General features: G+C 72.3%; 57 protein-coding genes and 1 tRNA gene (2 of these 58 cut by a window edge). 30 read left to right on the top strand and 28 right to left on the bottom strand.

The genetic code is table 11. The features are described 5' to 3' along the window. The 10 genes from AB0B86_RS17490 to AB0B86_RS17445 form a co-directional block, all read left to right on the top strand. Positions 1-1599, top strand: the 3' portion of a protein-coding gene (locus AB0B86_RS17490; protein ID WP_357418567.1) for a cell division protein FtsK. Its footprint begins 615 nt before the window's first position; 1599 of the gene's 2214 nt are visible here — the last part of the coding sequence; the start codon falls outside the window, past its left edge; the stop codon is at positions 1597-1599. 142 nt (positions 1600-1741) lie between these two features. Then, positions 1742-1990, top strand: coding sequence for a hypothetical protein (locus tag AB0B86_RS17485; RefSeq protein WP_357418565.1), 249 nt, complete (start codon positions 1742-1744; stop codon positions 1988-1990). After that, entirely contained in the window at positions 1987-2283 is a 297-nt protein-coding gene (locus AB0B86_RS17480; protein WP_357418563.1) for a hypothetical protein, read from the top strand. Before AB0B86_RS17485 ends, AB0B86_RS17480 begins: the two co-directional genes overlap by 4 nt. Beyond that, a complete protein-coding gene (locus tag AB0B86_RS17475; protein WP_357418561.1) occupies positions 2280-2543 on the top strand; it encodes a hypothetical protein in 264 nt (87 codons plus the stop codon). The genes AB0B86_RS17480 and AB0B86_RS17475 overlap by 4 nt, the downstream gene beginning before the upstream one ends. Before the next feature lie 13 nt (positions 2544-2556). Beyond that, positions 2557-3459, top strand: a complete 903-nt coding sequence (locus AB0B86_RS17470; protein ID WP_357418559.1) for a bifunctional DNA primase/polymerase — start codon at positions 2557-2559, stop codon at positions 3457-3459. After that, positions 3456-4427, top strand: a complete 972-nt coding sequence (locus tag AB0B86_RS17465; RefSeq protein WP_357418557.1) for a DNA cytosine methyltransferase — start codon at positions 3456-3458, stop codon at positions 4425-4427. Before AB0B86_RS17470 ends, AB0B86_RS17465 begins: the two co-directional genes overlap by 4 nt. Then, a complete protein-coding gene (locus AB0B86_RS17460) occupies positions 4424-6025 on the top strand; it encodes a YfjI family protein (protein WP_357418555.1) in 1602 nt (533 codons plus the stop codon). The genes AB0B86_RS17465 and AB0B86_RS17460 overlap by 4 nt, the downstream gene beginning before the upstream one ends. A gap of 534 nt (positions 6026-6559) precedes the next feature. Beyond that, complete coding sequence (locus tag AB0B86_RS17455) at positions 6560-6760, top strand: helix-turn-helix domain-containing protein (protein WP_327033907.1); 201 nt, start codon at positions 6560-6562, stop codon at positions 6758-6760. Then, on the top strand, positions 6757-8256 hold the full coding sequence (locus AB0B86_RS17450; RefSeq protein WP_357418553.1) for an integrase: 1500 nt from the start codon (positions 6757-6759) through the stop codon (positions 8254-8256). The genes AB0B86_RS17455 and AB0B86_RS17450 overlap by 4 nt, the downstream gene beginning before the upstream one ends. A gap of 47 nt (positions 8257-8303) precedes the next feature. Further along, positions 8304-8912, top strand: a complete 609-nt coding sequence (locus tag AB0B86_RS17445) for a hypothetical protein (RefSeq protein ID WP_266246380.1) — start codon at positions 8304-8306, stop codon at positions 8910-8912. 144 nt (positions 8913-9056) lie between these two features. Here AB0B86_RS17445 and AB0B86_RS17440 read toward each other — a convergent pair. Further along, positions 9057-9140 (bottom strand) — tRNA-Tyr (locus AB0B86_RS17440). A 147-nt stretch (positions 9141-9287) separates the two neighbouring features. Between AB0B86_RS17440 and AB0B86_RS17435 the strand changes: the two genes are divergently transcribed. Continuing rightward, on the top strand, positions 9288-9782 hold the full coding sequence (locus AB0B86_RS17435; RefSeq protein WP_357406504.1) for a YajQ family cyclic di-GMP-binding protein: 495 nt from the start codon (positions 9288-9290) through the stop codon (positions 9780-9782). A gap of 134 nt (positions 9783-9916) precedes the next feature. On the opposite strand, the gene AB0B86_RS17430 is transcribed toward AB0B86_RS17435, so the two are convergent. The 11 genes from AB0B86_RS17430 to AB0B86_RS17380 form a co-directional block, all read right to left on the bottom strand. Continuing rightward, positions 9917-10315: a DUF1028 domain-containing protein gene (locus AB0B86_RS17430; protein WP_357418610.1), complete on the bottom strand. Its 399-nt coding sequence runs from the start codon at positions 10313-10315 to the stop codon at positions 9917-9919. Beyond that, positions 10309-10674, bottom strand: a complete 366-nt coding sequence (locus AB0B86_RS17425) for a DUF1028 domain-containing protein (RefSeq protein WP_357418551.1) — start codon at positions 10672-10674, stop codon at positions 10309-10311. The genes AB0B86_RS17430 and AB0B86_RS17425 overlap by 7 nt, the downstream gene beginning before the upstream one ends. 302 nt (positions 10675-10976) lie before the next feature. After that, positions 10977-12236 carry an MFS transporter gene (locus AB0B86_RS17420; RefSeq protein WP_357406508.1) on the bottom strand — a complete coding sequence of 420 codons (1260 nt, stop codon included), beginning with the start codon at positions 12234-12236 and terminating at the stop codon, positions 10977-10979. A gap of 136 nt (positions 12237-12372) precedes the next feature. After that, positions 12373-13248: a zinc metalloprotease HtpX gene (htpX, locus tag AB0B86_RS17415; protein WP_357406510.1), complete on the bottom strand. Its 876-nt coding sequence runs from the start codon at positions 13246-13248 to the stop codon at positions 12373-12375. Positions 13249-13359: 111 nt separating this feature from the next. Continuing rightward, complete coding sequence (locus AB0B86_RS17410) at positions 13360-14862, bottom strand: NADH-quinone oxidoreductase subunit N (RefSeq protein ID WP_357406512.1); 1503 nt, start codon at positions 14860-14862, stop codon at positions 13360-13362. Continuing rightward, entirely contained in the window at positions 14859-16367 is a 1509-nt protein-coding gene (locus tag AB0B86_RS17405; protein ID WP_357406514.1) for an NADH-quinone oxidoreductase subunit M, read from the bottom strand. Before AB0B86_RS17405 ends, AB0B86_RS17410 begins: the two co-directional genes overlap by 4 nt. A 139-nt stretch (positions 16368-16506) precedes the next feature. After that, complete coding sequence (locus AB0B86_RS17400; RefSeq protein ID WP_357418549.1) at positions 16507-18438, bottom strand: NADH-quinone oxidoreductase subunit L; 1932 nt, start codon at positions 18436-18438, stop codon at positions 16507-16509. Next, a complete protein-coding gene (nuoK, locus tag AB0B86_RS17395; protein ID WP_357406518.1) occupies positions 18435-18797 on the bottom strand; it encodes an NADH-quinone oxidoreductase subunit NuoK in 363 nt (120 codons plus the stop codon). The genes AB0B86_RS17400 and nuoK overlap by 4 nt, the downstream gene beginning before the upstream one ends. Then, a complete protein-coding gene (locus tag AB0B86_RS17390) occupies positions 18794-19357 on the bottom strand; it encodes an NADH-quinone oxidoreductase subunit J (protein ID WP_357418546.1) in 564 nt (187 codons plus the stop codon). Before AB0B86_RS17390 ends, nuoK begins: the two co-directional genes overlap by 4 nt. Positions 19358-19382: 25 nt before the next feature. After that, entirely contained in the window at positions 19383-19988 is a 606-nt protein-coding gene (locus AB0B86_RS17385; protein WP_357406523.1) for an NADH-quinone oxidoreductase subunit I, read from the bottom strand. A 91-nt stretch (positions 19989-20079) separates the two neighbouring features. Continuing rightward, entirely contained in the window at positions 20080-20505 is a 426-nt protein-coding gene (locus AB0B86_RS17380) for an ester cyclase (protein ID WP_357406525.1), read from the bottom strand. Positions 20506-20619: 114 nt separating this feature from the next. On the opposite strand from AB0B86_RS17380, the gene AB0B86_RS17375 reads away from it, so the two are divergent. Next, the gene (locus tag AB0B86_RS17375) at positions 20620-21639 is read left to right on the top strand and encodes a glutathione S-transferase C-terminal domain-containing protein (RefSeq protein WP_357406527.1); all 1020 of its coding nucleotides are present in this window, start codon (positions 20620-20622) and stop codon (positions 21637-21639) included. 301 nt (positions 21640-21940) lie between these two features. Here the strand turns inward: AB0B86_RS17375 and AB0B86_RS17370 are convergent, their stop codons facing one another. Together AB0B86_RS17370 and AB0B86_RS17365 are read right to left on the bottom strand one after the other, a co-directional pair. Beyond that, a complete protein-coding gene (locus tag AB0B86_RS17370; protein WP_357406529.1) occupies positions 21941-22903 on the bottom strand; it encodes a complex I subunit 1 family protein in 963 nt (320 codons plus the stop codon). Then, the gene (locus AB0B86_RS17365) at positions 22903-23694 is read right to left on the bottom strand and encodes an NADH-quinone oxidoreductase subunit C (protein WP_357406531.1); all 792 of its coding nucleotides are present in this window, start codon (positions 23692-23694) and stop codon (positions 22903-22905) included. The genes AB0B86_RS17370 and AB0B86_RS17365 overlap by 1 nt, the downstream gene beginning before the upstream one ends. 106 nt (positions 23695-23800) lie before the next feature. Here AB0B86_RS17365 and AB0B86_RS17360 point away from each other — a divergent pair, with 106 nt between their 5' ends. Further along, positions 23801-24847 carry a glucose 1-dehydrogenase gene (locus AB0B86_RS17360; RefSeq protein WP_357406533.1) on the top strand — a complete coding sequence of 349 codons (1047 nt, stop codon included), beginning with the start codon at positions 23801-23803 and terminating at the stop codon, positions 24845-24847. Between the two features lie 5 nt (positions 24848-24852). Here the strand turns inward: AB0B86_RS17360 and AB0B86_RS17355 are convergent, their stop codons facing one another. After that, the gene (locus AB0B86_RS17355; RefSeq protein ID WP_357406535.1) at positions 24853-26169 is read right to left on the bottom strand and encodes a DUF2252 domain-containing protein; all 1317 of its coding nucleotides are present in this window, start codon (positions 26167-26169) and stop codon (positions 24853-24855) included. A 35-nt stretch (positions 26170-26204) separates the two neighbouring features. Continuing rightward, positions 26205-26786: an NADH-quinone oxidoreductase subunit B family protein gene (locus AB0B86_RS17350; RefSeq protein WP_357406537.1), complete on the bottom strand. Its 582-nt coding sequence runs from the start codon at positions 26784-26786 to the stop codon at positions 26205-26207. A 220-nt stretch (positions 26787-27006) separates the two neighbouring features. On the opposite strand from AB0B86_RS17350, the gene AB0B86_RS17345 reads away from it, so the two are divergent. Further along, positions 27007-27543, top strand: coding sequence for a SigE family RNA polymerase sigma factor (locus AB0B86_RS17345; RefSeq protein WP_357406761.1), 537 nt, complete (start codon positions 27007-27009; stop codon positions 27541-27543). Continuing rightward, positions 27536-28738: a hypothetical protein gene (locus tag AB0B86_RS17340; protein WP_357406539.1), complete on the top strand. Its 1203-nt coding sequence runs from the start codon at positions 27536-27538 to the stop codon at positions 28736-28738. The genes AB0B86_RS17345 and AB0B86_RS17340 overlap by 8 nt, the downstream gene beginning before the upstream one ends. A gap of 91 nt (positions 28739-28829) precedes the next feature. Here the strand turns inward: AB0B86_RS17340 and AB0B86_RS17335 are convergent, their stop codons facing one another. After that, positions 28830-30320 (bottom strand): aminotransferase class V-fold PLP-dependent enzyme, encoded by a 1491-nt coding sequence (locus AB0B86_RS17335; protein ID WP_357418543.1) that lies wholly within the window; start codon positions 30318-30320, stop codon positions 28830-28832. Positions 30321-30347: 27 nt separating this feature from the next. Beyond that, positions 30348-31715 (bottom strand): MFS transporter, encoded by a 1368-nt coding sequence (locus tag AB0B86_RS17330; RefSeq protein ID WP_357418541.1) that lies wholly within the window; start codon positions 31713-31715, stop codon positions 30348-30350. A gap of 191 nt (positions 31716-31906) precedes the next feature. Between AB0B86_RS17330 and AB0B86_RS17325 the strand changes: the two genes are divergently transcribed. Then, a complete protein-coding gene (locus AB0B86_RS17325; RefSeq protein WP_357406763.1) occupies positions 31907-32455 on the top strand; it encodes a SigE family RNA polymerase sigma factor in 549 nt (182 codons plus the stop codon). Beyond that, a complete protein-coding gene (locus AB0B86_RS17320) occupies positions 32448-33668 on the top strand; it encodes a hypothetical protein (protein WP_357418539.1) in 1221 nt (406 codons plus the stop codon). Before AB0B86_RS17325 ends, AB0B86_RS17320 begins: the two co-directional genes overlap by 8 nt. Positions 33669-33804: 136 nt before the next feature. On the opposite strand, the gene AB0B86_RS17315 is transcribed toward AB0B86_RS17320, so the two are convergent. Beyond that, positions 33805-34119 (bottom strand): MGMT family protein, encoded by a 315-nt coding sequence (locus AB0B86_RS17315; RefSeq protein WP_357406549.1) that lies wholly within the window; start codon positions 34117-34119, stop codon positions 33805-33807. Between the two features lie 13 nt (positions 34120-34132). Between AB0B86_RS17315 and proB the strand changes: the two genes are divergently transcribed. From proB to AB0B86_RS17275, 8 genes are all read left to right on the top strand, one after another. Further along, positions 34133-35290: a glutamate 5-kinase gene (gene proB, locus AB0B86_RS17310; RefSeq protein ID WP_357406551.1), complete on the top strand. Its 1158-nt coding sequence runs from the start codon at positions 34133-34135 to the stop codon at positions 35288-35290. 61 nt (positions 35291-35351) lie between these two features. Further along, positions 35352-36596 (top strand): glutamate-5-semialdehyde dehydrogenase, encoded by a 1245-nt coding sequence (locus AB0B86_RS17305; RefSeq protein ID WP_357406554.1) that lies wholly within the window; start codon positions 35352-35354, stop codon positions 36594-36596. A gap of 85 nt (positions 36597-36681) precedes the next feature. Next, positions 36682-37083, top strand: coding sequence for a YbaB/EbfC family nucleoid-associated protein (locus tag AB0B86_RS17300; RefSeq protein WP_357406556.1), 402 nt, complete (start codon positions 36682-36684; stop codon positions 37081-37083). A gap of 2 nt (positions 37084-37085) precedes the next feature. Next, positions 37086-37412: a hypothetical protein gene (locus AB0B86_RS17295; RefSeq protein ID WP_357406557.1), complete on the top strand. Its 327-nt coding sequence runs from the start codon at positions 37086-37088 to the stop codon at positions 37410-37412. A 28-nt stretch (positions 37413-37440) separates the two neighbouring features. Next, complete coding sequence (locus tag AB0B86_RS17290; RefSeq protein ID WP_357406560.1) at positions 37441-37935, top strand: hypothetical protein; 495 nt, start codon at positions 37441-37443, stop codon at positions 37933-37935. After that, on the top strand, positions 37928-38557 hold the full coding sequence (locus AB0B86_RS17285; protein WP_357418536.1) for a hypothetical protein: 630 nt from the start codon (positions 37928-37930) through the stop codon (positions 38555-38557). Before AB0B86_RS17290 ends, AB0B86_RS17285 begins: the two co-directional genes overlap by 8 nt. Continuing rightward, a complete protein-coding gene (locus tag AB0B86_RS17280) occupies positions 38554-39171 on the top strand; it encodes a hypothetical protein (protein ID WP_357406564.1) in 618 nt (205 codons plus the stop codon). The genes AB0B86_RS17285 and AB0B86_RS17280 overlap by 4 nt, the downstream gene beginning before the upstream one ends. A 33-nt stretch (positions 39172-39204) precedes the next feature. Further along, on the top strand, positions 39205-39720 hold the full coding sequence (locus AB0B86_RS17275) for an SUKH-4 family immunity protein (protein ID WP_357406566.1): 516 nt from the start codon (positions 39205-39207) through the stop codon (positions 39718-39720). On the opposite strand, the gene AB0B86_RS17270 is transcribed toward AB0B86_RS17275, so the two are convergent. The 6 genes from AB0B86_RS17270 to AB0B86_RS17245 form a co-directional block, all read right to left on the bottom strand. Beyond that, complete coding sequence (locus AB0B86_RS17270) at positions 39704-40552, bottom strand: prenyltransferase/squalene oxidase repeat-containing protein (protein ID WP_357406568.1); 849 nt, start codon at positions 40550-40552, stop codon at positions 39704-39706. The two genes, AB0B86_RS17275 and AB0B86_RS17270, sit on opposite strands and share 17 nt — an antisense overlap. A gap of 85 nt (positions 40553-40637) precedes the next feature. Further along, the gene (moeZ, locus tag AB0B86_RS17265) at positions 40638-41819 is read right to left on the bottom strand and encodes an adenylyltransferase/sulfurtransferase MoeZ (protein WP_357406570.1); all 1182 of its coding nucleotides are present in this window, start codon (positions 41817-41819) and stop codon (positions 40638-40640) included. A 122-nt stretch (positions 41820-41941) separates the two neighbouring features. Continuing rightward, the gene (locus tag AB0B86_RS17260; protein WP_357406572.1) at positions 41942-42685 is read right to left on the bottom strand and encodes a DUF3152 domain-containing protein; all 744 of its coding nucleotides are present in this window, start codon (positions 42683-42685) and stop codon (positions 41942-41944) included. Between the two features lie 191 nt (positions 42686-42876). Beyond that, positions 42877-43725, bottom strand: a complete 849-nt coding sequence (locus AB0B86_RS17255) for a DUF3152 domain-containing protein (RefSeq protein ID WP_357406574.1) — start codon at positions 43723-43725, stop codon at positions 42877-42879. Positions 43726-43730: 5 nt separating this feature from the next. Continuing rightward, the gene (locus AB0B86_RS17250; RefSeq protein WP_357406576.1) at positions 43731-44705 is read right to left on the bottom strand and encodes an alpha/beta hydrolase; all 975 of its coding nucleotides are present in this window, start codon (positions 44703-44705) and stop codon (positions 43731-43733) included. Positions 44706-44728: 23 nt separating this feature from the next. Further along, positions 44729-46843, bottom strand: a complete 2115-nt coding sequence (locus AB0B86_RS17245) for a hypothetical protein (RefSeq protein WP_357406765.1) — start codon at positions 46841-46843, stop codon at positions 44729-44731. 1400 nt (positions 46844-48243) lie between these two features. Here AB0B86_RS17245 and AB0B86_RS17240 point away from each other — a divergent pair. The 4 genes from AB0B86_RS17240 to AB0B86_RS17225 all read left to right on the top strand — a co-directional run bounded on the left by AB0B86_RS17240 (position 48244) and on the right by AB0B86_RS17225 (position 52655). Then, positions 48244-48882, top strand: coding sequence for a TetR/AcrR family transcriptional regulator (locus AB0B86_RS17240; protein WP_110563158.1), 639 nt, complete (start codon positions 48244-48246; stop codon positions 48880-48882). Between the two features lie 64 nt (positions 48883-48946). Next, the gene (locus tag AB0B86_RS17235; RefSeq protein ID WP_110563159.1) at positions 48947-49174 is read left to right on the top strand and encodes a DUF3107 domain-containing protein; all 228 of its coding nucleotides are present in this window, start codon (positions 48947-48949) and stop codon (positions 49172-49174) included. 516 nt (positions 49175-49690) lie between these two features. Continuing rightward, positions 49691-51379 (top strand): DEAD/DEAH box helicase, encoded by a 1689-nt coding sequence (locus AB0B86_RS17230; RefSeq protein ID WP_357406578.1) that lies wholly within the window; start codon positions 49691-49693, stop codon positions 51377-51379. Between the two features lie 88 nt (positions 51380-51467). Continuing rightward, positions 51468-52655 (top strand): SAM-dependent methyltransferase, encoded by a 1188-nt coding sequence (locus tag AB0B86_RS17225; protein ID WP_357406580.1) that lies wholly within the window; start codon positions 51468-51470, stop codon positions 52653-52655. On the opposite strand, the gene AB0B86_RS17220 is transcribed toward AB0B86_RS17225, so the two are convergent. Then, the gene (locus AB0B86_RS17220; protein ID WP_357406582.1) at positions 52652-53110 is read right to left on the bottom strand and encodes a hypothetical protein; all 459 of its coding nucleotides are present in this window, start codon (positions 53108-53110) and stop codon (positions 52652-52654) included. The genes AB0B86_RS17225 and AB0B86_RS17220 overlap by 4 nt on opposite strands. Positions 53111-53357: 247 nt before the next feature. Between AB0B86_RS17220 and AB0B86_RS17215 the strand changes: the two genes are divergently transcribed. After that, positions 53358-53774 (top strand): helix-turn-helix transcriptional regulator, encoded by a 417-nt coding sequence (locus AB0B86_RS17215; protein WP_357406584.1) that lies wholly within the window; start codon positions 53358-53360, stop codon positions 53772-53774. A gap of 20 nt (positions 53775-53794) precedes the next feature. Here AB0B86_RS17215 and AB0B86_RS17210 read toward each other — a convergent pair whose 3' ends face one another. Both AB0B86_RS17210 and AB0B86_RS17205 read right to left on the bottom strand, forming a co-directional pair. Beyond that, positions 53795-54829 (bottom strand): hypothetical protein, encoded by a 1035-nt coding sequence (locus AB0B86_RS17210; protein WP_357406586.1) that lies wholly within the window; start codon positions 54827-54829, stop codon positions 53795-53797. Positions 54830-54962: 133 nt separating this feature from the next. Continuing rightward, positions 54963-56040 carry the 3' portion of a DEAD/DEAH box helicase gene (locus tag AB0B86_RS17205; RefSeq protein ID WP_357406588.1) on the bottom strand. Its footprint extends 1052 nt past the window's final position, so only the last 1078 of its 2130 coding nucleotides appear in the window; its start codon lies beyond the right edge, outside the window; it ends in the stop codon at positions 54963-54965.

Here is a 56040-nt window from a genome sequence, read left to right as displayed (position 1 = left end):
CTCGCCCTCGGCCCGTCGTGGTGGCGGTGGGTCGCCCTGGCGGCGGTGCTGCCGCTGCTCGCGACGCTCGGCCGTCCGGCGGACAAGCCCCTGACCGACCGGGTGACCGAGGGCACCCGCTACCGCAAGCTCACCGCCGAGCTGGTCCGCCGAGCGTTGACCTCGCTGCAACTGCCGGCCATCAACTCGGCGGTTGCCAAGGACGCGAAGGCGATCAGCTTCCCGGTGGACATCCACCGCGACGGCCCCGGCCACCTCGCCGTGGTGGACCTGCCCTACGGGGTGGAAGCGTCCGAGGTGGTCGCCCGCCGGGGCAAACTCGCCTCGGCGATGCGGCTGCCGCTGGATCAGGTGTGGCCCGAGCCGGCACCGGGTCACACGGGCCGCCTGGCACTGTGGGTCGGGTACGAGCCGGCGTCGCAGATGACGCAACCGCCCTGGCCGCTGCTGTCGGCCGGCGCGAAGGTGGACCTGTTCAAGGCGTTCCCGTTCGCCACCACCCCACGCCTGGACGTGCTCGACGCCGAGCTGATGTTCCGCAACTGGCTCTTCGGTGGTCAGCCCGGGTCGGGTAAGACGTTCGCGCTGCGCACCCTGCTCCTGGCCGCGTCGCTGGACCTGCGCGCCGAGATCCGGGGTTACGAGTTGAAGGGCGTCGGCGACTTCGCCGTCCTGGAGCAGGTCATGGCCGAGTACGGCAACGGCTTCGATGACGAAACCCTCGCCCGCTGCTTCGCGTTCATCGAGTGGCTGTACGAGGAGTGCCGCCGCCGCTCCAAGCGCATCGAGCACTACGCCAGGTTGGGCAAGGCCCCGGAGAACAAAGTCACCCCGGAACTGGCGTCGCTCAAGGGGTCGGGGCTGCACCCTCTCGTAGCGTGGTTCGATGAGCTGCAAGAGCTGATGACCAGCAAGTACGCCAAGGAAGCCGGCGAGATCCTGGAGAAGGTCATCAAGCTCGGCCGGGCGCTGGGCGTGATCATCCTGATCGGCACGCAGATCCCCGACAAGGACAGCCTGCCGACCGGCATCACCCGCAACGTCAACTCCCGGTTCTGCCTGTCCGTGGCTGACCAGACGGCCAACGACATGATCCTCGGCACCTCGGCCTACAAGCAGGGCTACCGGGCGACGGTGTTCGTGCCGGTCGATGAGGCCGGGTGGGGCATCCTGCGCGGCTTCGGCCCGAAGCCCTCGGCGGTGAAGTCGTACTACGTCAACACCACCGACGCGGCCCGGATCGTGGCCCGCGCTGTCGCGCTGCGCCAGGCTGCCGGCACCCTGCCCAAGCCCGACGAGCAGACCCGTGAGGTGGCCCCGGTCGCGGACGTGCTCGGCGACCTGGCACAGGTGTGGCCGGGCGACGACGAGAAAGCGTGGAACGAGACGCTGTGCGGCCTGCTCGCCGAGCTGCGGCCCGAGGTCTACGGCGGATGGGAAGCCGCGCAGCTCTCCACCGCGCTCAAGTCCCACCCCCTCATCAAGGTCAGCGACGTAGGCCGACGCATCGACGGCAAGCCGACCACCCGACGCGGCATCAAGCACGCCGACCTCATCAAGGCCATCACGGAGCGTGACCGGAAGCGGTCCGCCGGCTGACCACTGCGCAGGGTGCTAGCGCTAGCGGCCCGACCTGCTAGCGCTAGCACCCCCGCTAGCGCCCCATCCGAATCATGAGCTGCGGCCTAGCGGATAGCAGCTCACGACCCTTCATGCCCGAAAACCGGCCCTGGAGGCACTTGTGGACCCCCTGCTCACCCTCGCTATCACCGCCGCCACGCCCACCGCCCTGGTAACGCTCGGTTACGCCGGGCTGTGCTGGATCAAGCCCTTCACCACGTGCAAAAGGTGCGCCGGAACCGGCCGCACCACCACCCGCGTCCTACGCCGCCCGCGCGCCTGCCGCCGCTGCGACCGGGGCATGAGGCTCCGCACCGGGCGGCGCGTCTTCAACATCTTCCACCGCCTACGGGCCGAGGCGACCCGGTGAACCGCCGCGCCGCCGGCCACACCGAGTGGTGCGGGATGGACCACCGCTGCAACCTCGGTGAGCACCGATCCGACGACATCGTGGTCGACGTCGCCGGCCGCTCCCGCGCCGTCCTCGTCAGGGTGCGGACCGCCGCCGGGCGGGAGCACGCCGAGGTCCGCGTCAGGGTCGCGCTCGCACCGTCCGAGCTGGCCGCCCGCCGGCAGTTGGTTGGGCTGCTCGGCGACCTGCGCCAGGCCGTGACCCGCGCCGCGATCACCGCCCGACCGCGACCCGGGCGGGCCACCCGATGACCGGCCTGAACGGGCTTGAGATGTGGCTCACCGGCACCCGCACCGAGCTGAACGCCGCCACCGCCGCGCTGACCGCCGCCGGGCACCTCGTGCAACGCGGCACCCGCCACGCGCTGACCGGCACCGATGCCGGCCGCTACCGCCTCTACCTGCGACTCAACATCGCCGCTACCGCTACCCGGTCTGCCCGCGAACCGGACGCCAGGGGCGGGGCGCTGATCGACCTCGACGCCGCCCGCGCCCACCGCCGACCCGCGTGAACAGGAGCAACCCGTGACCGATCTGCTCGCCGCCGCGCTCGCGCACGCCGAACGCGGCTGGCACGTCTTCCCGCTGCGCCCCGACGACAAGCGGCCTGCGTTTCCCGACCACACCGCCGACGACTGCGCCGGTCGCGACCCGCGCTGCCGCGCCGCCGGTCACCACCTCGGATGGGAGGTCCGCGCCACCACCGATCCCGACCGCATCCGCCGGGCGTGGTCCGCGCGCCCCTACGGCATCGGCATCGCCTGCGGGCCGTCCCGCCTCGTGGTGGTCGACCTCGACACGCCGAAGGACGCCACCGCCGGCCCGACCGGGCTGGACACCCTCGCCGGCCTGGCCGCCGCGCACGGGGCTGGCATTGAGCCGACGTACACCGTGACCACCGGGCGCGGCGGCACCCACCTCTACTACCGGCACCCCAAGGCCGGGCCGGCGCTGCGCAACACCGCCGGCACGCTCGGGCCGATGGTCGACAGCCGCGCCCAGGGGGGGTACGTCGTCGCTGCCGGCTGCACCGTCAACCGCCGCCCCTACACGGTCGACCTGGACACCGACCCCGCGCCGCTGCCCGGGTGGCTGGCCGGGCTGCTCGCCCCCGCGCCGTTGCCGCCGCAACGGCCGGTGGTGGTCGACCTCGGCACCGGCCGAGCGGGCGGGTACGTGCGGGCCGCCGTCGCCCGCGAGGTCGAGCGGGTCACCACCGCCGCGAGCGGGGAGCGCAACCGGGCGCTGTACATCGCCGCCGTGGCCCTCGGCCAACTCGCGGCCGGTGGGGCGCTCCCCGAAGACGACGCGCAGAGCGTGCTGGAACAGGCGGGCGTGACGGCCGGGCTGCGCACCGCCGAGGCGTACCGCACCGTCCGATCCGGCCTCACCGCCGGCAGCAAACGGCCCCGGACGGTGGCCGCGTGAACCGCCGCCTGCGGGTGCTGGACCTGTTCTGCTGCGCGGGCGGCGCGTCGGCCGGCTACTACGCCGCCGGCTTCGACGTGGTGGGCGTGGACATCCGACCGCAGCCGTACTACCCGTTCCCGTTCATCCAGGCCGACGCCCTCACCGTGGACCTGACCGGGTTCGACGTGATCGCCGCGTCCCCGCCGTGCCAGCGGTTCAGCGCCGCCACCCCCGCCCACATGCGCCACGAGCACCCCGACCTGATCGAGCCGACCCGGGAACGGTTGCGGGCGGCGGTGGCCGCGCCGGGCGGCCCGTGGGCGTACGTGATGGAGAACGTGCCCGGAGCACCCCTGCTCGACCCGATCACGATCTGCGGGGACAGCTTGCGCCTCGGGGTGCGCCGACACCGCCTGTTTGAGTCGAACCTGCCGCTGACCGGTACGCCGTGCTGGCACGACCGGCAGGCCCCACCCGTGCCCGTGTACGGCAGCTACGGCCAGCGCTCGGGACGAAAGCGCGTCGTCGACGGGGAAACGTCACCCAACACCGAGGAAGCGCGCGCCGCGATGGGCATCGACTGGATGCCCTGGCCCAACCTCACCCAGGCCATCCCACCCACGTACACGCACTGGATCGGCGTGCAACTCATGCGCCACCGGGCCGCCGACGAAAGCCGCCGGCGGATGCCACCTGGCCGTGACGCAACCCCGGCGCCAGACGGTGACGCAACCACCGCGGCGGTCGATAACGGATGCCCCGCGGGCGTGACGCAACCCCGGCGCCAGAACGACAGTGACGGTTCCCTCCTGGCCGTCGTCCCCGCCGCCGCTGACGTAACCCCGCCGGCCGGGTTGCGTCACTGCCACTGCGGCAAGCCGCTGCGCCGACCGGCCACCGGGCGGTGGCCGCGCCACTGCTCCCACGCCTGCCGCCAAGCCGCCTACCGCACCCGCACCACTGCGCAGAACGGAGAGGCCGCATGACACCCGCCCGCCTCCACCTCGTCCCCGACGACCCGCACGACACCGACGCGCCGCCGGGCAACGGCGGGCCGCTGTGGGATGTTCCAGTGCCCCTGACCGGGCCGACCACCGCGCCGCCGCCGTTCCCGGTCGACGTGTTCCCCCGCTGGCTCGGCGACATGGTGACCGGCGTCGCCCGGTTCACCCAGACCGATCCCGCGATGGCCGGCACCCTCGCCGTGGCCGTGCTCTCCGCCTGTGCGGGTGGCCGGCTGGAGGTCGAGCCGGTCGGCGGGTGGCGGGAACCGGTGAACATCTTCGCCGCCGTCATCGCCGGCCCCGGCGAACGCAAGAGCCCCGTGCACCGGGCGATGACCGCACCACTGTTCGCCGCGCAATCGACCCTCGGGGAAGCGATGCGACCCCGGATCGCCGAGGCCGCCGCGCTGCGGGACATCGCCGACCGGCACGCCGAACAGGCCAAGACCCAAGCAGCGAAGACCGCCGACCCGGGCAGGCGCGACGAGGCATCCGCCGAGGCCGTTGCTGCCGCCATCGCGGCCGAGGCGATCACCGTTCCCGGCCTGCCCCGCCTGATCGTGGACGACGCCACCCCCGAAGTCCTCATCAACCTGATGGCCGCCAACGGCGGACGCATGGCGATCATCTCGGATGAGGGCGGGATCTTCGACACCCTCGCCGGCCGGTACTCCGGCGCACCCAACCTCGACCCCTATCTCAAGGGCCACGCGGGACAGCCGATGAGCAACGAACGGATCACCCGCGAAGGTGTCTCGGTCGACAGACCGGCGCTGACGGTGTGCGTGATGGCGCAGCCCTCGGTGCTGCGCAAGTTCGGCGGTAACGCCGACCTCGCCGGGCGCGGCCTGCCGGCCCGGTTCCTGTTCGCCCTCCCGCGCTCCCTGGCCGGGTATCGGACGGTGGACACACCGCCGATCGCCGAGCCGGTGACCGCCGGCTACCGGAACCGGGTGCACGACCTGGCCGCCACGTTCGCCGAGTGGGAAGACCCCGCCGTCGTCGTGCTCACCGAGGACGCCGCCACTGTGCGCCGCGCCACCGCCGAGCAGGTCGAAGCCGAACTACGGCCCGGCGGGGGCCTGTACGACATGCGGGAGTGGGGCAACAAGCTCTCCGGGGCGACACTCCGGTTGGCCGGGCTGCTGCACGTCGCCCACCACCCCGCCGACGCCTGGCGACGCCCCATCGACGCCGACCGCATGACCGACGCCGTACGCCTCGCCGAGTTCTTCGCCGCGCACTACCGCGCCGCGCTGACCACCATCGGCAGTGACACCGCGATCGAGAACGCCCGGTACGTGCTCGGGGTGCTCACCACCAAGGGCATGACCACCTTCACCCGCCGGGAGGCGCACCGCCGGGTAGCCCGCCGGCTCCCGAAGTCCGACGAGGTCACCGCCGTTCTCAACGAGCTGATCGCCCTCGGGTGGGTTCGCAACGGGCCGGACGGCCGCTACGAGCTTCACCCCCGCGCCGCCGGAGAGGACCCCGGAAGCGCTGACACGCTGACAATCGCCACGACCGGGGACGTTTCCGCAGCTCAGAGCACCCGGGAAGGTGTCAGCGGCCCGCGCTGACACCCGCTGACAGGCGCTGACAATCCCCACCGACGCCCGTGAGGTGTCAGCGCTGTCAGCGCCTGTCAGCGCACCCCGCTGACAGCTTTGCACCACTGCTGACCTGCGGAAACGTCACCAGCAAGCCCTGCTGTCAGCGTGTCAGCGCTTCCCGGCCTCCCGCCACCGCTGACCGGCATCGACCGCCGGCCGACAGCCCCCGGAAACGGCCCGCTAAGAGCGCCTGAGAGCACCAGGCCCTACGCCGTACGCCCGACAGCCCTGGATCTTGCCCCTACGGCGCTCTCGGCGGCCCGCCCTACGCCCTTCTGCCGCCCCCCCCTAGCCGACCCTCCACACCCGACCCGCGCCGACCGGAAGGCCCTCACCGTGCGAATCAGGCTGCACGGCACCCCCACTGAAACAGCCGCAGCGCTCGACGCCATCGCCCGAGTGCTGCAAATCCAGCAGGTCAGCCGGCCCTACCCCGACCGTCGATCCCCCGCTGTTGCAGCGCATCTACCTCCACGCCACCCCCAGGGAGGACACCCACCCATGACCACCCGCCGCACACCGACCGGGAACCTGCTCACCCTCACCGAAGTCCTGGACGAACTGCGCGTACCCCGCTCGACCTTCTTCCGCTGGAAGGCCACCGGCCGCGCACCCCGAACCATCAAGTACCCGAACGGCAGCCTGTACGTCCGTCGCCGCGACCTGGACAACTGGCTCAACGACCACGAAGAGGCAGCATGAACAGCACCTACGACGTACGCGTACACGGCATTCTCAAGAACCAACTCAGCAAGGGCTACTCCTACGTGATCCGCTGGAAGGTGGCGGGCAAGCCGTTCCGGAAGACGTTCGCAACCCGCGCCCTGGCCGAGAGCTTCCGGTCGAAGCTGGTGGTGTCTCAGCGAGAGGGCGTCGCGTTCGACAAGGCCAGCGGTCTGCCCGAGCCCATGGCGCGCGCACTCAACGCCCGTTCCTGGTACGAGCACGCCGTGACGTACGTCGACATGAAGTGGGCCCGCGCGTCGGCGAAGCACCGCAAGGGCATCGCCGAGACGCTGGCCACCGTCACCCCGGCGCTGCTGGCGACGGACCGGGGCGCGCCCAGCGACAAGGCGCTACGCGCCGCGCTCTACGGGTGGGTGTTCAACAAGGCCCGCCGCGACGCTGGCGACCCGCCCGCCCATCTAGCCGCAGCCGTGCGCTGGCTCAAGACCAACACCGTTGATCTGACGGCGCTCACCGACGCCGCCTTGGTGCGGAAGGCACTCGACACGCTCGCCCTTCGGATGGATGGTGCCCCCGCCTCGGCAAGCACAATCGCCCGTAAGCGGGCAGTCTTCTCCGGCGCTCTCAAGTACGCCGTTGAGCTGCGCCTACTCGACACGCACCCGATGACCCTGGTGAGCTGGACCGCCCCGAAGACGGCCGATGAGATCGACCGAGGAGCGGTGGTCAACCCGGATCAGGCGCGGGCACTGCTCGCCGAGGTCGGCCGAACGGTGCCCGAGCTGGAAGCGTTCTTCGGATGCATGTACTACGCCGCCCTACGCCCCGAAGAAGTGCTTCACCTGCGCAAAGACGAGTACGAACGGCCCGCCGAGCCTGACGGGTGGGGCGTACTGCACCTGACCGGCTCGACGGTGGCCGTGGGCCGGGACTGGGGCGACGGGGACGACACGACCGAGGAACGAGGGTTGAAGCATCGAGCGAAGGCCGCCACGCGGGACGTGCCGGTGCCGCCGCCGCTCGTGCGGCTACTCGACCACCACGTCAAGAAGTACCCGCCCGGATCGAACGGGAAGCTGTTTGTCACCCGGCGCGGCCCCGGTGGCCGGTACGTGCCCACCGCTGGCCAGCCCATCCCGAGCAACACCTACGGGAAGGCGTGGCGCGACGCGCGGGCGAAGGTGCTCACGCCCGCACAGCAGCGCTCACCACTGGCTCGCCGGCCGTACGACCTGCGGCACGCTGCCGTATCGCTCTGGCTCAACGCCGGGGTGCCGGCTACCCAGGTCGCCGAGTGGGCCGGGCACAGCGTGCACGTCCTGATGCGGGTCTACGCGAAGTGCGTCTACGGCCAAGAGGAGAGCGCCCGCCAGCGCATCGAGTCGGCACTGGCTGAACCGCCACCTGCGCTGGAGAGAACGCACACCGGAAGGGTGGGAAGTGAAGATGATGCCGCTCGGTCACCCTCGAACCCCACAGCCGGTTCCCGGCATTTATCGTGCTCTCTGTGACAAGAACGGAACAAAGAAGGAGCCGCAAGTGGGCACCCTCCAGCGACATGACCAACAACTTGTTGATCACGGTCGGACTATTAGTCGGATTCGGAACGGTCATCCGGCGAAGCGACGGCCCACTCAGCCTAGAAGACATCCTTCTGATCATCGGCCTGGTCACCGGTGCTCTCACGGCTTTGACTGGGGGTGTCGTTGCAGCACGGACTAGGCAAACGGAGGCAGCCGCCGAGTTCGAGGCAGCCGCCGAAGAAGCCCTGACTACGGTTAAGAGATCTCTTCCTTCTCATGGCAAGTCCCTGGAGCAGGAGATATCCGACGTTTCGGAAACACTGATTCAATCAATATCTAAGTTGCATGAAATCAGCCAAAACGCTCAGGCGTTCGAAGGCGAGGTGCGAACGCTCGTCGAACGGGCGGAGTCAGCGCAGGCTATGGCCGAACTGAACGAGAGCCAAGCTTCAAGAATCTCTTTACTGCTGACCGAGCGTACTGAGCAGCGCCTGACGGACGAGATCGAAAAGCTGAAGGCTGCTCATGCGGAACAGGCAGACCGTCAACGAAAAAGCAGCAATCGCGTTGCGTTGCTCACCTTCGTCGGTGGCGTCGTCCTCGGGATCGTAGGCAACGTCCTGACGAACCTGTTGATGCTCTGACCGTCGACCGACGACCCCCCACCGGTTCGCGACACGTATGCGACACGGCCAGCGAGATCGAGCGGGCAAGAGCGGGACTGAGTGAGACTCACGAAAGAGGCCCCTGACCGGCGTTCTCGCTGGTCAGGGGCCTCTTTGCGCACCTGGTGGCGGGTAGAGGATTCGAACCTCTGAAGCTTTCGCGACGGATTTACAGTCCGCTCCCATTGGCCGCTCGGGCAACCCGCCAGGGCACCCCACCGCGTCGTAACGCGGCGGCGGAAGCAAGGATAGCGGCTCCCCCCGGTGCCGACGCAACCGGGTACGGTCAGGGGGTCGTGCCGCTGGTCGGCGGCCGACGGCAGGCCCAGACCGCCGGACAGCAGGAGCAGATACATGGCAGCGAACCCGTCGTTTGACATTGTGAGCAAGGTTGACCGGCAGGAGGTCGACAACGCCCTCCGGCAGGCGGTGAAGGAGCTCGCGACCCGGTTCGACTTCCGCGGCACCGGGGCGGAGATCTCCTGGTCCGGCGAGGAGGCGATCGGCCTTCAGGCGGAGACCGAGGAGCGTGTTCGTGCCGCGCTTGACGTCTTCAAGGAGAAGCTCGTCAAGCGGAACATCTCGCTGAAGGCGCTGGACGCCGGCGAGCCGCGCCCGTCCGGCAAGATTTTCAAGATCGACTGCAAGGTCGTCCAGGGCATCGAGGCGGACAAGGCCAAGGCCATCAGCAAGAAGATCCGCGACGAGGGTCCCAAGGGCGTACAGGCGCAGATCCAGGGCGACCAGCTGCGCGTCACCGGCAAGAAGAGGGATGACCTCCAGGCCGTCATCGCGCTGCTCAAGGGTGAGGACTTCGGCGTCGCCCTCCAGTTCGACAACTACCGGTAAGGCGGCGACCGCCGCTCAGGCCGCCGCCTTACCAGCAGGGCTTTCCGATATCGCCGTCAGGCACTGAGGCAAAGGCGGGACCTGGCCGAGTGGGAGCGAGCCGGGCATCAACCGACAAGGCATCCGACGCCTACTCACAGGGCTTCGCCGGTTGCCGTTGTTGATGTCTGCTGGTCGACGGCGTTCGACGGTGTCTTGCGCTCCATCGGTGTCCCGAGCGCCTGCCGGGCGGCTTCGCCCATGGGGTCCTCGCGGGTCGGCATCCCTCGGATTGTCGGCAGCACCTCATCCCGAAAGACGCCGTGCAGCCGGCGCAGTTCCCGCGCCGGATGCTCGGCGTCGTCGACTCGCACGTCCCAGAGCGGGTACGGCTGATCGCTGATCACCGTGACGGTCGCCGACCGTGCGCCGTGGCGGTCACCGCCGGCCTCCTCGCCGGCCTCGATGGCCAGAACGAGCCGCTCCGCCAGGTCGAGTCCCCCACTCTCCTCGAACACCCGGAGGATCTCCGCGAGGATCTGCGGGCCTACCAGGCGGTTGCCCTGCAGCGCGTAACCCGGCCCGGTGCGGTGCCCTGCCCAGCCCAGCCCATGGTGCGGGAGCCGGTGAAGGCGTACGAGCGGCCGTGACGGTCGACCATGCCGACCTGCCGCACGTCCCGGCCCGGGTCCTGGGCCAGCAACTCGGTCAGGACGTCCTGCGGCGAGCGGCCCTCGTCGAGCAGCGGCAGACCGTGATAGGCCAGGAACGGATTGACTGTGGCCTGGGTCGCCACCGCACCGCCGCCCGACTGGACGTGGGCGACGAGCTTGCCGACCGCGGGCCTGGCCGTCAGGGCTCCCACCCCGAGTTGCCCGGTACGCCGGCACCATGCGGCGATCGAGAAGGTCACGCCCGGGAGGTACCCGGACGTACTCCCAGCATGCCCGGAGCCCCGCCTGGGTGCTGTCGCCGCCGACCCCGCCGGCACCGCACCTGACGCGCAGCGGGAACCGCTCTGGATGCAGAGCGCCGTGCACACTGGGCAGGCCGGCGGGACCCGGGTTCCTTGAAGTCGGGGCATCCGACGCGCAGGGGTAGCCGGACTTCAAGGAATTCGAGTGGATCAAGCCGGGGGCGGCCGCCGAGTGGATCGGGCCCGCGCGGGCGGCGAGCCCCGCACGGGAGGCGAGCCCCGCGCGGGGGACAGCGGCGTCAGACCGGGACGGGGGCTTCGGCGCGTACCGCTGTGGTTTCGGCACGGGCGATGGGCCCGGCGGGCAGGGCCGCGACTGCGGCCCCGACGGCGACGGCCGCCCCGGCGAACAGGAACGCCCAGCGGACCCCGCCGGAGTGATCCACGATCAGGCCGGCCACCGCGCCGCCGGCCGCGCTCGCCGCCACCGCGACGGTGACCACCCAGGTGTACGCCTCGTTCAGCATGCTGGTCGGGGCGATCCGGCCGACCAGGGTGTTCTCCAGGGTCAGCGCGGGCGCGATGGTGGCTCCGCCGACGACGAGGGCGACGCCGAGCGCCAGCGGGGTGGGCATCACCGCGAACACGGCGAAGGTGCCGGCCAGCGCGGCGAGGATCAGGGCGAACTGCCGGGTCATGTTCGCCGCCGGCTTGCGGACGCCGAACCAGAACCCGCCGATGGCGCTGCCGATCCCCCAGACGGCCAGGAGCAGGCCGGCCAGGCTCTCCGGGTCGCCGGTGGTGTGGCCGCTCGCGTACGCCGGGACGATCACCCCGGCGGCGCCGAAGGCGATGCCCAGGCCGGCCACGCAGACCAGCAGGGCGGGGAAGCCGGCGACGCGCAGCGGGCCGAGCCCGCGGGCGTGGTGCTCGCGCGGGTGCGGACGCCACCCGCGCATCACCCGGCCGAGTGCCACGGCGGTGGTGCCGACCAGGGTGACCACTGCCGCGCCGATCAGCGCGGCCGCGGCGTCGGCGACGAGCACGAACCCGGCGACGAGCAGCGGGCCGAGCACGAAGACGATTTCGAACAGTGAGGTCTCGGCGGCGAGCGCCGTGTTGCGCAGGGGGTACCTGCCGCTTGCGGGGCCGGTCAGGTCGTTCCAGGCGCCCCGGATGGCGGCGGTGAGCGGCGGGTAGGTGGCGCCGGCCACGCCTGCGGCGAGGTAGATGGCGGGGAGCGCGTCGTCGCCCGAGCGGCTGGCCAGCAGTAGTCCGATGAGCGCCAGCGGGTGGGCCACGGCGGTGGCCAGCAGGACGGGGCTGGGGCCGACCCGGTCGGCGATCCGGCCGGCGATCGGGCTGAGGGCGGCACCGGCGACGGCGTAGATCCCGCCGGCGATGGCGGCCAGCGCGTACCGCCCGGTCACCTGTTCGACGACAAGCAGCAGCGCCAGCGGCGTCATGCCGATCCCGAGCCGCCCGACGATGCCGAGGATCAGCAGCATCGGGGCGCCGGGGATCCGCCAGACACCCAGATACTGACGCAGCGCGGCCACCGTGAACCTCCCGGGGATGTAATGAGCGTTAGCCGTTACGACCCTAACGCCACCGCCGTGCCGGCAGACAACCGAAATACAGCACTCCGCCCGCACCCGGGGCTACCGGATGCGGGCGGAGTGCGTGCTCAGCGGGTCAGCGCTGGAACTGGACCGGACCCGAGTTGGCGGCCATCTGCTCCAGCCGGGCGACGCGGTCCTCCATCTTCGGGTGGGTGGAGAAGAGCGCCGCCATGCCGCCGCCCCGGAACGGGTTGGCGATCATGAGGTGTGCGGTGCTGGTGAGCTGGCCCTGGGCCGGCAACGGCCGACGCCGGGCCACCGCGTCAATCTTGCGCAGCGCGCTGGCCAGGGCGAGCGGGTCGCGGCTCAGCTCGGCGCCCGACGCGTCCGCCTGGAACTCCCGGCTCCGGCTGATCGCCAACTGGATCACGGTCGCCGCGATCGGGCCGAGGATCAGGGTGAGCAGCAGCACCGCCGGGTTCGGGCGGTCCTCGTCGTCCCCGCCACCGAGCGGAATGAAGAAGGCGAGGTTCGCCAGCAGGGTGATGATGCTGGCCAGCCCGGCCGCCACGCTGGAGATCAGGATGTCCCGGTTGTAGACGTGGGACAGCTCATGGCCGATCACACCGCGCAGCTCACGGTAGTCGAGGATCTCGGTGATGCCCTGGGTCACGCAGACCGCCGCGTGCTGCGGGTTGCGCCCCGTGGCGAACGCGTTCGGCTGCGCGGTCGGGCTGACGTACAGGCGCGGCATCGGCTGCTGGGCGTCGGTCGCCAACTCCCGCACCATGCGGTACAACTCGGGGAACTGTGCCTCGGTGACCGGTTGCGCACCCATCGAGCGCAGCGCGAGCTTGTCGGAGTAGAAGTAGCTCACGCCGTTCATGACAAGCGAGATGAGGACGGCGATGACCAAGCCGCTGCTGCCACCGAACCAGTAGCCCACCGCGAGGATCAGGGCGCTGAGCAGGCCAAGCAGCGCTGCGGTCTTCAGACGGTTGTGGTGCACGATGTCTCCTTCGGTGCACGGATCGCCGGGATCCGCTGACCGGTTCAACAACCCGGTACCCGCCAACCATCCGTCTCAACGCTGAGAGTTCACTGAGACTGGAATACCAGGTCAGCGGGGGGCGAGGTCGAGCACCAACTGCGGGGCGAAGCCGAGCACCACAGCGGCCACCGTCGCCACCGCCAGCACCACTGCCACCACACCCACCACGGGTACGGCAGCCGTACCGTCCCCGGCTGGCGCCGCGGCCGGGCCTGACCCCACCGTCGCCGGGGTCCAGAGCGCGGCGGCCACCCGCAGGTAGTACGCCAACCCGATCACCGCGTTCAACGCCACCACGAGCGCCAACCAGGCCGCCCCGCCGTCCAGCAGCGCCCGCACCACCGTCACCTTCGCGAACAGCCCGGCCAGGCCGGGCGGCAGACCGGCCAGGCCCACGAGCGCCAGACCGAGCGCCGCGCCCCGCCACGGGTGCCGGCGGGCCGCCCCCCGCAGGTCGTCGAGCGTGCCGCCGTCCGCCCCGGCCGGACGCAACGCGGTCACCCCGGCGAACGCGGCCAGCTCCAACACGACGAAGAAGACCGCGTACGCCACGGCGGCGGCGTACGCGGCGGAACGTGCCTCGTCAGTGCGGCCGGCGGCCAGCGCCAACGCCCCCAGCGGGGCGAGGATGTACCCGGCCTGCGCGACTGACGACCAGGCGAGCAGCCGGACGGTCCGCCGCTGGCGCAGCGCAACCAGGTTGCCGACGGTCATGGTGAGCACCGCGAGCAGGGCGAGCACCGGGCCGGTCTGCTCCGCCGGCAGTGCCCGCTGCACCACGGCGAGCAACGCGACGAGGCCACCGAGCTTCGACGCCGTGGACAGGTACGCGGCCACCGGCAGCGGCGCCCCGTCGTAGGTGGCCGGCGCCCAGGCGTGGAACGGCACCGCCGCCACCTTGAACGCCAACCCGACAAGCAGCAACGCCACAGCTGCGGTGGTCAGCGGCAGCTCCCGCAGGTCGGAACGCTCGGCGAGCAGCGCGCCGAGCCGATCCAGGTGCAGTCCACCGGTCACCGCGTACAGCAGTGCCGCGCCGAGCAGCGTGATGGTGGTCGCGACCACGCTGACCACGAAGAAGGTGAGTGCCGCCTCGGCGCTGGCGAGACTGCCCCGACGCAGGCCGACAAGCACGTACAGCGGCAGGGTGAGCGTCTCCAGGGCCACGATCACGGTGATCAGGTCGCCCGCCGCGCCGAGCACCACGCCACCGGTCATCGAGCAGGCCAGCAGGAAGCAGTACTCCCCCACCGGCGACCGGCCGCCCCGAAGCGCCGGCACGGACAGCCCGAGCACGCCCAGGGTGAGCAGCGCCACCACCACGCCGACCAGGGCGGCCCGGCCGCCGAAGACCCAGGAGCAGTCCGCGCCGACACAGAACGTCCGCCGCTCCCCGGCCGCGCCGACCACTGCGGCACCGACTGCGGTACCGAGCGCGCCGAGCGCCGCCACCACGATCGTGGCCCGTGGCCGCGCCAGGAGCAGGTCGGTGATGAGCACGAGCACCGCGGTGCCGGCGGCCAGGTAGGCCGGCAGCAGCGCGACGTTGTCCACGCTCTGCACACCGGTCATGGCAGGACCACCCCGATCAGAGCGTCGACGGGCGCCTCGGCGACCCCGAGCACAAGCGCCGGGGCCAGCCCGATCGCCAACGCGAGCAGCACCAGCGGCACCCACGCGGTCAGCTCCGCACCGGCCAGGCCGGGACCGACCCGACCGACGGCGGCACTCGGCCGGTTGTGGGTGACCTGGCGCAGCAGGCGCAGGAAGTACGCGGCGGTGAGCGCGGCACCGACAGCGGCCAACACCCCGAGGGTGGTCCAGAGCGGGCCACCCACCTGGACGGCGGCGATCACCGCGAACGCCTCGCCCCAGAAGCCGGCCAACCCGGGCAGGCCGAGCGAACCGATCGCCGCGAACGCCAGCAGGCCAGCCAGCCGGGGAGCGGTCTCCCGCAGCCCGGACAGCTCGGCGAGCGCGCCCGTGCCGGTGCGGTCCTTCACCGCGCCGGCCAGGAAGAACAGCAGGGCGGTGAGCACCCCGTGCGCGATGTTGCCGATCAGGGCCGCCTGGACGCCGACTGTGGTCAGCGTGGCGACGCCGAGCAGCACGAAGCCCATGTGCCCCACACTTGAGTACGCGATCAGCCGCTTGACGTCCGTCTGGGCCAGGCAGACAAGCGAACCGACCAGGATCGCGGCGACGGCGAGCACGCCGAGCACGGGCGCTGCCCAGCGGGCGCCTTCCGGTGCCACCCCCACCGCCACCCGGATCAGACCGTAGGTGCCCATCTTCAACAGCACCCCGGCCAGCACGACGCTGCCCACCGTGGGGGCCTGGGTGTGCGCGTCGGGCAGCCAGGAGTGCAGCGGCCACAGCGGGCTCTTCACCGCGAACGCCACAGCGAACAGGGTGAACGCGGCCAACTGGGTGCCCCTGGACATCCCCGCGCCACCGGTCAACGCCATCAGATCGGCGGTGCCGGTGGCCGCGACCACCACGTACACGCCGACCAGCAGCAGCACCGAGCCGAACAGGGTGTACAGCGCGAACTTGCGGGCCGCCCGACGCCGGTCCGCGCCGCCCCAGCCGGCGATGATCGCGTACATCGGCAGCAGGACGACCTCGAAGAACAGGAAGAACAACACCAGGTCCAGGGCGAGGAAGGTGCCCAGGATGCCCACCTCGACCACCAACAGCAACGCGACAAGGGTCCGGCCACTGCCGCCGTCCGGCACCCGCCACACCGTGTACGCGCAGCAGAGCAGCGTGAGCAGCGCGGTCAACACCACGAGCGGCCAGGAGATGCCGTCGACACCGAGGTGGAAGCGCAACTCCAGGCCGGGCACCCAGGGCAGGTCCAGGTAGTGCCACGGGAACACCGCCGGCCCGTTGTCCGACCACACCAGCCAGTCCCGGCGGCCGAACACCAGCGCCACCGCCGCCAGCAGGGTCAGCGCCGCGGCTACCGTCCCGACCAGCCGGGCCGCCCGGTCCCGGGGCGTCGCCGCCACCGCTACCGCACCCAGCGCCGGCACCGCCAGCACGGCGACCAGCAACGCCTGCCCAACGCTCACCGGACCGCCTTCGTTCGCGAGGCTCGCGACCCCGACCCACTCCACGCGCTCACCGGACCGCCCTCGGCTCGCGGCCCCGACCCACTCCACGCGCTCACCGGACCGCCCTCGGCTCGCGGCCCCGACCCACGCCGCGCGCTCACTGGGCAGCTCCGATCACAGCCGCCGCCAGGCCGATCAGCAGCGCGCCGGCCAGCACGCCCGCGGCGGCCCGGGGCAGCGCCGCCCGGTGCAGCGCGGCCAACCCCGCGCCCAGACCGGTCGCCGCCCGCCCGCTGCCCTCGACGGCACCGTCCACCACCACCTCGTCCCCGGCGCGGGCGACCCGGGCCAGCGCGCGGACGGGGCGTACGACAAGGATGTGCTGAAGGTCGTCGAGCCGGAACGCGCGGGCGAAGACCGGCCGCAGCGGACCCAGCGCGGCCGCCGGGTCGGCGGCCGGGTTCCGCCGCCACAGCAGCAGGACCAGCGCCGCCCCGACCAGCAGCAACGCGAGTGGGAGCAGCACCTCCGACGCCACGTGGATCAGGCCGTCCTCGGAGCCCGCCACCGGCACTGTCGGAAACCGCAGACGGTCGGCGAACGCCCCGACGAACCCGGCCAGACCCAACAGCGCGGCCGGTACGGTGAGCAGCAGCACCGGCCAGCGCAGCAACGCGGGCGGGTCGTGCGGTCGGACCAGTGGCAGTCGTGGCGCACCGAAGAAGGCGCGGAGCAGCAGCCGACCGGCGTACCAGGCGGTGATCACCACCCCGACCAGCCCGGCGATCCAGACGATCCAGCCCACCCACGACGGTGCCGGGCCGGTGCCCTCGAGCGCGGCGGACTCGGCGACGGTGAGCACGCCGTCCTTGCTCCAGAAGCCCGCCAACGGCGGCACCCCGGCCAACGCGCCCAGGCCCACGACCGTGCACCAGAACGTCACGGGCATGCTGCGCCGCAGCCCACCCATCTCCGACATCAGGGTGGTGCCGACCGCGTGGATCACCGCGCCCGCGGCCAGGAACAGCAACGCCTTGAACGCGGCGTGGGTGAGCAGGTGGAACAGCGCCGCCGCCGGTGAGCCGACCGCCAACGCGCCGGTCATGTAGCCCAACTGGGACACTGTCGACCAGGCCAGCACCCGCTTGATGTCGTCCTGCGCGGTGGCGGCTAGCGCACCGAGCAGCAGCGTGATCGCGCCGAGCACCCCCAGCACCGTCAGCGTCACCGGCGCGGCAGTGAAGAGTGGGTAGAGCCGGGTCACGGCGTACACCCCGGCGGCGACCATGGTCGCCGCGTGGATCAGTGCGGAGATCGGCGTCGGGCCGGCCATCGCGTCCGGCAGCCAGGTGTGCAGCGGGAACTGCGCGCTCTTGCCGGCCACCCCGGCGAGCAGCAACAGGCCGGCGGCGGTCAACGTCGCTGTGGAGTGGTCGTGGGCGAGCACGTCGGCGATCCGGAAACTGCCCGTCGACACGCCGAGCAACGCGATGCCGAGCAGGAACCCGACATCACCGACCCGGGTCACCAGGAACGCCTTCATCGCGGCGGCCGGCGCACCGGCCAGTCGGCGGTCGTGGGCGATGAGCAGGTACGAGCAGAGGCCCATCACCTCCCAACCGACCAACAGCATGATCAGGTCCCCGGCCACCACCACCAGCAGCATGGCGCCGGTGAAGATGCTGATCTGGGCGGCGTACGGCGGGTAGCGGTGGTCGACGTCGATGTCGTCGTGTGGACCGCGCCGCAGGTAGCCGATCGAGTAGACCTGAACGGCCAGCGCGACAGCGGTGACCGCCACCGCGACAAGTGTGGCGGCCCCGTCCAGCCGTACGCCGAGGGTCACCGCCAGCCCACCGACGTCGACCCAGCTGGTCGACGTCTCCGTCGGCCCGTCGACAGTGACCAGCAGCGCGACGGCAAGCGCGAACGCGACGGCCGCACCGGTGACGCCGAGCGCGACGGCCGCCCGGCGGGCCCGGCCACCGCCGGTCGGGTCGTCGCGACGCGGGGCCGGCGGCAGCAACAGGCCGGCCAGGCCGGCGACCAGCGGTACGGCGGGCAGCAGCGCCCCGAGCAGCCCGGTCACCGGCCCGCCTCCCGGTCCAGGACGGCCGGTTCGCGCCCACCAACGGTCTGCGCAGGCTCGGTCAGCGGCACGTCATCGACCGCGACGGTGGCCCGCAGCCGGTAGAGCTGCAGGACGATCGCCAGCCCCACCCCGATCTCGGCGGCGGCGAGGACGATCACGAACAGCGCGAAGACCTGCCCGGAGTGCGGCAGCACGGCGCGGGCGGTGCTGTCCGCGGTGACCAGGATCAGGTTTACCGCGTTGAGCATCAACTCGACAGACATCAGCACCAGCACCGCGTTGCGCCGACGCAGCACGCCGTAGACGCCGAGGCCGAACAGCAGCGCGGCGGTGACGTACGGGATGACCGGCCTCACCGGCGCCCCCCGGTCCGGACGTCGACCCCGGGCCGGTCGGCGGTCTCGGCCACGCCGGGGCCGGCCCGGCCGATGTCCGGCCGGGACAGCACTATCGCACCCACCAGCGCGGACAGCAGCAGCACCGAGAGCACCTCGAACGGCAGCACCCAGGACTGGAAGATCTGCTCCCCCAGCCGCTCGGCGGTGCCCGTGTCCGGCGAGGCGACACTGCTCCAGCGGTACGCGTCGACGAGCAGCACGGTTAGGCCCAGCCCGGCGCCACCGCCGATCAGGGCGGCCGGCCAGCCGGGCCGGTCCAGGTCGTCGGAGGCGCCGATCGGCGCCCGGGTCAGCATCACCGCGAACAACAGCAGGACCACCACCGCGCCCACATAGATCAGCACCTGCACCCAGGCCACCAGCTCGGCGCTGAGCACCAGGAAGTCACCGGCCAGCGCGCCCAGGCACACCACCAGGTAGAGCCCGGCCCGGACCAGGTGCTTCGTGGTCACCACCAGCACGCCGGCACCGACCGCCACCGCGCCGAGGGCGAGCAGCAGCACATCCGCCCCGGTCACCGGGCCGCCTCTCCGGCTCCGGTGGTCACGACGCGGGGTCCTGGTCGGCGGCGGGGCGTACCGATGGAGGAGCCGGACGGGCGGCGGCGGCCTTGCGGGCGGCGGCGGTCTCCTCCTTGGCCGGCTCCCCGTTCGGGTCGTGCGCGGGCGGCGGCGGGACGGTGGCCATCCACTGACCGAGGTGGTCCTTGTCGTGCAGCAGGTCCTTGATGTCGTACTCGGCGTACTCGAACTCGGGGGACCAGTAGAGCGCGTCGAACGGGCAGACCTCGATGCAGATGCCGCAGTACATGCAGAGGGAGAAGTCGATGTCGAACTTGTCGAGCACGTTGCGCTGGCGGGGGCGGGCGGCGCCGGGCACCGCCACCTCCTCCTTGTGCGAGTCGATGTAGATGCACCAGTCCGGACACTCCCGGGCGCAGAGCATGCAGACAGTGCAGTTCTCCTCCGACAGCGCGATCACACCGCGCGAGCGGGGCGGCAGGTCGGGGGCGACGTCCGGGTACTGCTGGGTGGTCGACCGGCTGGTCATCGTCTTGAGGGTGACCGCCAACCCCTTCACCAGGCCCGCGCCGGGAAGGCCGCGTTCGCCGGTGGCACCGCGCTCGCTGGGGTCGCTCATGTCGACCATCCTGCCCTGTGGCCCCGGCGCGCGCGACCACCACCCACAGGTCCACGGCGATACCGTGGCTGCGGCGAGCCCTTCCCGATCAATCTGCCGATCACACCCCGGGCCCGGTCACAGCCGGGGGCAGCATCTCCACGCCGAGTTGCTGGAGGAGTTGGAACAGCTCGTTGCAGCTCCACACCTCGACGATCCGGCCCGCCGCGTCGAAGCGCAGGAACGTCGCGCCGGAGTAGCTGACCACCTGACCGGTCGGCGGCACCGGCCCGAACTGCCCGGCGTGCGTGCCGGCGGCCCGCCAGTGCACTGCCACCCGCTCGCCGGACGCCACCACGTCCACGATCTTGTAGCGCAGGTCCGGGAACGCCGCCCGCCGCTCCCGGTGCCAGGCGAGCGTCGCCTCCGGCCCGGTGCCGCCCAGCCCCGGGCAGTCCTCCGCGATCAACTCGTACGCCGACTCCTCCCGGCGCGCGTTCCACACATCGGCGATGAACCGCCGGGCCGCCGCCTCCACATCCGTCATCCCGGCAGGGTAACCGGGCCAGCCGGCCCCGAGACGGGCCAGGTTGCGGCGCACCGCACGGTCGAACCGAAGATCGGCGAGGATGTGAGGAGCGGCAACAGACCGGAGGATGACGTGGGCGAGGAAACAGGCGGGAAGTACGTCGAGCCGGGTGGCGAGTTCACCCGCGACCAGCGGTACATCGCCACTCGGATCACCGAGGACGGGCGCGACGGGTATCCGGTGGAGCCGGGCCGGTACCGCCTGGCGGTCAGTCGGGCCTGCCCGTGGGCCAACCGCCTGATCATCGTCCGACGGCTGCTCGGCCTGGAGGATGCCATCTCGATGGCGGTGGCCGGCCCGACCCACGACGCCCGGAGCTGGACCTTCGACCTCGACCCGGGCGGCCGGGACCCGGTGCTCGGCATCGAGCGCATCCAGGAGGCCTACTTCAGGCGCTTCCCCGACTACGAGCGCGGCATCACCGTGCCGGCGATGGTGGACGTGCCGACCGGGCAGGTGGTGACTAACGACTACGCGCAGATGAGCCTGGACCTGTCCACCCAGTGGCGCGCGTACCACCGCGACGGTGCCCCGCAGCTCTATCCCGAGCACCTGCGGACGCAGATCGACGAGGTCAACACCGTGGTGTTCCGGGACGTCAACAACGGTGTCTACAGGTGTGGGTTCGCCGGCAGCCAGGAGGCGTACGACAAGGCGTACCACCGGCTCTTCGACCGGCTGGACTGGTTGACCGAGCGGCTGACCGACCAGCGCTTCCTGGTCGGCGACACCATCACCGAGGCCGACGTGCGGCTGTTCACCACGCTGGTCCGCTTCGACCCGGTGTATCACGGCCACTTCAAGTGCAACAGGCAGAAGCTGAGCGAGATGCCGGTGCTGTGGGCGTACGCCCGGGACCTGTTCCAGACCCCCGGCTTCGGCGACACGATCGACTTCGACCACATCAAGCGGCACTACTACGAGGTGCACCGCGACATCAACCCGACCGGGATCGTGCCGCTCGGCCCCGACCTGTCCAACTGGCTCACCCCGCACGGCCGGGAGACGCTGGGTGGCCGCCCGTTCGGCGACGGCACCCCGCCACCGCCGCCCGCCGAGCCGGTCGACCCGGCACACACCCCGCTGCGCTGAGCGGCCACCTCGCGCCAGTTCGTCGCTCCTCGCCGAGATCCGCGCAACATCAGGGATGTTGGTGCCTCCCGCCTGTCGGAGGCAGCGGTCCGCCCCACCTCGCGCAGGATGATCGCGCTCGATCACTGATGTAGTGGCTTCCGCGCCGACCGACACCACTACAACAAGGATCGAGCGCGATCAAGGTCGCGCGAGGCCCCGGCATCGTCGCGCGAGGCCTGGGCACCGTCGCGCGAGGCCTGGGCACTGTCGCGCGAGGCCCCGGCACTGTCGCGCGAGGCCCGGACACTGCCGCTCCAGGTCAGAGGGCGAGGCGGACGGCCACCGTGAGGACCAGCTGCGCGAGGGAGGCGGGCACCAGTACCAGCCAGCAGAGCCGTTGCAACTGGTCTTCGCGCAGCCGGGGGTAGGACACCCGCAGCCAGATGATCACGAAGGACACCGCAAAGATCTTGAGGAGCGTCCAGAGCCAGCCCAACTGGTCGTCGGCGAACGGGCCCTGCCACCCACCGAGGAACAGCACAGTGGTCAGTGCGGCGATCACCACGATGCCGACGTACTCGGCGAGCAGGAAGAACGCGAAGCGCAGCCCGGTGTATTCGGTCATGTAGCCGAAGACCAGCTCGGAGTCGGCCACCGGCATGTCGAACGGTGGCCGGCGGATCTCGGCCAGCCCGGCGACGAAGAAGACGATCATCGCGGGTGCCTGCCAGAGCAGCCACCACGGCTGCCACGCCTCGACGATGCCGGAGAGGCTGAGCGTGCCCGCCGCCATCGCCACCGACGCGGCGGCCAACACCAGCGGCAGCTCGTAACCGAGCAGCTGGGCGGCCCCCCGCAGCCCGCCGAGCAGGCTGTATTTGTTCGCCGACGCCCACGCCGACATGAGCACCGCCACCACACCGACGCCGACCACGGCCAGCACGAAGAACAGGCCGATGTCCAACGGTTGCCCGACCAGGTCGTTCGGGCCGAGCGGGATGACCAGCAGCACCAGCAGGTAGGGCACCAGCGCCACCGCCGGGGCGAGCCGGAACACCGCCCGGTCGGCCTCGCGCGGGGTCACGTCCTCCTTCTGCACGAACTTGACCCCGTCCGCCACCAACTGGGCCCAGCCGTGGAAGCCACCGGCGTACATCGGACCGAGCCGGCCCTGCATGTGCGCCATCACCTTGTGCTCGGCCTGGCCGACCAGCAGGGGCAGGGTGAGGAACGCGACAAGCACGCCAGCCACCCGCAGCACCAGCTCCACCCAGAGCGGCATCAGGTCGTACCCCCGTCGTCGTCGCTGCGGCCGTCGCGGGCCGGCGCGTCCGCGACCGGGCCCGACCCCGGCTGCCCGGCTGAGCCCTCCCCGGCAGACCGGGGGGTACGCGCCGGACGGGTCCCCGGCGCGGGCCGCGCCGGACGGTCACCGGCCGGGCGGGCCGGGGTGCCGCCGCGCGGGCCCTCCCCCACGCCACCGGCGCCGGCCGGGGTGGGTGTGGTCCCCCACTCACCCGGAGCGGGCACGCCCGGCGGGCGGATCGGGCGGCGGCCACCACCGGCCTCGGCCTCGCCCGGCTCCTTCGCGCCCGGCCAGGGCTTCGCCACCCGGGACGCGAGCACGAACTCCTTGCGGAGCGGGTGACCCTCGAACTCCGGCGGCAGCAACAGCGGCAACAGGTCCCCGTGGCCGGCGAAGTCGATGCCGAACATCTCGTGTGTCTCCCGCTCGTGCCAGGCGGCGCCCGGGTAGACGTCGACCACCGAGGCGACGGTGGGCGCTTCGCGCGGCAGCCGGGTGCGCAGCAGCACCCCGTGTCGCAGCCGCGTCGACCAGAGGTGCGCCACCACGTCGAAGCCGTCGGTCAACTCGTCGACGGCGGAGAGCCAGTCGAAGAAGTCGCAGGCCAACGCGTCGTCGTCGCGGGCGACCCGAACAGCGGTCAGCCAGCTTTCCGGTGGGACGTCCACGGTGGCGCGGGCGAACCGTTGCCCGCCGGAGACCGACGGGGTCGCCGCAACCGGCGCGAGCAGCGCGACCAGCTGAGCGCCGACCTCTTCGGGAGTCATGCCGCTGATCCTAGTGCCGCTCGGGTCGTCGCCTGGCCGCCGCCGAGGCCCGGTGATCTGCCGGCTTTGGGAGCGGCGCGGCCCTGGGCGGGGAAAGATGAGGGACGTGCGCGCTGTGACTGTGAAACCCGGGGTCGCCAACTCGCTGAGCCTCGTCGAGGATCAGCCGGAGCCGGCTGCCGAGGAGGGGTCGGTGCTTGTCGAGGCGCTGGCCGTGGGGATCTGCGGCACGGACCACGAGATCATCGCCGGACAGTACGGCGAGGCGCCGCCGGGTGCCGACCGGCTCGTCATCGGGCACGAGTCGCTGGGTCGGGTGATCGAGGACCCCAGCGGCACGCTGCAACCCGGTGACCTGGTGGCCGGGATCGTCCGGCACCCCGACCCGGTCCCCTGCCCCAACTGCGCGGTCGGCGAGTGGGACATGTGCCGCAACGGTCAGTACACCGAACACGGCATCAAGGCGCTACCCGGGTTCGCCCGCGACCGTTGGCGGATCGAGTCACAGTTCGCGGTCCGGCTCGACCCGGCTCTGGGCCAGGTGGGCGTGCTGTTGGAGCCGACAAGCGTGGTGGCGAAGGCCTGGGACCACATCGAGCGGATCGGGCACCGGGCGGAGTGGCAGCCGCAGACCGTCCTGGTCACCGGGGCCGGGCCGATCGGATTGCTGGCCGCCCTGCTCGGCACCCAGCGCGGGCTCGCCGTCCACGTCCTGGACCGGGCCACCGACGGGCCCAAGCCGGAACTGGTCCGTGGGCTCGGTGCCACCTACCACGCGGTGCCGGTAAACGACCTGCCCTTCGAACCGGACGTGGTGATCGAGTGCACCGGTGCGCCCACCGTGGTCCTCGACGTGATGTGCAAGGCGGCCCCGACCGGGATCGTCTGCCTGGCCGGGGTGTCCAGCGGTGGTCGGAGCATCGACTTCGACGCCGGTGCGCTCAACCGGGCGTTGGTGCTTGAGAACAACGTGGTGTTCGGCTCGGTGAACGCCAACCGGCGGCACTGGAACATGGCCGCGCAGGCGTTGGCCCGCGCCGACCAGGTCTGGTTGGAGTCGCTGATCACCCGCCGGGTGCCGGCGAACAGGTACGCCGACGCGTACACCGCTGGCCCGGACGACATCAAGGTGGTCCTGGAGTTCGCCTCCTGAGGGTCCTAGATGCCCGGCAGCCGGCCGTTGCGGAACAGGTCGACGAAGAGCTGATGGTCCTGCCGGGCCCGCACCCCGTACCCGTGCGCGAAGTCCACCAGGTGGGCGACGAAACCCCGCTCGTCGGCGTCCACCGCCGCGACGATCGCCTCCTCGGTGGAGTAGTCCACCAGGTCGTGGCTGGACTCGTCGTCGGCGACCGAGTGCATCCGGGCCACCGCCCGACCCAGGTCGACAAGCACCCCGGTCAGCTCCTCCGGCTCGTTCACGTCCGACCAGTCCAGGTCGGCGGCGTACGGGGAGACCTCGGCGACGAGCTGACCGGCCCCGTCCAGCTCGGTGAAGCCCAGCCACGGGTCGGCGTGCGCCTGCAAGGCCCGCTGCGACTCGGCGGTCCGGTGCCCCTGGTGCTGGAAGTAGCCGCGGACCGACTCGTCGGTGACGTACCGCGCCACGGCCGGCACCTGCGCCTGCTTCATGTAGATGACGACGTCGTTCTCGAGGGCCTGGGTGTGCCCCTCAAGCAGCAGGTTGTACGACGGCAGCCCGGCCGACCCGATGCCCACGCCCTTGCGCAACACCACGTCCTTGATCCGTGCCGCCACCGGCCGGAGCTGCGTCGAGGCGGTCGGCAGGGTGCCCAGGTAGTCCTGGAAGGCCGCGCGTACCCGGTCCCGGGTGGCGTCGTCGACCTCGAAGACCCCGTCGCCGACGGAGAACCGCCGCTCGTAGTTGTCGATGGTGGTCTGCGCGGCGAGCAGGTCCACCCGGGTGTTGAGCCGGGCCTGCTGGAGCACCCGGCGCAGCACCCCGTCGGCGTTCTCCAGGGTGATCGAGCCGATCGCGTCGTCGCCGCCGGCGGCGATCGCCCGCAGCTCCGTCAGGTACGAGCGGGCGAACCCGGCGACCAGATCACCGATCGCCGTGTCGGAGAGCGCCTTGCCGTAGCCGAGCAGCGCCACACTCGCCGCCAGGCGGCGCAGGTCCCAGGTGAACGGCCCGACGTACGCCTCGTCGAAGTCGTTGACGTTGAACACGAGCTGCCCGGAGGCGTTCATGTAGGTGCCGAAGTTCTCCGCGTGCAGGTCACCGTGGATCCACACCCGGCTGGTCCGCTCGTCGAGGAACCGGTCGTCGGCGAAGTCCCCGCGCTGGTCGGCGTAGAACAGCGCGGCGCTGCCCCGGTAGAAGGCGAACGGGGACGCGGCCATCTTCCGGAACTTGCGTCGGAACGCGGCCGGGTCGATCGCCATCGACGCACCGAACTCCTCGGTGAGCACGTCGACGATGTGGGCGGACCGCTGGTCCACTGAGCTGGTCATGCTGCGCAGGCTAGCTGGGCCCGGCCACCCGGAGGTCAGTTCGTCGCGGGTGGGCGTACCGGCGCGGCGGTGAGCGAGTCGACGGATCGCGGGGCGGCGGCTTCGCGGGGCGGGGCGTCCAACGGGGCGGCCAGCAGGTCCCGCTGCGGCACGCCGCCGACGCCGGACTGCTCGGCGGCGATCTTCTCCTGGAGGCGCAGGATGCCGTGCAGCAGTGCCTCCGGCCGGGGTGGGCAGCCGGGCACGTAGACGTCCACCGGGATGAGCTGGTCGACGCCCTTGGTCACCGAGTACGAGTCCCAGTACGGGCCGCCGCAGTTGGAGCAGGCGCCGAACGAGATGACGTACTTCGGTTCGGGCATCTGGTCGTAGAGCCGCTTGATCGCCGGAGCCATCTTGTCGGTCACCGTGCCGGACACCACCATCAGGTCGGCCTGTCGGGGGCCATGGGCGAACGGGATCACGCCGAGCCGGATGAAGTCGTGCCGACCCATGCTGGTGGCGATGAACTCGATCGCGCAGCAGGCCAGGCCGAAGTTGAACACCCAGAGCGAGTAGCGGCGGCCCCAGTTGAGCACGAACCGGATCGGCTCGCCGAGCAATGCCGGCAGCTCCACGAGCGCCCCCTCTCCTCACCGACAGTGAATCACAGGCAGCGCCGACGCGGTCCGGCGGTGAGCGGCCCGGGGGCCGGTCCGCCTGTCCCGCAGCCGACAACGACTCGGCACCGACCGACCCGCAACCCACCGGCGTGTCCGGCGGTGTGACTGATGCTGGCGAACAACCCGTCAGCGGCCGCCACGGGGAGGGCGAGTGCTTGTGACGAGAGACGTACGGGTGGGCGCGCCGCCCCCGGAGCCTCCGGGCAACTCCATCCCGGCGGCCCCCGAACTGGTCTTCGACGACTTCTACCACGCCCACTTCCGCGGGCTGGTGGTGCAGCTCACCGCGTACACGGGCGACCTCGGGCAGGCGCAGGACCTGGTTCAGGAGGCGTTCTGCCGGGCGTACGCCCGCTGGGACCGGATCGCCGGGTACGAGGACCCGTTGGCCTGGGTCCGCAAGGTCGCCTGGAACCTCGGACACAACCGCTGGCGGCGGCTGCGGACCGCCCAGTCGTGGCTGCTGCGGCAGCGGGAGGCGCACGTCGCCGGCCCGAGCCCCGACCGGGTCGCGCTCGACGTCGCGTTGGCGACGTTGCCGCCGAAGCAGCGCCGGGCGGTCGTCCTGCACTACCTCGCCGATCTGTCGGTCGCCGAGATCGCCGCCGAGGAGCAGGTTGCCGAGGGCACCGTCAAGTCCTGGCTGCACCGGGGCCGGACGGCCCTCGCCACCCAACTGCGGGACACAACCGAGGAGGTGCGGGATGTCTGAGCCGGAGACCCTCGGCCTCGCCGAAGAATTCGCCCACTACCGCCGTACCGTGCTGGACAAGGTCGAGGTGCCCGGCCCCGCCGCCGTCCGGCGGACGGTACGTGGCCGCAACCGACGCCGGTGGGGGGCCACCGCCACGACGGTGCTCGCACTGTTCGGCGGGTCCGCCATCGGGTACGCGGCGATGAACGGCCCGGACCACCGGCCCCCTCCGGTCGACCCGACGCCGAGCATCTCGGTGTCGCCCACGCCGGACGGCTCGACGAGCCCGACTCCCAGCGCCTCCGCGACCAGTGCTGGCCCCGGCTCCGCGGTGCCGGACGGCCGGATCAGCCGGGCTCAGTTGCTCGGCGCGGCGGTGACCCTGCCGGCGTGGCGGGCCGGGCTCGACTGCCCGTCGTCGGCCGCCCGGCTCAGCGGCGACAGCCGCGAGGGGGTCAACTGGCTCGAGGCGCTCGACCACGGTGACATCGACGGGGACGGGGCGGTGGAGACGGTGGCGCTCGTGCGGTGCGTGTTCGGCACCGGCGGTTCCCAACAGGTGGTCGCCTTCGACCGGGACGAGCAGGGGAAGGTGGTCACGCTCGGCCGCGTGGTGGCGACGACGATCGACAAGCCGCAGTGGCTGTTCGCCCTCGACGTGGTGGGCGACGGCACGGTCCGCGTGCAGGTGGGTGACATCGCTCCCGGGGGCGGCTGGCCCGCAGAATTTTCACAACGACAGTGGCGGGGCTACCGCTCGCAGGGCGACGCTTTCGCCCAGGTCTCCGGGCCGACGAGCTTCGCTCCGAACCGGCACGACGTCAACCTTGTCGTCACCGCCACGAATCTGGTGCTCGCCGACGCGGCGGACGGCGCCAAGGTCGGCACTGTCACAGTGCGCATTCGCAACACGGCCGGACTGGCCGCCTACGTGGCGCTGCGGCTGGGCCTGCCGGCGGAGGTCCGCCCGGACGGCAGTGGCTGGGCGGCGTGCCGGAACGACCCGGCGACGACCCGGGAGCCGGTGCGGTGCGACCTGAACAAGCTCGAAGGCGGCAAGGAGACCCAACTGACGTTGGGCTTCCGGGTTCCGGCGGGCAGCACCGTCGGCACCGGCAAGGCCGACGTGGACGTCCGGGCGATGGACGCCGACTTCGACTTCGTGGAGGAGGTCTACGACGTGGACAACACCGTCTCGGTCACCTACCGCTGAACCGGTAGGTCCGGTCCGCCGTCGCCTGCCGGCGGACCGGGCCGGGTCGGGTCGGGTCGGGTCGGGTTGGGTCGGGTTAGGTTGGGCCACGTCACCAGGTGGGGCGTTGCAGCAGGCCGACGAACTCCACGAGCAGGCGTTCGCGCAACGCCGGAGGGGCGGCGTCGAGCAGGGTGTTCACCACCGCCAGCGGGCCCGGTGTCGGCGTGCCACCGCCACCGAGTCCGAGCCCGGCGGCGAGTCCGGCGACGAGTTCGGGGGTGAGGGCGTCCGGGGTCAACGACGTCGCCAGCGCCATCAGCTCGGGCGGGAGGGCGACCGGGCCGGCTGTCCGGGCGGCGGCCACCGCCTCGACCAGGTCGGGCCCGAACTCGGCGACCCGGGGCGCGACCGAGGCGGTCACCGTGAGGTGCACACTCGCCGGCAGCCCGGCGTACGACAGTTGGGGCTGGGTGTGCCAGCCCCGCGCGGTCAGCTCGTCGACAAGCACGAACAGGTCGGGGCCACCCTCGGTGGCGGTGAAGCACACGACTGTCGACTCCGGCTCGACCATCAGCCGCAACCCGTCGATGGCGCGGACCGCGTCGGCCAGGCCGGCGACCGCGTCCCGGGTGACGGCGGCCAGCCGCAGGTAGCCGTCGTCGCCGAGGTGCCGCACTGTGGCGTACGCGGCGGCGATCGGCCCGCCCGAGCGGGTGGACGCGATCACCGGGTTGATCATCGTGTAGCCGGGCCAGTCCGCGTACGCGAAGTACTGCGGGGCGCGCAGCCGGGCGTCGCGGTGCAGCAGCACCGACACCCCCTTCGGCGCGTACGCGTACTTGTGCAGGTCCACCGAGATGGACGTGACCCCGGGGACCGTGAAGTCGAACGCCGGCACCGGCTCGCCGAGGCGACGCAGGTAGGGCAGGGTCCAGCCGCCGAAGCAGGCGTCCACGTGGCAGCGCACCCCGGCGGCGGCGGCCACGGCGGCGATCTCCGCGACCGGGTCCACCACGCCGTGCGCGTACGAGGGCGCGGAGCAGGCGACGAGCACCGTCTCCGGGCGGATCGCGGCGGCCATCGCGGTCGGGTCGGGGCGCAGGGTGTCCGGGGAGACCGGTACGACGTCCAGCGCCACCCGCAGGTAGTGCGCCGCCTTGGCGAATGCCGCGTGCGCGCTCGACGGCACCACGATCCGGGGTTCGGAGATCTCCGGGTGCGCGTCCCGGGCGGTCTTGACCGCGAGGATCAGCGACTCGGTGCCACCGCTGGTGACGCTGCCGACGACGTCCGGGGCGGTGCTGCCCGGACCGGCGCCGAGCACCCGGCCGGCGGCGGCGACCAGCGCGTTCTCCATGGCCAGCAGGGACGGAAACGCGGTCGGGTCCAGCCCGTTGACGTGCGCGCTCTCCCGGTGCGCTGCGGCAGCCAGCTCGTCCAGCCCCGGCACCGCCGGGTCGTAGACGTACGCGAACAGTTGCCCGCCGTGCGTAGGCCGATCACCGGCACGCAACCGACGAACCTCCGCCAAAACATCCTCAGCCGCCACCCCGAAAGGCGACAAAGCGCCGCCCGCAACCCTGCTCTCATCGTCGATCATGGAGTCGTGGTGCCTTTCTTGTTCCGGTCAGCGGCTTTCGTCCCCCACCACAACTCCATGATCGGCGCGGTGGTGGGGGGTCAGGGTGTAGTGGCGTAGGAGGAACACGGGCGGGGCTATCAGGAACGCCGGGAGGATCGTGAAGCCTAGGAGCACGCCTAGTCGGGCTGGGTTGGACTGGGTGGCTGCCGTACCGCTGTCGGAGGACACGTAGCCGGAGAGTTGGAGCACCAGTCCGTAGATGCCCGGACCGAGCGCCAGGCCGAGGGTCTCCCCGGCGGTCCACAGGCCGGTGAAGACACCCGCCTGCCGTCGACCGGTGCGGGCCGTGTCGTACGCGATGCAGTCCGGCAGCATCGCCAACGCGAAGACCTGCTGTCCGGCGTATCCCACCCCGATGGCCGCGACCACCAGGTAGACCGCTACCGGCGGCAGCACCGGCGCGGCGACCAGGGCGAGCGCCCCGCCGGCGAGGATCAGCGAGCCGACGACAAGCGCGGTCCGCTTGCCGAGCCGGGCACCGACCCGGGTCCAGATCGGCATCACCAGCAGCGCCGGCCCGACGAAGCAGACGAAGAGCAGGGTCGGCCCGCTCTGCTCGTCGCGCAGGATCTGCGCCGCGAAGTAGTTGACCCCGGCCAGGATGGTCGCCACCCCGGCGGACTGCACAACGAAACAGATCAGCAGCGCCCGGAACGGGCGGTTGGCGCTGGCGACGGCGAGTTGGGCGCGCAGCGTCGGCTCGCTGCCGCCCACCGCGCCGGTCGGCGCGGACCGGGTGCCGAAGAACGCGCCGAGGGCACCGAGGGCGATAAGCGCCGCCACGAACAGGCCCATCCACCGGTGCCCGGCCACGCCGTCGCCGCCGGCGGTCACCACCAGGGGCGCGATCGCGCCGGAGACCAGGATGGCCAGCGCCAGCACCGCGATCCGCCAGGTCATCAACCTGGTGCGCTCGGCGTAGTCGTCGGTCAGCTCCGCCGGCATCGCCACGTACGGCACCTGGAAGAAGGCGAATGCGGTGGCGGTGGCGAGGAAGGCGACCGCCACGTACGCGGCTGCGGCCGAGCCGTTCCCGAACGGCGCGGCGAAGATCGACGCGAACAGGACGGCGAGCGCGAGGCCGCCGACGAGCAGGTACGGGCGGCGGGCGCCCCAGGGCGACCGGGTGCGGTCGGAGATCCGCCCGGCGACCGGGTTGACCAGCACGTCCCAGGCCTTCGGCAGCAGCACCAGCAGAGCGGCCAGGCCGGCGGCCACACCGAGGGTGTCGGTCAGGTACGGCAACAGCAGCAGACCGGGCACGGTGCCGAACGCACCGGTCGCCAGGGAGCCGAGCGCGTACCCGGCGTGCACCCGTCGAGGCAGCGAGCCGGGGCCCGGCGGCGTTGTCATGGGGCCGAATATTACTCACGTTGTGTCAGAGGCCACATCCCCTCCTGCGGCCACGAACCTGCCGCCCGTCGCGGTCATCTAAGAAAGCAGGTGGCCGGCAGCCAGCCCGCAACCGCGTCCGCAGTCTCGGAGTGTTACTACCGCGAGGGCACACCGCCTGGCGGTGACGGGGAGGGGCAGTGACGTCAACGATGGGTGCCCGCGCCAATGAACCAGCGTTACGGACGGCCGCTTCGGCGGTCGAGCCGACGATCACCTTCGACGACTTCTACCACGCGCACTTCGGCAGCGTGACCGCTCAACTGTCCGCGTACACCGGGGACCTGGGCCACGCCCAGGACCTGGCCCAGGAGGCGTTCTACCGGGCGCTGACCCGCTGGGACCGCCTGGTCCGCTACGACGACCCGGTGGCCTGGGTCCGCCGGGTCGCGTGGAACCTGGCGCACAGCCGCTGGCGACGCCTGCGCACCGCCCGGGACCACCTGCTGCGACAACGACGCACCGAGGCCGAGGTGCCCGGCCCGAACCCCGACCGGGTCGCCATCGACGCGGCGCTGGCGCAACTGCCACCCAACCATCGCCGTGCGGTCATCCTGCACTATCTGGCGGACCTGTCGGTCAGCCAGATCGCCGCGCAGGAGGGGGTGGCCGAGGGCACCGTCAAGTCGTGGTTGCACCGCGGCCGAACCGCCCTGGCCGCGCTGCTGGACGAGAACACCGAGAGGGTGCGCGATGTCTGACCTCGACCCGCTGCTGCGCGAGCGGCTCGGCGCGTACCGCAATGACGTGATCAGCCAAGTCGCCGGCGCCGGTCCGGACAAGGCCCGGCAGCGCCTACGCCGACGCCGGCGAACGACAGCGGCGGCCGCCGCGGCGGCGGTCGTCCTGGGGGTGACCCCCGTCGTCATCAACGCCGCACTGCACGGCGACCGGACTCCGCCGGTGCCGGTGGAGTCCATCCCACCGACGGCCCCGCCCACGCCGGCACCGGCGACGCCCACGCCGAGCGGGTCGCCGACGCAGAGACCGACACCCACCGGTACTGCCCCGACCGGCCCGGACGGACGCATCAGTCGGGCGCAGTTGCTCGCCACACCTGTCGACCTGCCGAACTGGCCGCCGGGCATGGCGGAGGGCGGCTGCACCACCTCGAACGTACGGCTGAAGACCAACACGGATAAGACGTACGTGTCCGAGCTTGCCGACAACGAGTTCGAGTACGGCGACGTCGATGGCGACGGAGTCGACGAGACCATCGCCATCGTCGCCTGCCGGTACGGCGAGGCGTCGGCCAAACAGGTGGTGGCGTTCGAGCGGAACCGGGACGAGCGGATCGTGACGGTGGGCAGAGTGGTCCGGACCGACGACGAGTTCAAGGACATCCTCGCGGCGGAGATCAGCCCGACCGGTGCGGTCCAGGTGACGGTGGCCGACATCGTGCCCTGTTGCGAGATCCCGAAGTACTTCCGGCGGGAACAGGTGCGGACGTACAAGTGGAACGGGCAACGGTTCGAGCAGAGCGACGGCCCGACGAAATTCGGCACGGATCCCCGGCTCACCGACCTGAGGCTGAGCATGACCTACGACGTGGTCGACGTCGGCGGGGCGGACACCCGACGCAAACTCACCACTGTCTTCACGGTCACCAACGCCGGGCCGGTCGACGCGCCGCAGGTCGCATTCCACGACATCGAGCGCGGCGAGCGGGCGGGCGGAGACTGGTCCCGATGCAAGCCGGGACAGGTCGCGGACTCGAGCCGACCGACGTGTCTACTTCCCGGCGTGCCGGCTGGTGAGTCTCGCCGCTACACGTTCGTCCTGCTGATACCTGGCCAGCCGGGCCCCGACGCCTCGAACCGGGACTTCCGCGTCCTGCACTACGACACCCAGGACCGCTACTGGCTCGACCTGAAGCCCGACGACAACGAGGTGCCGCCCGCGTTTCCGCTCTGAAAGGCGCCCCGCCCCAGCCCGGGGCGGGCACCTGTCCTGCCCGCGGCGGGCCGCAGAACTACCTGCCGAGCGGTGTCGCGCGGCAGGACCGCCTGCCCGACCGCGCCCGCCGGGCTCGATCACGTTCCGCCGGTCGTCACGGCCTCTCCTGGGGCGACCATCCGGCCGCCGCGACGTCCACGCCCTCGCCGCGCAGCGGTGTGCCCTCGGCGCGCAGCCGGGCCCGCGCCTCCCGCTCGTGTCCCGGTGGCAGCCGGCCGGCGGAGGTAACCACCCGATGCCAGGGCACCGAGCCGCCGTGGCGGGCCATGATGTTGCCCACCAGTCGCGCGGACGCCCGCCCCGAACGCTCGGCGAGCGCGTCGGCGACCGCGCCGTAGGACATCACCCGACCCTCGGGGATCCGCTCGACCAGGTCGAGCACCGCCTCGACGTACTCGTCAGGAGTCACAATCCGCCACCATATGGGAACATCGCCGGGCGCTGCGACAGTGAGCACGCAGAATGGTCGCGTGCGCGACGCAGTCACGGCGGCCCGGCGGGTCGTCGTCAAGATCGGATCTTCCTCGTTGACCACCGCGACCGGCGGGCTGGCCGACGAGCGCGTCGACACGCTCGTCGACACCCTCGGCCGGCTGACAAGCGAGGGGCGCGAGGTGGTGCTGGTCTCCTCCGGCGCCATCGCCGCCGGCCTCGCCCCGCTCGGGCTCCCCCGACGTCCGCGCGACCTGGCCACCCAGCAGGCCGCCGCCAGCGTCGGGCAGGGCCTCCTGATCGGCAGGTACGCGACGAGCTTCGCCCGGCACGGCCGCACCGTCGGGCAGGTGCTGCTCACCGTCGACGACGTGACCCGACGGGCGCACTACCGCAACGCGTACCGCACACTTCGCAAGCTGCTCGACCTGGGGGCGGTGCCGATCGTCAACGAGAACGACACGGTCGCCACCCAGGAGATCCGGTTCGGCGACAACGACCGACTGGCCGCCCTGGTCGCCGCGCTGGTGCACGCCGACCTGCTGGTGCTCCTCTCCGACGTGGACGCGCTCTGGACCGGCGACCCCGGCAACCCGCACTCCACCCGGATCGCGGAGGTCCGGGACGACGCGGACCTGGCCGGGATCACCATCGGCGGGACCGGCCGCTCCGGCGTCGGCACCGGCGGCATGGTGACCAAGGTCGAGGCGGCCCGGATCGCCACCGGCTTCGGCATCCCGGTGGTGCTCACCGCCGCCGACCTGGCCGCACCGGCCCTGACCGGCGAACCGGTCGGCACCCTGTTCCATCCGCAACGGCAACGCCCGACGGCCCGCTTGTTCTGGCTGGCCCACGCCACCTCACCGCGCGGGCGGCTGCACCTCGACCCGGGCGCGGTGGCGGCTGTCGTCGGGCGGCGCAAGTCGCTGCTACCCGCCGGCATCACCGCTGTGGACGGCACCTTCACCGCTGGCGACCCGGTGGACCTGGTGGACACCGCCGGCGCGTCGGTGGCCCGCGGGTTGGTCAACTACGACGCGGTGGAGCTGCCGGGGCTGCTCGGCCGGTCCACGTCCGAACTCGCCGCGGCGCTCGGCCCGGCGTACGAACGAGAGGTCGTCCACCGCGACGACCTCGTGTTGCTGTAAGCAGGGGACCCTTGACGCCTGGTGTCGTACGAGGGGCCCTTCCGAACACGAGGAGCGATCGATGAGCGTCGTCGAGCAGGCGAAGCGGGCGCGGGAAGCCGCCACGGCGTTGGCAGTGGCCACCCGTACGGTCAAGGACGCCGCGCTGGTGGCGATGGCCGAGGCGCTGGTGGCGCGTACCCCGGAGATCCTGACCGCCAACGAGACGGACCTGGCGGCCGGCCGGGAGGCCGGGCTGAGCGCGGCCGTGCTGGACCGGCTCGCCCTCGACGGGGGCCGGGTCGCCGGCATCGCCGACGCGCTACGCCAGATGGCCGCGCTGCCCGACCCGGTCGGCGAGGTGGTACGCGGTTCCACCCTGCCCAACGGGCTGGAGCTGCGCCAGATCCGGGTGCCGTTCGGGGTGGTCGGCATCATCTACGAGGCGCGGCCGAACGTGACAGTGGACGCCGCCGGGATCTGCCTGAAGTCCGGCAACGCGGCGCTGCTGCGCGGGTCGTCGTCGGCCGCGCACTCCAACGCCGCGCTTGTCGCGGTGCTGCGCGACGCGGTCGCCGGCGCGGGGCTCCCGGCCGACGCGGTACAACTGCTCGACGCCAGCTCCCGCGACTCGGTGAAGGAGCTGATGCGCGCCCGAGGGCTCGTCGACGTGCTCATTCCGCGCGGTGGGGCGTCGCTGATTCGGACCGTGGTCGAGGAGTCGACGGTGCCGGTGATCGAGACCGGGGTGGGTAACTGCCACGTCTACGTGGACGCCGCCGCCGACGTGGCGAAGGCCGTCGCTGTGACGTTGAACGCCAAGACGCAGCGTCTGTCCACCTGCAACACCGCCGAGTCGCTGCTGGTGCACGCCAGCGTCGCCGACGCGTTCCTGCCACCGATGCTCGCGGCCTTCGCCGAGGCCGGGGTGACGGTGCACGGCTCCCCCGAGGTGGCCGCGTACTCCGCCGCTGTGGTCCCGGCCACCGAGGAGGACTTCGCCACCGAGTACCTGTCCGCCGACATCTCGGTAGCGGTGGTCGAGTCGCTGGACGCGGCAGTGGGGCACATCCGGCGCTACGGCACCGGGCACACCGAGGCGATCCTCACCGACTCGGCGAGCGCGGCCCGCGATTTCGTCGCGCGGGTGGACGCGGCCGCGGTGATGGTGAACGCGTCGACCCGTTTCACCGATGGCGGCGAGTTCGGCTTCGGCGCGGAGATCGGCATCTCCACGCAGAAGCTGCACGCCCGTGGCCCGATGGGCCTGCCCGAGCTGACCTCGACGAAGTACGTGGTCACCGGGGACGGGCACCTGCGCGCCTGACCGTCCCCGGTGGACGGGGTGCCGCCGGGGTGTGCCGGGTCGCTAGTCTGGGGCCGGTTCGGCACGGCCAGTCCGGGGAGGCAGCATGCTGGGTGAGAAGGCCCTGGAAGAGCAACTAGCCCAGGCGCGGGCCGCCTTGCGGGAGGTCAGCAGCACCGTCGCGCCCCGGGAACGGGTCGAGTCGGTGGGCGAGGCGGCCGACGGGCGGATCCGGGTCACCGTCGACAGCGCCGGCCGGGTCAGCGCCGTCAACCTCGATCCCCGGGTGCTGCGCGAGGGCTCGGAGCAGCTTGCCGAGGAGTTTCGCCGGGCGGTGAACGCGGCCCTCGACGGGCAGGAAGAGGCCACGGCCGGGACGGAGCCGATGCCCGACCTGGCTGCGATGACCGCCACAGTGGAGCGGCTACAGGACCAGGGCCTGCGGCAGATGCGGGAGATCACCCTCGCGGTCAGCGAGACCATGCGGAAACTGCATGGGAGGAGCTGACGATGAACCCGCTCGACGTCGACGTCGACTCGGTGCGCCGCGGCGCTGAGGAGTTGGCCCGGGCCAAGGAGGAGGTCGGGCAGGCCTTCGAGGCGTTCCAGGCCGCGGTGGGTAGCTACGCGGACGCCTTCGGCGGCGACGACATCGGGATGCTGCTCGGTGTCGCCCACCAGGCTTGTGTGGACGGGCTGACCGAGTGCCTCAGCACCAACCTCACCGAGCTGGAAAACTACGCCGCCGGCCTGCACTCGATGGCGGAGGGTTACCGAGCCGTCGAGGAGGGCGTCACCGACCTGTTCCAATCAATTCTCGGCAAGCTCGGCGGCTGAACCCGCCGTACGGGGAAATGGAGTGGCCGTGGGCCTGACGCTTCCGGGTGAGCTCGTGTCGTTGCTCTCGATGATCGGGTACGACTGGCCGGAGTCGGACGAGACAGCCCTGTTCCAGCTTGCCGGCGAGTGGACCGGCATGGCCGACCGGATCAACAGTTCGGTAGCCCAGTTGGAGTCGGCCGCGCGAACGGTGTTGGACGCCAACCGGGGCGAGAGCTTCACAGCGTTCGCCGACGAGTGGAACGACAGGGAGTCGGCCGCCCGCAACATCGCCGACGCCACCGACCCGACGAACATCATCTCCATCGGGCTGATGGCCGCGGCAGGGGTGGTGCTGGCCCTGAAGATCCAGGTCATCATCCAGCTGATCCTGCTGGCCATCCAGATCGCGCAGGCGATCGCCACGGCGGTGGTGACCTTCGGCGCGTCCCTGCTGGAGATCCCGATCTTCAAGATGATCACCGGGCTGATCGTCGACCAGCTGATCGGGATGGCGGTGGACACGGTGCTCAATGGCTAGGAAGCGCACCTCGCCGCCCCGCCAGACGCAGGCGAAGGGCGCCAGGATCGTCTCGGCGTACCTGGAGAACGCCGACGTGTTCCGCACCGCCAAGACGGCCGGCACCACCCCCCGCGGCCCGGCCGTGCTGGTGCTGCGCAACCGCCCGGACTTCGACAAGAGGGACTTCGACCGCAAGGCCAGGGACCTGGTCCGGCTCGGCCAGGAGGGCCGGCTGAGCAAGGCGAAGTCGGACCGGACGGCCAACAACGTCTACCACCGCGGGGGCCGAGGGACCAAGCCGGGCACCCGGACCCGCACCAACGTCTTCCGGGACCGGGTGATCCGCCGGCTGACGAAGAACGAGAAGTTGACCCAGCAGCACGGTGACCGGACGACCAACCAGTACCTGGCCAACAAGCAACTCGTCGATCGCCTCTACGACGGCCGGGGGCCGATCCGGGCCCGGGGCGAGGGACTGGACCCGGACCATATCCACGAGCTGCAACTCGACGGAAAGGACGAATACGCTAACCTCAGGCTGATGGACTCCTGGACCAACCGCCAGCTCGGCAGCGATATCTCCGTGGCGTTGCGCGACGTCCCCGAGGGCACCCCGATCATCGTGAAGTTCCTGCCATGACCGACGCGGACCCCGCCGTCCTCGCCCGGATCACCGAAAAGCTGGAGCTGCTCACCCGGGTCGAGGCCGAGCACGGCTTCGGTGTGCGTATCGAGGGGGCGGCCCCGCTGGAGCCGATCGCCGACCTGCCGGGCGTCGCCGAGGTCTACTCCCTGTTCCAGCGGCTGGAGGGCGACAACTTCCGGTTCCACGCGCCGAAGGAGATCCGCACCCCGCAGGCCTGGGCGGAATACGAGGTCGACCCGAGCGACCCGATGGGCAGCCCGTTGGTCGTCGGCTACGAGATCGACAGTGTCCCCCGCGGCCTACGGTCCGAGATCCGCGGCGGCGACCCGATCTACCTCGACCGGGAAGACCTGGACGTGTATTACATGGAGTCCAGCGCCTACGTCTACCAGTACGAGCACCCCGACGAGGACGTCGAGTTCGCCATCATCGCCCCCGACGTCGCCACGTTCTTCGACGAACACGTGCTCGGCCCCCGCTACCCGGAGCTGACGGCCGTCGTCCTCGGTCCCGCCGCCCCCGAGCAGCGGCTGCGCAAGGGACGGCACGCAGGCGAGTACGCCGACAACTGGCGGCGGCTGCTGATCGCCGCCGGCCTGTCGTCCTGACCGACCCGACTCCTGTGACCACGAAGGACCGTCATGGCCGCTGACCCCCGGTTCCGTGCCCTGTGGCACGAGGACGAGCTCATCCCGTACCCGCGTGAGGCGTGGCTGGAGGGGGGTCTCGGCCCCGACCTGCTCCCCGCTGGCGACGAGATCCCGCTCGACGTGGCGGTCGTCTACACCGCGTTCCTCGAAGGCGACATCGAGCTGTACGACACCATGCAGCTGACCACCGAGGACGGTTCGCTGGACATCCGGCTGATCGTGGTGGGCGCGGTCGCCGACAACCCCAACCTGCTCTACGTGCTGGACCCGCGCACCGGCGAGATCCTCCAGTTCGACCTGGACCAGAAGGACGTTCAGGGCGTCAACAGCAGTTTCCGCACGTTCGTCGAGTTCCTCTACCAGTTCGCGCTCTTCGTCGAGGCGGATGAGGGCAAGGCGGGCCGGGCGGAGCGGGCCGAGACGCTGCGGACGGTGCTGGAGGGCATCGACCCGGCCGCGTTCGCCCCGGACGGCTGGTGGCCGCTGGTGATCAGCCAGCTGAGGTGACCACCCGGCAGGCCCGGATCGCCCGCAGTGTGGTGTGCACGTCGAACTGGTGACCGTCGTCGCTGTCCCAGCCGCCGTCGCTGCGCTGGGTCTTGGTGAGCCGCTCGCGGGCCGCGACAAGCAGCCAGTGCTCCTCGCCCATGTCCACGCGGCTCAGCGTCCCGGCCAGCCAGGCCACGTCCGCCGGGGACAGCTGTGGGATCCGCTCGGCGAGCACCGACTGGATCAGCGCCGACTCGTAGTACATCTCCTGCCGGTGCAGCACTGCCGCGGTCAGCCAACCGGCGGGCACGAACGAGGGCCAACGGCCGTCCGGGGCGAGCTGCGCGGCGAGCGTCTGCGCGGCGGCCTGCACCACCCCGGCGTACGACCCGCCGACCCGGTGGTCCAGCGGCCCGGCGGCCCGGGCGCCCAGCCCGCCCACACTGAGCCAGAAGGCGGCGTTGGCGGTGAGGTAGAGACGGGCCTCCGGGTCGCCTGGGCGGGCCCACTCCGGGGCGAGGTCGGCGAGCGTCGGGTCCTCGTCCCAGCCGCCGTCGGGCAACTGGGAGGCGGCGAGCCAGTCCAGCGCGCGCCGGGCCGCCGGGCGGCCGAGGGCACCGAGGTCGTCCAACTCGGCCAGGCGGAAGCAGGTCGCGTCGATGGAGCCGACGGCACCGTCCAGGACGGCTGGCCACCCGCCGTCGGGCGTCTGCCCGGCCTCGGCGGCGTCGAGCACCTCGTCCGGCACCGGTACGCCGCCGCGCAGCCGGGACAGACGCGCACGGTCGACCGCGTCGCCGTGCGCCACGACGAAGCCGATAGCGCCGTCCATGTCCACCACGGCGGTCACGCTACCTGCGTAAAGGGCGTCGCGCCTCGGGGAATCGGCCGAGGCCGGGGCGGGTGAGTGGCCCGCCGCCGGCCCCGGTCGTCGCTCAGTACGCGGGCAGCGACGGGTCGATCTGCTTGATCCAGGAGAGCACGCCACCCTGCACGTGCACGGCGTCGCGGAAACCGGCCGCCTTGAGCGCGGCGAGCGCCTCGGCCGAGCGGACGCCGGACTTGCAGTGCAGCACCACCTGCTTGTCCTGCGGCAGCTTCGCCAGCGCCTCACCGGAGAGGATGTCGCCCTTGGGGATCAGGGTGGAGCCGGGGATCCGGACGATCTCGTACTCGGCGGGCTCCCGCACGTCGACGAGGAAGATGTCCTTGCCGGCGTCCTGCCACTCCTTGAGCTCCACAGCGGTGATTGTCGAGTCGACGGTCGCCTCCTGGGCCTCCTCGGAGACCGCGCCGCAGAAGTCCTCGTAGTCTTCCAGCAGGTCGGTGACGCTCGGGTTGTCGCCGCAGAGCGCGCAGTTCGGGTCCTTGCGCACCTTGATCTTGCGGTATTCCATCTCCAGGGCGTCGTAGACCATCAGGCGGCCGACGAGCGGCTCGCCGATGCCGGTGAGCAGCTTGATCGCCTCGTTCACCTGGATCGAGCCGATCGACGCGCAGAGCACGCCGAGCACGCCGCCCTCGGCGCAGGAGGGGACCATGCCGGGCGGCGGCGGCTCCGGGTAGAGGCAGCGGTAGCAGGGGCCGTGCTCGGCCCAGAACACCGACGCCTGGCCGTCGAAGCGGTAGATCGAGCCCCAGACGTACGGCTTGCCGAGCAGCACCGCCGCGTCGTTGACCATGTAACGGGTGGCGAAGTTGTCGGTGCCGTCGACGATCAGGTCGTACTGGGCGAAGATCTCCCGGACATTCTCCCGGTCCAGCGCGGTGTTGTGGATCTCCACCTGGACCAGGGGGTTGATCTCGCGGATCGACGCGGCGGCGGACTCGGCCTTGGACCGCCCGACGTCCGACACGCCGTGAATGACCTGGCGCTGGAGGTTGGACTCGTCGACGGTGTCGAAGTCGATGATGCCGAGCGTGCCGACCCCGGCCGCGGCGAGGTACAGCAGGGCGGGCGACCCGAGGCCACCGGCGCCGACACAGAGCACCCGGGCGTTTTTCAGCCGCTTCTGCCCGGTCACCCCGACATCCGGAATGATCAGATGGCGTGAGTAGCGGCGGATCTCGTCAACGGTCAGCTCGGCGGCGGGCTCGACGAGCGGGGGCAACGACACGGTGGACTCCCCGGGATCGGCGGTGTGAACCGCGCCATTGTCACTCGCCGGAGCCCCGCTCGGCCATGAGGGACGACACTGGTCCGCGATGCGGGAGTGGGAATAACCGACGACCCGGCTGATCAGGGAACAATGTCGCCGGCGTAGCGACGGCCGTCGAGGTAGGGCCAGGCGTTCGCGACGCAGCCGCGCAGGCCGTACGTCTGCTGCTGCATCACCGGGGCGGGCTCCCCCGGCTCGGGACAGGCCTCGTGCTGCTCGCCGAACTCGTGACCCACCTCGTGGTTGATCACGTAGGTGCGGTAGGTGTCGAGCGCGGCGCCGTAGTCGGGGACCGCCTCCATCCAGCGGGCCAGGTTGATGATGACCTGGCCGGGCAGGCGACAGGAGGTGTAGCGCTCGGTGGCCAACCCGCCCTCGGCGCACATCCGCTCGGACGTGACCGGGGTGGCCAGGTAGATGGTGAAGTCCGCCGCCCCGGCGTCGGCCACCCGCTGCACCCGCAACTCGTCGGAGGCGATCCAACTGCGCCGGTCGGCAAGCACCTCGTCCACCTTGGCGGCGAACGCGTCGGCGTCCTGGCCGGTGCCGCGTTCGACCACCACCCGGTAGCGGCGCAGCGGCCCATCCGTTCCGTACACGGGTGTCTCGCCGTCGGCCGCCGTGAAGCGTCCGGCTCCGACCGAGGGGTAGCTGGTGGGCGCGGGGTGCGCGGGCGCCCCACCTCCGTGGCCCATCTCACCCTGCCTGGTGGCCGGGGTGTCGGCCGGCGGCTCGCCGCCCTGGTTGAGCGTCACGCCGACGCCGGCGGCCAGGACGAGCACGAGCGCGCCGAGCAGCAGGGTACGGCGACGTCGCCTGCGCATCCGGCGGAGCGTGGGACGCGCGCCGTCGTACGCCGACCGGCCAGACCGGTCGGGCGGCGAGGGCGGGCCGTAAGGGGACGACGGCGTCATGACGTCAAGCCTGCCAGATTATTCGGGCATTTCTCTGTTTTTACCGTTATTCAGGCATTGCGCCTGATGGTGAGTGGGCGGTCAGCCGGTCGCAGCGCCGTTCAGAGGGCGGGGCCGGCGTAGCGGCGTCCATCGACGTACGGCCACGGGTTGACCCGGCACCCGTTGAGGAAGAGCGTCTGCTGCATCATCACCGGCGCCGGGCGGCCCGCACCCGGGCAGCGCTCGTGCCGGTGCCCGAGCTGGTGACCGACCTCGTGGTTGACCACGTATGTGCGGTAGACCGCAAGCGGCACCCGGGCCGAGACGAAATGCGGCACCGACAGCCGCCACCGGTCCAGATTGATGATCACCTGGCCGGGTGCCCGGCAGGAGGTGTACGGCCGACCCCCGATCCGGATGTTCACCCCGCCCTCGGCACACATCCGCCCCGCCGTGCGGGCGGTGGCCAGATAGACGGTGAAGTCGCGCGGCGCGTCCCCCGGCACCTGCTGCAGCCGGAGCCTGCCGCTGTCCACCCAACTGCCCGGCCCGGCCAGCGCCACCTGGACCGCCTGCGCGAAGTCCGCGGCGACCTCGTTGCTGCCCGACTCCACAGCGACCCGGTACCGCCGCACCGCACCGGCGCGACCCAGCACCGGGCCGGAACTGTCGTCGTAGCCGAACCTCCCGGTGCCGGCACTCGGGACGGTGCCAGGCACCCGCAGCACCGGCGACGGACTGGACGGGACCACGGCGGAGGGCGACGGGCCCACCGACGGCGGCGGCGCGACCACCAGCGGCGTCGCGTCGACCTCGTCGGCGGCCAACCGCTCGGCACCGGGACGCCCGCCCGGCCCCTCGGCGACGACGGTGACCACCGCGCAGACCGCCAACACCACCGCAGCGAGCTGGGCGAACCGCGCGAAACGTCGCTGACGGCGACCGGGAAGGGGGCTTGAGCTGGGCATCCAGGTCAGCCTGCCAGATCGGACCGCCCGACGGTCTCCTCCGTTTCGGCGAGCAGGCCGACCACCGCCCGGGCAACCAGGCGCGGCACCTCCAACTGCGCCACGTGACCGACGCCGTCGAGCATCATCAACCGACTGTCCGGGATCACCCGGGCGGTCTGCGGCGCGACCCGCACGTCGACCAGGCGATCCGCCCGGCCGCCCACCACCAGGGTCGGTGCACGCACCGCCGCGGCGAGTCGCCACAGCGAACCCGACCCCGGCAGGTACGCCCGCAGGAAGCTGGAGACCAGGCCACGGAACGTCCGGACGTACGCGGCGGCGTAGTGCTCCGCCTCGTACCGCACCCGGATCTCCTCAAGCGCCTCGGCCCGACGCTGGTCGCAGATCCGGCTCAGGTCGGCGACGCACGCCTCCAGCACCTGCTGGGCCATCACCTCGGGAGCGAGCTGGGTGAGGTGCCGGGCGACCAGCCGCTCACCCCGCGGGATGGCGAGCACCGGCAGCATCCGCCCCTGCAACGAGCGACGGAAGTCGAGGAACGGCAGGGCCGGAGAGATCAGGGTGAGGGTCCGGACCAGGTCCGGCCGGAGCCCGGCGACCTGCACCGCCACCGCGCCGCCGAGCGAGTTGCCGAACAGGTGCACCGGCCCTCGACCGGAGTGCTCGATCCAGCGGACGACAAGGTCGGCGAAGGCCGCAATGGTGTAGCGGGGACCCGGCTCACTGCGACCGAAGCCGGGCAGGTCGATGGCCTGACCGTCAAGCCGGTCGGCGAGCAGCCCGGCCAGGTCGGTCCAGTTCTGTGACGACCCGCCCAACCCGTGCACGTACAGCGCCGGTTCCGCGCCGGCGGTGGTCGCCGGAGTGTCTCGGACGTACGTGACCCGGCCGTCGAGGCGGACCTCCCGGCCCGGCCAGGGCGGTGGGACCTGATGATCGGGGAGCAGGTGGTCGGGCCAGAGGGTGGCGCGCTTCATCGTTCCAGTCTGCCCCGTTCCACTCAGGACAGCAGCGCCTCCAGCCGACGGTTGACCGCCGCCAGCGTCGCCCGGACCACCGCCTGCCGCGGATCACCGGCGACCAGCGCCGAGCCGGCGAGCTGCTCGACCCAGCCCGCACAGACCAGCAGCACCACCACGGTGGCCACCTCGCAGTTGCCGAACGGCACCACCGCCGCGTGCTCGACGAAGCAGCGACCCCGTTCGGCGTTGTCGGTGCCGCGCAGCAACTCGTCCACCGCGGCGGCCGCCGCCACCGCGCAGAGCCGCAGCACGTAGCCGTCCACCGCCGGCCCGGTGGCGTACCCGGAGGCGTTGTCCCCCTCGGCCAGCAGGCGGACCTCCACGTTCGCGTCCAGCCCGAACGTGCTCACCTGCACGTGGTCGATCACCACCCGCGGCCCCGGCACTCCCCCGGTGTCCAGCGGGCGGGACGGCGCCGACTCCGTCGTGGTCACCTGACCACCGGAGTACGACGTGCCGAGGGTGGCCGGGCTGCCGGTCGCGGCACCGGCCGGCGCGGCCGAGACCGAGCCCGGCTCCTCGACCGTGGCGCGACCCCGGTGCGTCGCGTTCGTTCGGCGGCGGCGTGTGGTGTCCGTGCCGGTCCACTGCTCCGGGCCGGTCGGCGTCGCCTCCACCGGGCCGCCCGACGGACGCCCCGGCGGCGTCGGCTCGGCTGCCCGGATCTCACCGGTGCGGGAGGCCGGACCACCGTCGCGCGGGGTCGCGCCGGGCGGCTCCGCCGTACGCCGCTCGGCAGGTCGGGGTTCGGCCAGCCGTCGACGAACCGGCGGAGGTGGCGTGCTGGGCAGGCCGGGCACGTTCTGTGGGGCGGCGGCCAGCCCCATCCGATCCTGCAGCAGCCGGGCCACCTGGCGGCTCACCTCGGCCGGGTCGGCGCCGTCGGCCAGGTCCAGGCGCAGGCTGTGCGCCCCCGCCGGGGTGCGGCGCAGCGCCGCGTCGCGGACACCGGCGACCTCTCGAACGGCGTCCAGGATGGCGTTGACGTCGAACCCCTCGGGGCGCTCCCGGAGTGGGGCTGGTTCGTCGTCGCGGCGAAGGTGGGTGGCGATGCGGGCGAGCTCCGGGGTTTCGGCGGGTGGATCCACGGCTGGCGGCTCCGGCACGACGGGCACGTCCGGCTCCGCGGGGACGCGCTGCGGCAGCACCGCCGCCCTCGGGTCTGGTTGCCGGCCGTCGTCGGCCGGATCGGTCGACGACGCCGGGTCGGGGGCGGAACGGCGCGCCGCGTAGGGCGAGGTGGAAGTGACCGGGGACCGGTCATGGCGCTGGGCCCCGCTGGCGGCGACGGGCGGAATCTCCGCGGCTGAGGACACCCTGAGGTCGGCTGCCGACGGGGCGTCGGCCCGGGGTGCCTCGAAATGCGCGGGCCCGGGCGGTTCGGGGATCGCCGACCGGAGCCGGAATGGTGCGGTCGGCCGGATCTCGGGCCGTGCTGGGCCGGGCGTCTCGCCGGCCTCGCCGCCGGCCGCGCTCGTGGACCGGCTGGCCGGCCAGGAGGGTCGCTCGGCGGGGGCGGTTGGGATCCGGCCCTCGGACCAGTCCGGCCGCTCGGCCGGGGAGTTGCTCGCCGTCGGTGAACCGCCGGCCCACGAGGGGCGCTCCGCCACCAGGGGCGGGCCCGCCGGGGCCGGGGGCGCGTCGGCGAGCGTGGGGGGCGGCCCGGCCGGTGCCGGAGGCGGCGCGTCGACGGGCGCGGCACCGGCGGCCCAGGAGGGCCTCGTCGGTGGGGCGCTGGCAGGTGTCGGGTCGGCGTCTCCGGCCCAGGGCTCCGGCGCCGGGGTGGGCTCGGCAGCGGAACCCCTGGCCCACGAGGGCCGGACCGGCGGGACGCTTGTCGTCGCCTCGGACCCGCCGGCCCAGGACGGCCGTACCGGCGGAACGCTTGTCACCGCTCCGGACCCGCCGGCCCAGGAGGGCCGTGCCGGCGCCGGGCTGGTGGGCGTCGGGTCGGACCCGCCGGCCCAGGACGGGCGGTCCGTCCGGGGTGCGCCGGACCCGGCCCAGGAGGGACGGTCGGTCGGTGGGCCGCTGGTCGGCGCGGGAACGTTTGCCCACGAAGGGTGGTCGGCCGGTGGGCTGCTGGTCGGCATCGGAGCGCCGGCCCACGAGGGACGATCGGCGACCGGTGGTGTGCTGCCAGTCGACGGCACCGGGGGGCCACTGGTGGGGGACACGTCCGCGTCGGCGGACCGGGGCGCGACGGCGGGCGACGCGGCCCAGGACGGGCGATCGGACGGCGGTGGGCTGAACTGCTCGCCCGGGCGCGGCGGCACGGCCTCGGACCCGGACTCAGCCCCTGTGACGTCGTACCCGTGGGGCGGATCGGCACGCACCGGCTCATAGGGGCGGGGCACCTCGGCGCGCACCGGCTCGTACGGCTGGTGGGGCTCGGCGACCCAACCCGGCGCGGGCTCGTCCCGGGTCTTGGGGGCGGCCGGCTCGTCGTCCGACCGGGACCAGGGTGGCGCCCACCCGCCGCCGGAGCTCGGCCGGTTCCAGTTCGGCCCGGACCAGTCCGGCTCGATGGCCGGCGACTCGCCGGCACGGTGTGCGTCGCCTGGTCGGGGGTTGTCCGCGGCGCGACCCGGCTCGGCCGCGTCGGCGGGCCCGGCCGGCCTCGATGCTGCCGGCGGCTCGGGGGCGAGCGGGTCCCGCCAGTCACGGGGCGCGGCCGGCTCGTCGGCGGCCAACCGTTCGCTTGTCGGCGCGCGGAAGCCGGGCGGCACCTCGAAACCAGACGCGGCGGTGCCGACCGGCGGCACCTGGACGGCTGGTGGCGCGGAGGTGGGCGGGCCGGGTGCGGCCCAGCGAGCACGGTGCGCGGCGGCCGGATCGGCGGTGGCGCGGGTGGCGGTGCCCTCGTCGGGCTCGCCGGCACCCTGCTCCTGCGGCGGTGCGGGACGTTGGGCGGGCACCACCAGCCGGTCACCGGACGCCTCGGGTCGACCCTCGGCCGGTAGCCCCGGCGGTGCGCTCACCGGCGTGGGGCGGCCGGCGGGTGGTTCGAGACCGGGAGGGCGGACGCCGTTGGCGTCGCCCGGGTGGTGCACGCCGTTCGGGTGGTGGCCGTTGGCGCGGGTCGGCGGATCGAGGTCACCCGGCAGCCCGCGCAGCGGCGCCGGCAGGTCGCCGTGCCGGCTGGACGAGGTGCGCCAGCCAGCCGCCGGGTCGGGTTGCCAGCGCGGCTCCTCGTCCGGGGCATCCTCGCGATCGGCGGCTCGGGACCACCCACCCGACGGAGGCGCCCACCCGCTGACGGAACGGCCCGGGTCGTCGTGCTGACCCGTTCCGTCACCGTGTTCTCCCGGGGTGGCGGCTCCGGGTTGCCCTGTTTCACTCACCGCGCGCTCCTTGGTCGCCCCCGCTGAGGCTACCGTGTGCCGAGAGTGGCGATAAGTTACAGCGGCGGGCCATTTCCACGACGGGGGTCGCGAGCTTCGCCCGGTCTGGGGGGAAAATGCCGGCTCGTACGGAGAACTCGGAGGATCCCATGACCGCTGCGGGGAACGGTGCACAGACCGCTGGCCGGCCCACCCGCCTGCCCCGCTCCGCGCGCCGAAAGCAGCTTCTCGCTGCGGCGCAGGAGGTGTTCGTCGCACAGGGCTACCACGCCGCGGCGATGGACGACATCGCCGAGCGGGCCGGGGTCTCGAAGCCGGTGCTCTATCAACACTTTCCCGGAAAGATGGATCTCTACCTGGCGCTGCTCGACACGCACTGTGACGCCATCGTCGCTCAGGTGCAGGATGCGATGCGCGGCACCAGCGACAACAAGGAGCGCGTCGGCGCGTCGGTGCGGGCGTACTTCGACTTCGTCGATCACGAGAGCGAGGCGTTCCGCCTCGTCTTCGAATCGGACCTGCGCAACGACCCGGCGGTGCGGCAGCGGGTGGAGCGGGTCGAGCAGGGCTGCATCGCGGCGATCACCGACACCATCATCTCGGACACCGGGGTGAGCCGGGCGCACGCCGAGTTGCTCGCCTCCGGGCTGGTCGGCGCGGCGGAGACGGCCGCGCAGTTCTGGCTGGCCGGTGGCCGTCAGGTGCCCAAGGCCGAGGCCGAGGCCCTGGTGGCCGCGTTGTCCTGGCGGGGCATCGCGAGCTTCCCGCTGCAAGGTGAGTCAGCCTGACCGCTGACCCCGTGATCGGATAGCCTTCCCAGGGCGGTTCTTTCGCCCCAGTTGAGGAGGCACAGTGGAGGTCAAGATCGGCGTGCAGTACGCGCCGCGTGAGCTGGTACTGGACAGCGCTCAGTCGCCGGCCGAGATCGAGCAGATCGTGACCGACGCCTTCGCCGGCAACGGCGGCACGCTCTCCCTGACCGACGAGAAGGGCCGGCGGGTCATCGTTCCGGTCGAGAAGGTCGCCTACGTCGAGATCGCCGAGGCGTCGCCCCGGTCGGTCGGTTTCACCGTCCGCTGACCGGTCCGGCCATCGCGGCAGGTAGGCGTCGGGCCACCTGCCGCGGGCCGGTGCCGGGTTCGCGGTTCCGGTAGCGGCCCCTGCGCGCGGTGCCGCGTCGACGCAGTGCTCGACCCGGCAAGCACCGCCCGCTCGGCTCGGGTTCTTCCCGCACCTCACCCGGATGACATGAGGCAATCCCCGTCCGGCCCGGACCCCCGCCGTCCGGCCCGGACCCCCGCCGCCCACCGCACGTCGGTGACTCATGCGGGGTACGCCCCTCGCTTAAATGTGACTTAGGTCACAATCATCGCCCCCGCGTGTCGCCTGGCCGACCGGGAATCGGGACGAAGGCATGCCTGTTCAGGTAGCATAGAGCAGTTGCCGTGGGCGCCGACCTGATCGAAGCTCAGCCTGCGGCGCGCGTGCGGCCCGGTCCGGCTCGGCAGTCTGCCGCCGACCGTGTGGCCCGCGTCATACCGATCGCGCCCTGAGGACATGACGGGCGCACCCACGAGAGGGCACCCCCACATCCAGATGAGCGATTTGACTCAAGATCTGATGGACGGCCAGGAACTGGCCCCCACCGCCCCGGTTCGCCCCGAGGCCCCCACGTTTGCCGCACTCGGCGCCCGCGCCGAGACCGTCGAGGCCCTGGCCGCGGCGGGCATCACCCGCGCCTTCGCCATCCAGGAGTACGCGATCCCGATCGCGCTGCGTGGCGTCGACCTGATCGGCCAGGCGCCCACCGGCACCGGCAAGACCCTCGGCTTCGGCGTGCCACTGCTGGACCGGGTCTTCGCCCCGGGCGAGGGCAGTGACGGCGTCCCCCAGGCGCTTGTCGTCGTCCCCACCCGCGAGCTGGGCATCCAGGTCGCCAAGGACCTGGCCGCCGCCGGCCGGACGCGCGGCGTCCGGGTGCTGCCGATCTACGGCGGCGTGGCGTACGAGCCACAGATCGACGCGCTGCGCAAGGGCGTGGAGATTCTGGTCGGCACCCCCGGCCGCCTGATGGACCTGCAGAAGCAGAAGCACCTCCGACTGGACCGGGTGCACGCGCTCGTTCTCGACGAGGCCGACCGGATGCTCGACCTGGGCTTCCTCGACGACGTCGAGAAGATCCTGGCGATGCTCCCGGAAGACCGGCAGACGATGCTCTTCTCGGCCACCATGCCGGACCCGATCGTCACCCTGTCCCGGCGTTTCCTGCGCCAGCCGATGACGATCCACGCCGGGCACACCGCCGAGACCGGCCCGTCGCCGCAGACCCAGCAACTGGTCTACCGCACCCACTCGATGAACAAGGTCGAGGTGGTGGCGCGCATCCTCCAGGCGGAGGGGCGCGGGTTGACCATGATCTTCACGCGGACCAAGCGGGCCGCCGACCGGGTCGCCGAAGACCTCGACTTCCGCGGCTTCGCTGTCGCGGCGGTGCACGGTGACCTCGGCCAGGGTGCCCGGGAGCGGGCGCTGCGGGCGTTCCGCGCCGGCAAGATCGACATCCTGGTCGCCACCGACGTGGCGGCCCGTGGACTGGACGTCACGGGCGTCACCCACGTCATCAACTACGACTGCCCGGAAGACCAGGACACGTACACCCACCGGATCGGTCGTACCGGCCGAGCGGGTGCGACGGGCGTCGCGGTGACCTTCGTCGACTGGGACGACATGCCGCGCTGGCGGATCATCGACAAGACCCTCGGTCTGGAGATGCCGGAGCCGCCGGAGACGTACCACACGTCGCCGCACCTCTACACCGACCTGCACATCCCCACCGAGGTCAGCGGCACGCTGCCCACCGCCGAGCGCACCCGGGCCGGGCTGTCCGCCGAGGTCGAGGAGGACCTGGGTGGCACGACCCGCTCCCGTCGGGGCGACAGCGGTGGCCGGGGCGGCCGACGCGGGGAGAGCCGCGGCGAGGGTCGCGGTGAGCGCCGCGGGCGCGGTGACGGTCGCCGGGACCGGTCCGACTCCGGCACCCCGGCCGTCGCCGAGGCACCCGCAGTCGACGCGGCCGAGGAAGGCACCCGTACCCCCCGCCGCCGGCGTCGCCGCCGCGCCGGTGAGGCGGTCGCGGGCGAGCCGACCGCGGTGATCTCCGCGGACGCCGGCCCCAGCGAGCCGGCCGCCGCGGCCGACGGTGAGCCGTCGAAGCCGCGCCGCCGTCGGCGCCGCCGTGGTGGCGGTTCCGACGCGGGTACGCCGGCCGAGGCGACCGCCGACTGACAGCGAGCCACACCTGACATCCCCCGCACCGCCTCGCGCGGTACGGGGGATGTTCCCTTCTCCCGCCCCACCTGCCGAAGATGGATCGATGCCGGAATCACTTGACGCCGCCCTGACCGAGGTCCGGGCGTTGCTGCTCGACCCCGCGCTGACCCGGGCGGTCGCCGCCGGGCGTCGGCGCGGACGCCGCCCCACCGTCGCACGGGCCGAGCTGCGGCCGGTGGCGCTCAAGGCCGGACCCCGGATGCAGATCACCACGTCCGACGGCGCCCGCCCGTACACCCGCAACGTCGCCGCCGGCCCCGAGGCCGCCGCGGCGGTCGACGAACTGCTCGCCGAACCGTTCGGCAACTGGCACGTGGAGACGGCCGACGCGACACTCCAACTACGGGTGACCAAGTCCGGCGACGCGCAGGTGCACCGGGCCACGACGCCCCGCCCGGCGGCGACGCCCGCCGGAAATGACCGGGCCAAGGAATACCTGCTCGACCCCGGTGACCCGATCTTCGCCGAGATCGGCGGCTCGGCGGCGAAACGCCGCCAGGTGGACGCGTTCCTGCGCGCTCTGGCCGCGACCCTGCCCGACGAGCTGACCGGCCCGCTCCGGGTTGTCGACCTGGGCTGTGGCAACGCCTACCTGACGTTCGCCGCGTACCGGTACCTGACCGGTCGTGGGCTCGACGTGCAGCTGGTGGGCGTGGACGTCAGGGAGGACCAGCGGCGGCGCAACACCGAGCTGGCACAGCGGCTGGGCTGGGCCGACCAGGTCAGCTTCGTGGCCGGCACGATCGCCGACGCCGTCGTCGACCCCGCCCCCGACCTGGTGCTGGCGCTGCACGCCTGCGACACCGCCACCGACGAGGCGCTGGCCCGCGCGGTGCGCTGGGAGGCCCGCTGGGTACTTGCCGCACCATGCTGCCACCACGACCTGGCCATGCAGCTCCGCGCCCAGCCCACCCCGGCCCCGTACGAGCTGCTGACCCGGCAGGGCATTCTGCGCGAGCGCTTCGCCGACGTGCTCACCGACGCGCTGCGGGCCGGGCTGCTGCGGGTGCACGGCTACCGGACCGAGGTGGTGGAGTTCGTGGACTCCCAGCACACGCCCCGCAACCTGCTGATCCGCGCCCGCCGCACCGGCGGCGAGGCGACCGGAGCGCAGCGCGAGGAGTACCGCGAGCTGGTGGACCAGTGGCGGGTCACGCCGCGCCTGGCGACCCTGCTGGCCGCCGATGGGGAGCCGACCGAACCGCAGCCGGCGACCCAGGGCGACGACTAACGACGCCGATCGCCGTTGCCGCCGGGATCCCGGCCATTCGTGCGCTCACCGGCTCCCCGGTCGAGGGCCGTCACCCGCTCGCCGCCGTTGCGCTGGCCGGGCCATCCGCCGTCGGCCGGGGCGACGGGGAACGGCACCACCTTGCCCGTGCTCTCGGCGTTGCCGGCGGCTGCGAAGGCGTTCCAGGAGATGTCGACGAGCAACTTCTTCAGCTCCGCGTGCCGGACGGCCGCGTTGTGTTGCAACGCCATCCGGACACCGAGCACCACACCGACAAGCGTGGTGGTGACCGCACCGGTGGCGGCCAACACGTGTTGGCCGGTCGCGGAGTCGGTGCGGAGCACCAGGACCAGCAACCAGATCCAGAACCCGGCGGCGAAGACGCCAGCCTTGGCGACGAAGAAAAGGCTTACCGCACCGGGCTGGTACGGCTGTGGACGGCTCGATTCGGCCATGGTGCTCCTCGGCGGTGGTCCGGTCGAACAGGCTGGCGTTCATGCGCCAATGCCGGGACGGGCACCGAGCCTAGTAGAAGAACGATGATGATCGTTCGAGGTCGGTTGTGGCCGACAGCTGCCCCGGCGAAGAAAGTCCCATCCACGGGACAGTTTGTGCGCTCAGTCAATTGTTTCGGGCCCCGGGCGTACTACCCTCGGAAGGCGCACTGTCCCGTCGCACCGGCAGGGGGTAAGACACGCAGGGATGGGATCAGCCGACGCAACACCGCAGATAGCCTTCGCCCGCTTCGTCCGGCGGGCCATCGACGACGCCCGCGACGAACGTGGCTGGACCGTGACAGATCTCGCCGCCCACACCGGCGTCGGCCGTTCCACTGTGTTTCGTTGGCTGGCCGGTGACTGGCAGGACTATCCCGAGTTGGCCAAGGTACGCGGTTTCTGCGCCGCACTTGATCTGCCGGTCGCCGCCGCGTTCCGCGCGCTCGGCCTGCCCGACGCCGGCCCCACGCCCCGCCGACGCAACGACGACGGCCCGGTCGAGGCGGACGTCCGGGCCATCCTGGACCGGCTGGCCGACCCGACGGTCCCGGCCGAGGAGAAGCACCACATTCGTGACCTGCTCCGCTACCTGGCCCGCCGTCCCAACCGCCGCGCCGGCTAGCCCCGCACGCGCCGCTTGCCCTACTGCACGACGAGGGTGAATTCGGCGGTGTGCACCTCGGCCGCCACCTGGAAGTCGAGGTAGAGGCGGTAGCGGCCCGGGCCGGGGATGGTCAGCCAGAACGTGACCTGGCCGTCGGTCAGCTCCGGCTCCGGGTGCACGTGCAGGTAGCCGAGGTCGCCCTCACGCAACGCCACCAGGTGCCCGTACGCCCCGAGGTAGCGTTCCAGCGCCGCACCACCGCTCGGGCCGTCGATCCGGAAGGTCAACGGCACCGTCACCCCGGCCTGCGGGCTGCCCTGGTAGCCGACCGTGAACCCGTCCACCGTCGTCGAGGTCGCCGGCGCCGGCAGCGACCGAGGCTGGTAGTCGCCGGGCGCGACCAGGTCCGCGCCGAGGGTCACCGCGGTCTGCGCGCCGTTGTCGGCCACCACCGTGAAGTCGGCGTACGCGCGCCAGACGCCGGGCTGCCCGAGGGTCAACGGCACCGACCAGATGCCGTCCGTCGCCATCGTCGGGTGCAGGTGCTGGTAGCCGGTCAGGTCGCGGCGGACGACGATGAGGTGCATCGGCTTGTCGTGCACGACAGCGAAGCGCGTCACCGGGCGGCGCTGCGCGTCCCGCACCTGGAAGCGGAACTGACCGGGGCGACCGGCGGCGAACCCGTCGCCCAGGGGGGCCAGGGTGAAACCGGCAGCGCTGACCGCCAGCCCGCCCGGCTCGGTGGCCGCGCCCTGATCGGTGCTCGTGGTGCTGCCGTGGCTGTGCGGCCCAATGCCCGGCGGGTCGGTGTGCTCGGCCGCCAGGGCGGGACTGCCGGTGGTGCTCCCGGTGGCGTTCACCCGGCCGAGCCCGAAGCCGAGCAGCACCGCCAGCACCAGCCCGCCGACCACCAACGCCAGCCGGAGCGTGCTCCGGTCCGGTGCGGCGGAGACCGGCGCGGGGTCGGAGACCGGATCAGCTCGCACCGCCGGCTCAGCCTGGTCAGGCACCACCGCCGCGTCGGAAACCGGGTCAGACACCTCCGGTTCGGCGGCGGGGTGCTTGTCGGTCATGCCGCCCACCGTACCGCCGGGGCGGAGCACCCCGGGCCGACGCCCGGACGGCGTGGCGACTGTCGCATTCGCCGGGGCCCGGGAACTTTTCCGCACCGGCGTGCGCGGACCGGTCCACCCGGATACCAGCTGGTCAACCGGCTACGGCGAGGGCGAGCGGGAGCACGTCGGGTGCGCCCGCCCGGCGAAGCACCCGAGCCACGAGCGTCATCGTCCAGCCCGAATCGACAAGGTCATCGACGAGCAGTACCGGGCCGTCCAGGCCAGCCAGGGCGGCGGCCAGGTCGGCCGGCACGGTGAACGTGTCGTGCAGCGCGCGTACCCGCTGGGCGCTGTTGCCGCGCGGCCCGGCCGAGCCGCCCGGACCGGCCGGGGTGACCTCGCCGAGCAGCGGCAGCCGACCCACTGCGGCGATCCGCTCGGCCAACGACCCGACCAGCCGTGGTCGGCGCCGGGAACCCACAGCGACCACCCCCACCGGTCGGCGCGGCCACGGGTCGTCGCCGTGCGCCCACGCCTTCAACACCTCCACCACCGCGCCGACGACGTCGTCGGGCACCGGCACGTCCGGTGCCTCCGCGCCGACGAGATCACGCAGCCGGCCACCCCAGCCCAGGTCGGAAAGGCGCCCGACGGCCCGGCCCGGCAGCGCCTGCTCCGCCGGGGCGATCCGGCCCTTGAGGGGTACGCCCACCGCGTCCAGGCCGGTCGGCCAGAGCTTCTTGGGGGCGATCTCCACGCCGGGTCGGCCCAGGAACGTCTGGGCGGCGGCGAGCGCGGCGGTCGACACGTCGGCGGCGAAGAGCGGGTCGGCGCACCTGTCGCACCGCCCGCAGTCGGCCGCACCGGTGTCGTCCAGGCACTCCCGCAGATAGCGCATCCGGCAGTCGGGTGTGGTCGCGTACTCCCGCATGGCCTGCTGCTCGACGGTGCGCGCCTCGGCGACGCGGCGCAACCGGGCCTCGTCATAGGCCCAGGGCTCGCCCGTGGCGAGCCAACCACCGCGCACCCGGCGGACCGCGCCGTCCACGTCGAGCACCTTGAGCATCAGCTCCAACCGGGTCCGGCGCAGGTCGACGAGAGGTTCGAGGGCCTGGGTGCTGAGCGGGCGGTCGGTGTGCAGCGCGGCCAGCACGGCCCGCACCTGCTGCTCCGGCGGGAACGCGAGCGAAGCGAAGTAACGCCAGATCGCGGCGTCCTCGACGCCGGGC

Source organism: Micromonospora sp. NPDC049047 (assembly GCF_040649135.1).
Taxonomy (GTDB): Bacteria; Actinomycetota; Actinomycetes; order Mycobacteriales; family Micromonosporaceae; genus Micromonospora.
This window is presented reverse-complemented; position numbering and strand designations above follow the sequence as displayed.

Bases quoted from the DNA above. Each gene is read 5' to 3' on its own strand.
- AB0B86_RS17320 (WP_357418539.1), top strand. From the start codon at position 32,448: ATGTCTGACCTCGACCCGCTGCTGCGCGAGCGGCTCGGCGCGTACCGC.
- AB0B86_RS17285 (WP_357418536.1), top strand. From the start codon at position 37,928: ATGGCTAGGAAGCGCACCTCGCCGCCCCGCCAGACGCAGGCGAAGGGC.
- AB0B86_RS17445 (WP_266246380.1), top strand. From the start codon at position 8,304: ATGACCAACAACTTGTTGATCACGGTCGGACTATTAGTCGGATTCGGA.
- AB0B86_RS17325 (WP_357406763.1), top strand. From the start codon at position 31,907: ATGGGTGCCCGCGCCAATGAACCAGCGTTACGGACGGCCGCTTCGGCG.
- AB0B86_RS17295 (WP_357406557.1), top strand. From the start codon at position 37,086: ATGAACCCGCTCGACGTCGACGTCGACTCGGTGCGCCGCGGCGCTGAG.
- AB0B86_RS17210 (WP_357406586.1), bottom strand. From the start codon at position 54,829: ATGACCGACAAGCACCCCGCCGCCGAACCGGAGGTGTCTGACCCGGTT.
- AB0B86_RS17255 (WP_357406574.1), bottom strand. From the start codon at position 43,725: ATGCCCAGCTCAAGCCCCCTTCCCGGTCGCCGTCAGCGACGTTTCGCG.
- AB0B86_RS17475 (WP_357418561.1), top strand. From the start codon at position 2,280: ATGACCGGCCTGAACGGGCTTGAGATGTGGCTCACCGGCACCCGCACC.
- AB0B86_RS17215 (WP_357406584.1), top strand. From the start codon at position 53,358: ATGGGATCAGCCGACGCAACACCGCAGATAGCCTTCGCCCGCTTCGTC.
- AB0B86_RS17250 (WP_357406576.1), bottom strand. From the start codon at position 44,705: ATGAAGCGCGCCACCCTCTGGCCCGACCACCTGCTCCCCGATCATCAG.
- AB0B86_RS17240 (WP_110563158.1), top strand. From the start codon at position 48,244: ATGACCGCTGCGGGGAACGGTGCACAGACCGCTGGCCGGCCCACCCGC.
- AB0B86_RS17435 (WP_357406504.1), top strand. From the start codon at position 9,288: ATGGCAGCGAACCCGTCGTTTGACATTGTGAGCAAGGTTGACCGGCAG.
- AB0B86_RS17370 (WP_357406529.1), bottom strand. From the start codon at position 22,903: ATGCCGCTCTGGGTGGAGCTGGTGCTGCGGGTGGCTGGCGTGCTTGTC.
- AB0B86_RS17460 (WP_357418555.1), top strand. From the start codon at position 4,424: ATGACACCCGCCCGCCTCCACCTCGTCCCCGACGACCCGCACGACACC.
- AB0B86_RS17340 (WP_357406539.1), top strand. From the start codon at position 27,536: ATGTCTGAGCCGGAGACCCTCGGCCTCGCCGAAGAATTCGCCCACTAC.
- AB0B86_RS17455 (WP_327033907.1), top strand. From the start codon at position 6,560: ATGACCACCCGCCGCACACCGACCGGGAACCTGCTCACCCTCACCGAA.
- AB0B86_RS17245 (WP_357406765.1), bottom strand. From the start codon at position 46,843: ATGCCGACCAGCAGCCCACCGGCCGACCACCCTTCGTGGGCAAACGTT.
- proB (WP_357406551.1), top strand. From the start codon at position 34,133: ATGGGAACATCGCCGGGCGCTGCGACAGTGAGCACGCAGAATGGTCGC.
- AB0B86_RS17220 (WP_357406582.1), bottom strand. From the start codon at position 53,110: ATGGCCGAATCGAGCCGTCCACAGCCGTACCAGCCCGGTGCGGTAAGC.
- AB0B86_RS17450 (WP_357418553.1), top strand. From the start codon at position 6,757: ATGAACAGCACCTACGACGTACGCGTACACGGCATTCTCAAGAACCAA.
- AB0B86_RS17355 (WP_357406535.1), bottom strand. From the start codon at position 26,169: ATGACCAGCTCAGTGGACCAGCGGTCCGCCCACATCGTCGACGTGCTC.
- AB0B86_RS17280 (WP_357406564.1), top strand. From the start codon at position 38,554: ATGACCGACGCGGACCCCGCCGTCCTCGCCCGGATCACCGAAAAGCTG.
- AB0B86_RS17335 (WP_357418543.1), bottom strand. From the start codon at position 30,320: ATGATCGACGATGAGAGCAGGGTTGCGGGCGGCGCTTTGTCGCCTTTC.
- AB0B86_RS17385 (WP_357406523.1), bottom strand. From the start codon at position 19,988: ATGGTCGACATGAGCGACCCCAGCGAGCGCGGTGCCACCGGCGAACGC.
- AB0B86_RS17275 (WP_357406566.1), top strand. From the start codon at position 39,205: ATGGCCGCTGACCCCCGGTTCCGTGCCCTGTGGCACGAGGACGAGCTC.
- AB0B86_RS17380 (WP_357406525.1), bottom strand. From the start codon at position 20,505: ATGACGGATGTGGAGGCGGCGGCCCGGCGGTTCATCGCCGATGTGTGG.
- AB0B86_RS17365 (WP_357406531.1), bottom strand. From the start codon at position 23,694: ATGACTCCCGAAGAGGTCGGCGCTCAGCTGGTCGCGCTGCTCGCGCCG.
- AB0B86_RS17300 (WP_357406556.1), top strand. From the start codon at position 36,682: ATGCTGGGTGAGAAGGCCCTGGAAGAGCAACTAGCCCAGGCGCGGGCC.
- AB0B86_RS17260 (WP_357406572.1), bottom strand. From the start codon at position 42,685: ATGCGCAGGCGACGTCGCCGTACCCTGCTGCTCGGCGCGCTCGTGCTC.
- AB0B86_RS17410 (WP_357406512.1), bottom strand. From the start codon at position 14,862: ATGACCGGTGTGCAGAGCGTGGACAACGTCGCGCTGCTGCCGGCCTAC.
- AB0B86_RS17225 (WP_357406580.1), top strand. From the start codon at position 51,468: ATGCCGGAATCACTTGACGCCGCCCTGACCGAGGTCCGGGCGTTGCTG.
- AB0B86_RS17330 (WP_357418541.1), bottom strand. From the start codon at position 31,715: ATGACAACGCCGCCGGGCCCCGGCTCGCTGCCTCGACGGGTGCACGCC.
- AB0B86_RS17305 (WP_357406554.1), top strand. From the start codon at position 35,352: ATGAGCGTCGTCGAGCAGGCGAAGCGGGCGCGGGAAGCCGCCACGGCG.
- AB0B86_RS17230 (WP_357406578.1), top strand. From the start codon at position 49,691: ATGAGCGATTTGACTCAAGATCTGATGGACGGCCAGGAACTGGCCCCC.